The organism is Paractinoplanes aksuensis, from assembly GCF_024137025.1.
GTDB classification, from domain to species: Bacteria; Actinomycetota; Actinomycetes; order Mycobacteriales; family Micromonosporaceae; genus Actinoplanes; species Actinoplanes aksuensis.
On record NZ_JAMYJR010000049.1, the window covers coordinates 1 to 53,073 of the forward strand.

A 53,073-nucleotide genomic window follows, 5' to 3' on the forward strand; every position below is an offset into this window, starting at 1 on the left:
AGAGTGAGCAGGTGGCCGCTTGCTGCCAGTCCCTCAACAGGGCGACTGATCACCCAACCGACGTTAAACGCGAAGCTCAGGCGCGGGCGGTTTTGAGCCAGTGCTTGTAACGGGTGGCGAAGGGTTCGGCGCCGCGGGCCAGCTCGGTCATGAGGTGGTCGGCGGTGTCCCGAGCCTGAGCCACCACCTCGGGCGGGTAGTTGTACTTCACGGTGTGCGCGGCGAACTCGTCCTCGTCCAGCAGTTGCACGCGGCCGCTGCGGCGGGCCCGCAGCAGATCGAGGTCGAGGTCGACCATGGATACCGAGCCTGGGTCCGGCCACTGAGCAGGCGTGCTGATGTCGCAGTAGAGGTCCCACTTGTTGGGCCTGGGAAAGAAAATGGCCGACCACCACTGCCCGACCGGCACCAGCCGCAAGGTCGGATGACGATTGGTGAAGCTGTTCCCCACAACACCGGAGTGGACGATCGTGCCGGCGACCGCGTAGAGCCACGTGCCATGCTCGTCATCCCCCAGACGACGCATGGTCACCCGCCGATGCAGCCGGCCGTCGTACTTGTAGAACACAACCTCAACGTCCACGCCGCCAACGTAATCGACGCCACCTCACGCCGTGATCCCCGCGAGCCGGCTTCGTGGGACTACCCAGGGCTCGACGATTGGTTACGTCGTCTTCCGTCGGCCCGGTCTACCTGAGTGGCTTGACCCAGCGGGACCAGTTGTCCTGGCGTTGGTAGCCGTGGGCGGCCCAGGCGCCATGGGCGTCGTCGTTGGCGTCCAGCACCATGGCGTCGGCGCGGGTGGCGCCCAGCCGGCGGAAGCGATCTTCGGCGGCGGCGATGAGCCGGCCGCCGATGCCGGCGCGGCGGCGGTGGGGTGCGACCGCGAGCCGGTATAGGTGGCAGCGCCAGCCGTCCCAGCCGGCGATGACTGTGCCGACGATCTCGCCGTTGTCGATGGCGAGGATCAGTGCGTCCGGGTCGCGGGCGAGGAGCGATTCGATCGCGGCCGGAGTGTCCGGCGGCCGGCTGTCGTTCTCGGCCGCGCGCTGCCAGAGCTCCAGTACTGCGGCCAGTTCCGATGCTTCGGCCCCTCGGAGGATCACCGGGTCAGGCTACGACATCGACCGTTGACAATGGAGAAATGGCCTGGTCATATTTTATGAATTAATCCCCGCCTCCCGGAGGTCCCCCCATGACCCTGGAACCCTCTCGCCGTGCCTTTCTCCGCCTGGCCGGCGTGACCGGCGCCGGGTTGGCCGTGGCGCAGGCCCACCCTCTCGCCGCGCATGCCGCCCCCGTGCCTACCCGCACCGACCCTGCGCAGGCGGCCGTCGGGCGGCCGGAGGAGGCCGATCTGGTACTGGCGGCCGACGCGACCACGCTCTGGTACCGCACGCCGGCGACCGAGAGCCGGATCATCGAGCAGGCCCTGCCGGTCGGCAACGGGCGTCTGGGCGGGCTGGTCGGCGGCGACCCGGTCGCGGACTTCCTCTATCTGACCGACGGTTCGCTCTGGACCGGCGGCCGCAACGACACCCCGCAGGACGACGGCCAACTGCCCTACGGCCGGGACGACTTCGGCAGCTACGGCCTGCTGGCCAAGGTGCGGATCGCCGTGCCCGGTCACGCCGCGATCGATTATCGAAGGCAGCTCGATCTGAGCAACGGCGTGGTCTCCACCTCGTACCGGCACGGGAGCTCCCAGCATCGCCGCGAGGTGTATGCCAGCCACCCGGATGATGTCATCGTTTATCGATTGAGCGGGGGAGTCCACGCCGGAACGATCACCCTCGAGGGCACGCACGGTGAGACAACCGAGGGCGGGCTCTGGTTCGCGGCCGAGCTGGCCAACGGCCTCAAGTACGCCGCGGTGGTGACCGCCGTGAGCGCGACCGGCCGGGTCACGTCCGGTGGTGGCCGCATCACCTTCACCGGCTGTCGCGACCTGGTCGTCGTCATCAGCGGCGGTACGAATTACTCGCCGGACGCCGCCGCCGGGTTCCGCAGCACGGCCGACCCGCTGACCGTCGCCCGGGGCAAGGCGGCCGCCGCGGCCAAGGTCGGCGGCCCGCGGTTGCTGGCCACCCACGTCGCCGACTACCGGCGTTTGTATGACCGTATGCGGATCGACCTCGGCCCGTCCAACGCGGTGCAGCGGGCGCTGGACACCTGGTCGCGCGTGGCCGTGCGGCACACCGACCCGACCACGCCCGACCCCGAGCTGGAGGCCCTGTATCTGCAGTACGGGCGGTACCTCACCATCACCGGGTCGCGGGACGCGCTGCCGATGAATCTGCAGGGCATCTGGGTCCACAACAACAATCCGGACTGGTACGCGGACTACCACACCGACATCAACATCCAGATGAACTACTGGCTGGCCGACCCGGCCGGGCTGGGCGAGTGCGCCGACGCGCTGGCCGACTACTGCGTCTCGCAGCTGCCGGTCTGGACCGACGTGACCCGGCGCATCTACAACGACCCGCGCAACCGTTTCCGCAACAGCAGCGGGAAAGTCGCGGGTTGGGCGATCGCGTTCTCCACCAACATCTACGGCGGCAGCGGGTGGGCCTGGCACCCGTCGGGCAACGCCTGGCTGTGCAACTCGTTGTGGCGGCACTACGAGTACAGCCAGGATCGCGCGTACCTCGAAAAGATCTACCCGGTGCTCCGGGGCGCGGCCGAATTCTGGCAGGCCCGGCTCATCCGTACGACCGTGACTGATTCCGATGGTTCGACGCGCTCGGTGCTGATCGACGACAACGCCTGGTCACCCGAGCACGGCCCGGACGCGAAGGGCATCACGTACGCCCAGGAACTGGCTTGGGACTTGTTCCAGCAGATTCGGGTGGCCAGTGATCGGCTCGGTCGCGATGCCGAGTTCGCGGCCGAGGTGGCGGCGTCGCAGGCCGACCTGTACCTGCCCCGGGTCAGCCCGAAGACGGGTTGGCTCGAGGAGTGGATGAGCCCCGACAACCTCGGCGAGACCACGCACCGGCACCTGTCCCCGCTGATCGGCTTCTACCCCGGTGACCGCCTCAACACCGATGACACGTCGGCCGAACTGCTGGACGGCGTCCGGGCGTTGTTGACCGCGCGCGGCATGGACAGCTACGGCTGGGCGTGCGCGTGGCGGTCGCTGTGCTGGGCCCGGCTACACGACGCCGAGAAGGCCTACCAGCTGTACTTGACCGTGCTGCGCCCCTCGATGAACAACGGCAACGGCACCGCGCCCAACCTGTTCGACATGTACAGCCAGGGCAGCTACACGATCTTCCAGATCGACGCCAACCTCGGCGGAGCGGCTGCCGCCCTGGAGATGCTGGTCTACTCACGCCTCGGCGTCATCGAGGTGCTCCCGGCCTTGCCGAAGGCGTGGTCCGATCGAGGATCGATTATCGGTGTCGGCGCCCGCGGCGGTTTCGAAGTTGATCTGACCTGGCGCAACGGCCGCGCCACCCGAATCACGCTCCGCAGCGTCGGCGGCACCACTACCGAACTACGAGCCGGCTCATGGCACCGCCGAGTCACCCTGCGCCCGGGCGAGTCCCGCACTTTCACCCCCGCCGGCTGACCGACCGAGCGGGCGAACGGGAACCCGCCGGCCGACCACCGAGCGGGCGAACGGGAACCCGCCGGCTGACCGACCGAGCGGGCGAACGGGAACCCGCCGGCTGAGCGGAAGCGGCAACGGCCGGTGGACTCGTCCACCGGCCGTTCGGGGGTGCGCATTCTCGCCTGCGGGGTCAGTCGCGGGCGCCGGTCACGTGGGGGCGGCGGGCCAGGATGATGCCGAGCGTGGTGTAGCCGATCAGCAGGTGGGCCACGGCCGCGATCTGGCCGGCGCCCATGCCGACGATGCCGAGGATCGGGATCGTCACCGGGGCCCAGCTCTCGGCGACCAGCGGCCACACCCGGCCCGGACCGGTCCAGCGGCGGGCGAAGGCGATCTTCACGCCGATGATGAACATGCCGAGCATCGACAGCGGCCAGAACAGGTCGAGCACGTGCATCCAGACGGCATCGCGCTGACCGGGCAGGGCCGCGTGCAGCACGGTCCACAGGGTGGCCAGCGTCAGCAGAGCGTACTCGACGCGCAGCATGCCCCGGGCGACCCGCGACGTCCCGGTCGCGCCGGTCCGCAACTGGGTCGTGACCAGCGCGAACAGGCCGATCTGGAAGGGCAGCGCCCCCAGGTCGGTGACGACGACGCCGACCGGGTCGGTGGTCTGCGGGTTGTAGATCGCGGTGGCGGCGGCCCAGATCGCAGCCCCGCCGGCGACCATCCACCCGGTGCGGCGGACGGAAGCGGTAGTCGCTCGGCTATCGATTGTCGGATCGTCGGTTCGGGCCAGGGCCGGCGAGACGGTGACGGACATCGGGTTCTCCTCAAGTCGTTGCTGACGAAGGTCGTTGCTGACGAGGAGAACTCTGTCCGGGCCGCGTCCCGGGCCGGCAGGGCCGCGCGCCCTCGAACCGGTCCCGCCGGTTGTCCCGCCCGATCCGGGACACGAGGCCGGGAAACTGTGTCCTTCGCGACCCGGAAAGGTGCGACTGCCCGAGGGCACCCGGTCTCAACGGCGGATAACCTCGACGTGAGATCGATCGGGAAGCGGGTGGCCCATGACGTTCGTTTTCGAAACGGCTCCGCTGCCCCCGCGCCGGCGCCTCGACGCTTACCGATCCCTGCTGGTCGACACGACCGCTCCCTCGACCATCGAGCTCGACCGGAAGGTGTCGGGTCACGAGCTGCACGCCCAGATCCTGTCGGCCGGCCTGGGGTCTCTCCTCATTCTCAACTCCCGGGGAACACTCAGCCATACGTTTCTGCGCACGCCCCGACAGGTCAGTTATCAGTCGGTCCCGATGATCACCGTTGCCGTGATGCGAGGGTCACAGGGCCGCCACGAGCAGTTCGGTCACGATCGTCCCGTGCCGAGGGGGTCGTTGCTCATCAACGACCTCCGGTTCCCTTACCGGCTGTCAGTGGTCGGCGCCAACGACGGCCTGGCCGTGCAGATTCCGATCGCGCAACTCGGCCTCGACGACGAGGTCATCCGCACGGCGTCGCCGCGGCTCGGGCAGAGCCCGTTGTACGAGTTGATGGCGGCCCAGGTCACGACCGTGGCGACCAACCCCGGCCTGGCCCACGACCCGGGGGTCGCCGCGGCGATGGAAGCCTCCACCGTCGCCCTCGCCCGGGCGCTGCTGGTGTCCGCGGCCGGGCAGCAGCCGGAGCCGGCATCGATCGCGGTGCAGGTCCGCGCGTACATCGCCCAGCACCTCGGCGATCCCGGCCTGGGGCCCGAGTCGATCGCCGCCGCGCTGAACATGTCGGTCCGGAATCTCTACCACCGGTGCGCCGAGGCCGATCTGAGCATCGAGAAGTCGATCGTCGCGGCCCGGCTCCGAGCGGCCCGGGCCGCTCTCGCCGACCCGGCCCGGGCCGGATCGACCGTGGCCGTCGTGGCCCGGGCCAGCGGATTCCGCGATCCCGCGCATTTCAGCCGCCGGTTCCGCGCCGAGTACGACATGACGCCGAGCGAATGGCGTGCGCTCAACCGGGTCAGCGGTCCGGGCCGTAGAGGCCGAAATGCAGGGCCGGATCAGCCGGGTCCCAGGAATTGGTGAACTGGGAGCGGGCGCCCATCTCGGCCACGCGGCTCAGCAGGTCGTTGCCGAGGGCCAGGCGTTCCGGTTCCCAGGCGGCCAGGGCGCTCGGCACATCCGGCGACGAAGCCAGTGCGGCCGCCAGTGACCAGGCGTCGGCCGCCGCCTTGGCCGTGCCGGCGGCGGCGTGCGGGCGGGCGGCGAACGCGGCATCACCGATCAGCGCCACCCGCCCGAACGCCATGTTGCGCACCGCGATGTCCAGCACGATCTGGATGTACGGCTCCGCCGTGCGCGCGATCAGTTCGGACGCGGCCGGCGGCAGCAGTTCCGACGCTTCGGCCCGCATGGTGTCGACGAATCGTTGCTGCACTTGTCCCGGATGGACGGAGACCGGCGCCGTGAACCCGCGCAGATCCGTCGTCATCTCGTCCAGCGCCGGCCCCTCGGCCACATTGCGGTACCAGATGTAATTGAACTGCCGGTTTCCCGTAGCAAGGCTGCCGTCGGCGCCCGGAATGGCGTACATGCAGATGTGCGAGGAATCAATCAGTGCGTACGCCAAAGCGTCGTTGACCAGATCGGCCGTCTCCCGGCTCACGTCCCGCTCCGGCACGCACCCGCGCCAGCCGATGTAGCCCGCGTACCGGGGCTGCACCCGTGGTTGCAACCGGCGCCGCCCGACCGACGAGATGCCGTCGGCGAACACCAGCAGCTCGGCCCGCTCGGTCCGCCCGCTGGTGAAGCGCAGCTCGACCCCGTCCGCGTCCTGGTCGACCCCGACCGCGTACTCGCCCAGGTGGTACCGGTCGGCGCCGAAATCGTCGAACAGCACCCGGTACATCGTGGTCCACGAGCTGAATCGCCACGCGGCCGGTTCCTCGTACGCAATCTTGTTGTCGTCGCCCAGATACCGCATCACCGATGATCCGATACTCACGTCATCCACGGTGAAATTGTGTGACCGTTCGACGATCCAGCGCACCGTGTCGGGCTGGAGCACGATGCCGCCGCCCCGGCCGTCGAGATAGGCCGGCGTACGCTCGAAAATGTCGACCTCGAAGCCCTGCTCCCGCAGCAGCAGCCCCGCGGTGAGACCGGCGAACGAGCCCCCCACGACGATCGCGCGGCCCCGGTCAGCCATGGTCGTACCGCCCCTCGGTCAGCTCCGGCCCGTACGGGTGGTCGTCGAGGTTGACGACGATGGCGTCCTGGGTCGTGCGGGCGACGATCATGCGGACCGGCTCGGTGGCGCTGGCGTTCTCCTCCCAGTGCACGACGTCCGGCTCGATGTAGACGAAGTCGCCCGGGTGGGCCTCGGCCACGGTGTCGAGCCGGTCGCCGATCCACCACCGGCCGACGCCGCTGAGCACGTACAGGGCCGTTTCCGACCGGCCGTGATGATGCACGCCGGTCCGGCTCCCGGCCGGCAGCACGGACAGGCCCATCCACAGGTCCTGCGACCCGAGACGACGGGCCGACACGGCCTCGAACCGCTTGAGGCCGGACGTCTGGGGCGTCTGATCGGACAGATCGCCGGCGCGGACGATGTGCACGCCGGCATCGGGCTGGTCGCTCATGGGCCTAACTGTGGCTTTCCGGCCGCCCGGCGCGACATGTGCGGCCACACAGGTATAGCGCGGGGTCAGTTGTGCTGGCACAGTCTCGGGTATGCAGACGACCGGTGCCGTGCAGCTGCGCCCCTGGCTCGAGGCGATCGCCGCCATCGCCACCGCGCTCAACCGGCCGGCGTCGCTGCCCGAGGTGCTCGACCTGCTCTCGGCGACGGCTTCGCGCCTGCTGGGGTACGACTTCTGCGCCGTCCTGCTCGTGGACGAGCCGCGCAGCAAACTGGTCATCACGGGCGCGCACGGCCTGTCCCCGCGCTACATCGAGCAGGTCAACGCCGACCACCCGGTCGTGCTCGAGCCGGACGACGAGCCGCGGGCGCCGTCCAGCCGAGCGTTCCTCACCGGCACCTCGGTGCAGGTGCCGGACACGGTCGCCGACGCCACGTTCCTGCCCTGGGGCGGGGTGGCCCGGCAGCAGGGCTACCGCTCGATGATCTCCGTACCGGTGTTCTCGGCCGGGATCCCCGTGGGCACGCTCAACTGCTACACCCGGATGCCGCACGAGTTCGGCCCGGACGAGCAGGAACTGCTGTCGCTGCTGGCCGACCAGGCCGGGGTGGCGATCGAGACGGCCCGGCTGCGCGAGCGTGAGGCGGCCACGATCGCCTCGCTGACCACGGCCAACACCGCGCTGCGACGGGGCGAAGAGGTGCACGGCCAGTTCACCCGGGTAGCGCTGCGCGGGGGTGGCGTGGCCGGCGTGGCCGCGGCCCTGTCCGAGCTGCTGGGCACGGCGGTGACGGTGCTCGAGGAGCCGTCCGGGGTGCCGCTGGCTGCGGTGGGCGACCCGGTCGAGGACGGCCAGGCCACGCTGGTGGTGCTGGGGAACGAGACGGTGGCCCGGATCGTGGTGCCGCGCACGGCTTCGCCGTTGGCGGCTCTCGACGTACGGGCCCTGGAGCATGCCGCGACCGTCTGCGCGCTCGAAGTGCTGCGGGCCCGCACCGCGCACGAGGTGGAATGGCGGCTCTCCGGCGAGGTGGTGTCGGACCTGCTGGCCGGCAGCGCGGCCGGCCTGGTCACCGCGGCCGAGCGGGCCGGCCGCCTCGGGCTCGACCTGACCAAGCCGTACGCGGTGATCGTGGTCAACGGCGGACCGTCGGCCCGCATCCTCTCGGTCGCGCGCTCGCTGGCCGCGGCCGCCCAGCCCCGGGCCCTGGCCGGCGCGATCGGCGACGACGTGGTGCTGCTGTGGCCGGCCGACGCCGGGTCCCAGGCCGAACGCCTGCTGACCCAATTGCGCCGCATCGGCGTCGGCCCCGAGGCGGCGGTGGCCGTGTCGCCGCCGTGCCAGGCGCTGGCCGACTATCCGTCCGCGTATCGCCGCGGCCGGGGCGCGGCGACCATCGCCCGCCTGCGCGGCACCGCCGATGCTGTGGCCAGCTTCGGATCCCTCGGCGTGCACGGTTTGCTGTTGCAACTGCAAGACGTGGCCGAGCTGCGCCGCTTCGCCGCCGAGACTCTGGCCCCGATCCGCACCTACGACGCTGCCCGGGGCACGGCCTTGGAACAGACCCTGCGCGCGTACGTCAGCCACGACCTGAACACCGCGGCCACCGCGGCGGCCCTGTTCGTCCATCCCAACACGGTCAACCTGCGCCTGCGCAAGGCCGAGCAACTGCTGGGGGTCTCCACTTCCCAAGTACGGGTCCTGGCCGAGCTTCAGGTCGCCCTGAGCGCCGACGACGTGGCCGACGCCCTGGCCGTTTAGTGGGGATACGCGCGCGGGATCCGGGTGGTCGGGATCTCGTCGCGGAACGCACCGATGCGGGTGATGACCTGTCGCCGGCCGTAGGTGTTCTCGATCCGGTCCAGGTAGAGGCACCGGGCGGCCAGCGCGTCCAGCCCGACGGTGAAATAGACGGCCATCAACGGGTTCACGAACAGGGTGCTGCCGTTGGTCCGGCGGGTGAACTGGACGTCCCCGAACTGGCCGTCGGTGGCCGCGGCGATCTGCCCGTTGACGATGCTCGGACGGGTCGGCGTGGCCGCCGCCGCGTAGGCCACAGCATCGCGGTAGAGGATCGCCTCCCGGCTCGTACGGGGAATGGACAACGCGCCGAAATAGGCGCCCTCGCGGTCGAGGGCGGCGATGTTCTCGAGCACCTGCACGTGGTTGACCCCGTCGTGGGCGTCGATGCCGAAACCGAGACAGGTCACCAGCTTCACCGGCACGTCCAGCGCGGCCACGGCGCCGAGGCTGGTGATGTCCTCGACCGGCGTGCCGAGCTCGTTCTCGTCGCCCCGCAGCAGGATGTCGGTGCCCCCGTCGACCAGCACCACGGCGTCGATGTCGAGCTGCTCGATCAGATGACGGTAGGCCTCGCGCAGCGTCTGCACGCCGAGCGGCGGGAAGGCGTACACGGTCGACGGCTGATTGTTCGCCGCCAGCCACCGGGCCAGCGACCCCTCCGGGAAGTACCAGTCCGGGCTGGCCGCTTCCGGCGTCACGGCCACGACGTGGTCGGCCACCCAGTGCTCGCGGCCGACCAGCTCGAGCTCGGAGAACGAAAGGTTGGCCAGATGCACGTTCTTGCCGTTGTGCCGGAGCGCGAAGGCCAGCGGCAGGCCGGTGTAGACGTCGAAGCCTCCACCGGCACCGGCGATGAGGACATTACGAGCCGAGGAAAGCGCGGCGAACAGGGGCGGTGTTCCCAACGAGAACGTCACCGGTCAATGATCGGCCACGCCTACCGCGCGGCCCGGCTCGCCTGGTGGAAAGGCGACCCGCCGGCCCACCTGACCGAGCTGCTCACCCTGGCCTGCGAGACCTACCGCGGCCCGAACACGGTGACGGCGGACACAGGGCCGGAAACGTAGGCGTCACATACGAGCAATGGACGGGTAACCGGGCGTTGCCACTCTGACCTCATCACCGCGCAGAACGTACCCGGAGGATGTGGATCGTGAGCTTCAAGGCAGAGTACATCTGGATCGACGGCACCGAGCCGACGGCGAAGCTCCGCTCCAAGACGAAGATCCTGGGCGACGAGGACAAGGGCGCCGAGCTGCCGATCTGGGGCTTCGACGGGTCGTCGACCAACCAGGCCAAGGGCCACGCCTCGGACCGCGTGCTCAAGCCGGTCTTCACCTGCCCCGACCCGATCCGCGGGGGCGACCACGTCCTCGTGCTGTGCGAGGTCCTCAACATCGACATGACGCCGCACGAGTCCAACACCCGGGCCGTGCTGGCCGAGGTCGCGGAGCGGTTCGCCGACCAGGCCCCGATCTTCGGCATCGAGCAGGAGTACACGTTCTTCGACGGCGCCCGGCCGCTCGGCTTCCCGGCGGGTGGCTTCCCGGCCCCGCAGGGCGGCTACTACTGCGGTGTCGGCGCCGACGAGATCTTCGGCCGTGACGTCGTCGAGGCCCACCTGGAGAACTGCCTCAAGGCGGGGCTGACCATCTCGGGCATCAACGCCGAGGTCATGCCCGGTCAGTGGGAGTTCCAGGTCGGCCCGCTGTCGCCGCTCGAGGTGGCCGACCAGCTGTGGGTGGCGCGCTGGCTGCTCTACCGTACGGCCGAGGACTTCAACATCTCGGCCACGCTGGACCCGAAGCCGGTGAAGGGCGACTGGAACGGCGCCGGAGCGCACACCAACTTCTCGACCCAGGCGATGCGCGAGGGTTACGACGCGATCATCACCGCCTGCGAGGCGCTCGGCGAGGGCTCCAAGCCGATGGACCACGTCAAGAACTACGGCGCCGGCATCGACGACCGCCTGACCGGGCTGCACGAGACCGCCCCGTGGAACGAGTACAGCTACGGCGTCTCCGACCGTGGCGCCTCGGTGCGCATCCCGTGGCAGGTCGAGAAGGACGGCAAGGGTTACATCGAGGACCGCCGTCCGAACGCCAACGTGGACCCGTACGTCGTGACCCGCCTCATCACCGACACGTGCTGCTCGGCTCTGGAGAAGGCCGGCCAGTCCGCGTCCTGACCGGGCGCGGCAGCGCGAGCAGCGGCACCAGCCACAGGGCGGCCACCGCGAGCAGGGCCCAGGAGGCCAGGCCGTGGTCGGCCGCCCAGCCCACGACCGGGGTGGTGGCGACGACCAGGCCGAAGGCGGCCGTGTTCATCAGTCCGACCGCCGCCGCCGGGCGCTCCGGCCGCAGGGCCTGCCCGGCGCCGACCACGCCGGCGAAGGGCAGGCCGCTGAGGATGCCCAGCGTCAGGACGGCCAGCACCGCGACCTGCGGGATGCTGGGCCAGGCCAACGCGGCGGTGGCGGCGCCGCACGCCACGAGAGCCACCACCCAGATCTCGCGGGCCCGGGCCGGGTAGCGAGCGGTGAGCAGGCCGCCCAGCGGCCGGCTCACCACCGACAGGCCGAGCACCCCCGATCCGATCACCGCCGCCGTGGCCGGGGTGAACGACCAGACGGTGACGAACAGGGTGGTCGCCCACGACGACAGCACCAGGCCGAGCCCGAGCGTCACCGCGTGCACGGCGGCCAGCCGGAACAATTGACCATCGAGAATCGATTGCCGGCGGGGCGTCGTGCGGCGTGCCGTGTGCGGACCGGCGAGGAACGAGAGCGCGAGCGCCGGCCCGGTGACGGCCAGCGTGGTCAGCCACGGCGATCGCCAATCGATGATCAGTGACATGAACGGCACGACCAGCACGGCCACGCCCGAGAAGGCCAGCGAGACCCCGCCGAAGATGCCCATGCCGCGCGGACCGGAACCGCTGGCCCGGGCCAGTTCGGCTCCGCAGACGAAACAGACGGCGAAGCCCACGCCCGAGACGACCCAGGCCGTCATCGCCAGGCCCGGCAGGGGCGCGATCAGGGCCAGCATGTGCGCCGCGACCACGAGCGACAGCCCGGCCACGGCCGTGGCTCGTACGCCGAAGCGGTCGACCACGACCCCGCTCGGGAACTGCAGAACGGCGTACGGCAAAGCGAACGCCGAGGTGAGCAACCCGACCCACAGCAGACCCGTCCCGTAGCCGGCCGCCATCGTCGCGGCCGCCGCGCCCGGCGCCGTCATGGCCCACCCCGCCGACCCGCCGAGCAGACAAGCGAGGACGAGCCTCACGCGATCAGCAGGCGGGCCAGGCGCAGCGCGACCTGCAGCTCTGTCCGTCGCTCGGTCAGCGGACGCCCCAGCAGCTCGGCCGCCTTCTGCAGCCGGTTGCGCACGGTGTGCTCGTGCAGGTGCAGATGGGCCGCGGTGGTGACATGACTGCCGTACCGGTGGGAAGCCTCGACCGTCTCGCGCAGCCGGGCCGCCACCTCGTCCTCGGCGCCCAGCTCGCCCAGTTCGGTGCGCACGAACGCCCGGGCCCGGGCCGGATCGGCCATCAGCAGCACCTCGAGGCTGACGTCGGGATAGCTGAGCACGCCCCGCCCCCAGGCCTCGCGCACACCCTGCACGTCCCGCACCTGCCGCCAGCCGTCGCGCACACCCTGTACGCCGACGTGCGGCTCGCTCACCGATGCTTCGAGCGACAGCGACCGCAGACAATCGATGATCGCTTCCACACGACAGGCCGGCCATCCTGCCTGCCGCGGCTGGGCCAGCCACACCACTGTGCTGGTCAGGTCGATCGGGTGCACCAGCGTGTCCCGCACGTGGCACTTGTCCCGCAGCGTGTCCAGAATCTGCCGGGCCTCACGCTCCGGCGTCGACGGCAGCAACACGGCCAGGTGCGCGGCGTCCAGCGGATAGTCGAGCAGCACCAGGTCGGCCGGCGGCAACGGCGTCGAGTCGTCGCGCAGCAGATGCTGCACCAACCCGGCCCGCACATGTTCGCGCGAGCGGCTGAGCGCGTCGTCGGTGCGGGCGAAGCTGTCGGCCACCAGCGACGCCACGTGGTGCTGATAGGCCAGCACCAGCTCGGTCAGCGCCTGCAACGCCTCCAGGCTCTCGCGCCGGGGCACGTCGTCGAGGCCGGCCCGCGCCACCAGCTGATCGCTCCACTCCTGCCACATGGTCAGGAACCCCACCCGGTACGACCGTTGGAGCGCGGTCTGCGGCAGTCGCAACCGGGCCTGGAGCACGGCCAGCGCGAACGGTTCGGTCAGGCGTACCTCGGCCAGCGGGATCCGGCCGGTGAGCACGAGGCGGAGCGCTCGCAGGTTCTCGACCACGCTCGCGTGCAACCGGGTCACGAACTCGTCGTTGTCGCGCAGCGTGTCGAAGGCGGCCGCGAGATCGGCCTCGACGACGCGGTCGGCCAGCGCCGCCAGGTCGACGGCGTCGGCGGCGTCACGGGCCCAGAGCGGCAGGGGAGCCACGGCGATGGTCGTCATGGCCTTACGTTGCCGCCGCCCCGTGACCAGGCCGATGTGCCGGCCCACACACTGTCGACCCAGTAATGGTTGGCCACACATCGCGGTGCCCCCATGAGCGCGATGAGGCTGTGGCATGTAACACAGCCGTCACACCGAGGAGCTGCCATGTCGTTGGGTGGTCGACCGCCGCACGAGGCTCGTGGCGAACAACCGCTCGCGGCCGGCTCCGATGTCGCCCTCGTGCTCGATGCGTTCCACCAGCAGCCGGGCCGCCGTCCGGGCCATCTCGCTCAGCGGCTGACGGACCGTGGTCAGCTGGAACACCTCCCAGCCGGCCATCGGCACGTCGTCGAAGCCGAGCACGGAGACGTCGCGCGGCACGTCGAGGCCGAGCGACCGGGCCGCGTCGATGGCCCCGAACGCGATGATGTCGTTGCCGCAGAGCAGCGCCGTCGGGGGAGTGGACGACCGCAGCAGCTCGCGGGCGTTCTGATAGCCGCTCTGGTGCGAGTACGGCCCCTCCCGCTCGTCGATCGTCACCCCGCTGCCGGCGAAGCCCTCGAGCACCCCGGTGTGCCGGTCACGGCTGGTCGACGTGTTGGCCGGCCCCCGGATGACCCCGATGGTGCGGTGGCCCAGCTCGAGCAGGTGCCGCGCGGCCGTCTCCCCGCCGTGGTGGTTGTCGGCCGTGACCCGGTCGACGTCCATCCCGTCGACGTAGCGATTGAGCAGCACGATCGGCAGATCCCGGGCGGTCAGGGCCTCGCCCAGGTGCGAGTCGAGCGTGGCCGTCGTGATCAGCACCCCGTCGATCGACGAGTTGAGCAGGCTGAGCAGCGCTTCCTGGCCGGTGGGGAGGTCGGTGCGCTCGGCGAACAGCACGAACCGGTAGCCCATCAGCTGCAGCTCGTCGTGGATGGGGTCGAGCAGCGACGGGAAGAACGGGTTGGTCAGGTCGGAAGCGACCACCCCGATCGACTTGGTCCGTTGCGGTCGTGCCGCCGGCGTGAGATCAGCCCACGAGGGCCGGTAGCCCAGCCGCTCGGCCGTCGCCTCGATGAGCCGTCGCGTGTCCTCGCGAACCCGGGGATCGCCCCGCAGAGCTCGGGAGACAGTCGACTGCGCCACCCCGGCGGCCTGCGCGACCGTCGAACTGGTCGCGCCGCGTCGTCGTTCGGGGCGGTTACCGGTGGTGACGCTCATGGGCGGACCAACCTTCCGAGGGCTTCGGGGATGCATAAATTATGCACTCACGTTCCGCTACTTCAAGCCCTTGATCAGGGCGCATCTACCTGCATAAATTTCCAAGAAATGCTTGACTTTGCACAGGGTGCCACGGCAGTGTCGGGCGTCACAACTCCGAAACATTTTTCACGGCCCGGAAACACCGCCGCAGCCTCTGGTCGCACCCCTTCGATGTGCTGAACCCCCTGTGAGAGGTAGTTCCATGAATGCATCACGCATCGCCCGCCCGGACCGCCGCCGACTCATAGCCGCCACCGCCGCCGTCACCCTTGTCGCCTCGGCCGGCTGCGGCGCTCGTCCCGCCGCCCAGACCGGTGCCAACGCTGAGGCCAAGGACGCCAATGGCGTCGTCAACATGGTCATGGCCCCCGACCCCGTCTGGAAGTGGATGGAGTCGCAGGGAATCAAGCAGGAGATGGAGGAGGCGGCCAAGATCCAGGTCCTCACCTCGTCGTCCTGGGACGAGTTCGGCGTCTACGCCGGTGGTCACGCCGACGTCGTCTCCGCGGCCTCCTACGAGGTGCCCGAGCTCGAGAAGCAGACCGGCGAGAAGACCACGATCTTCGGCAAGTTCAACTCCGACCGCAGCATCCTGGCCGTCGGCCAGAACAGCACGGCCAAGGACATCTGCGAGCTCAAGGGCAAGAAGATCGTCACCCACTCGGCCGTCTCGATCACCATCATGTGGGGCGTCTTCGCCAAGAAGTGGTGCAACCTCGACCTGCGGGCCGGCGGCGGCGACTACGAGCTGGTCGTGACCGACCCCCAGAACGCGGCCGGCCTGATCGAGCGGGGCGACGCCGACGCCGGTCTGCTGCTGCCCGACTTCTCGATCCCGCAGCTCTCCAGCGGCGCCGTCAAGCCGCTGTACGACTCGAAGTCGGTCTCGCAGATCTACGCCGAGCAGTTCAGCGACGACAAGACCGAGCTGACCCACCCGCAGAACAACGTGTTCGTCGCCCGCAAGGCCTGGGTCGAGAAGAACCCGGAGGAGGCGGCGTTCCTCATCAAGATGTGGGACCGCGGCGTCCAGGAGTGGGCCAAGAACCGCGACAAGATCATCGAGGCCTACCCCGAGGACTTCGCGGCCGAGTCGGACAAGGACAAGGCGTTCATCCGGGACTGGCTCGAGAACAAGTACGACTGGTTCGTCGAGTCGACCTACCTCGACCAGGCCTGGGTCGACAGCGAGACCAAGCTGTTCAACCTCATGAAGGAAGCCGGTTACGTCGAGGCCGACGTCCCGGACCCCGACTTCACGATCCTGCCGAAGTCATGACCGACCAGCTGGTGCGCACGGCACCACCCACCGATCCCGAGGCCGGCGCCAAGCGCACCGCGAAACGGCGGCGCCTGCGGCTCACCGGGCTGGTGATCCTGGGCTGGGTCGCGATGTTCGCCCTCTGGGAGTACGGCTCCTGGTGGTTCGGCTCGCGGCTGCTGCCCCGCCCGATCGAGGTGTTCCAGGCCGGCGTCGAGATCGTCGAGAGCGGCAACTTCGTCACCGACTTCTCGGCCAGCGTCCTGAAGACGTTCGCCGGCTTCGCGGTGGCGGCGGCCGTCGGCGCCCCGATCGGCTACCTCATGGGCCGGTACAACTACTGGCGCGCGTTCTTCCACGACGGTGTCACGATTGCCGGCACCATCCCCGCCATTGTGTACGCGGTGATGTCGCTGATCGTCTTCGGGCTGTCGAACCTGGGTCCGATCCTCGCGGTGGCGCTGGTCTCGGCCCCGTACATCGCCTTGAACGTCGCCGAGGGCATCCGCGGCGTCGACAAGTCGCTGGTCACCATGAGCGAGGCGTTCGGCCGTACGCCGCAACAGATCCGTCGCGAGGTGCTGATCCCGACGATCGTGCCGTTCGTCTTCGCCGCGATCCGGATGTGCTTCGCCGTGGCGTGGAAGGTCGAGGCGCTCACCGAGGTCTTCGGCGGCCGCAACGGTGTCGGTTTCCAGATCCGTACGGAATATCAGCTCTATGACATCGCGGCCGTGCTCGCCTGGATGTTCCTGTTCATCGTCTTCATGCTGATCATCGAGCGCCTGGTCCTGGCCAAGAGCGAGGCCCGGTTGCTCGCGTGGCGCCCGCAGGAGAGGAGCTCCGCGCTGTGAGCACCACAACGGCTCCCGTCAAAGCCCGCCGCTCCACCACCGAGAAGCAGCAGGAGACGCCGGAGTGGCGCAAGCGCCTCACCTCCGACTCCGCCGCCCGGGTGGCCGCGCTGCTGTCGTTCTTCCTGTTCTGGGTGCTCATGTCGGCGCTGTTCGCCCGCGTCCCTGGCCCGGTCGAGGTCGTGCAGCGGCTGGTCGACGAGTTCTCGCGGGGCGAGGTGTTCGGCAACTTCGGCTCGACGCTCTACCGCTTCGGCGTCGGGGTCGCGCTGGCCACCGTGGTCGGTATCGCGGTCGGCGTCATCATGGGTCTGTCCCAGCTCGGCCGGGCCTTCTTCGAGAGCCCGGTGCTGGTCGGCCTGTCGATCCCGGCCATCATCTGGTCGTTCCTGACCGTGATGTGGTTCGGCTTCGGTGACCTCAGCCCGATCGTCACCACGTTCCTGACGTCCGTCCCGTTCGTCATCGTCAACGTCGCCCAGGGCGTACGCGGGGTCTCGCGCGATCTGCGGGACATGTCCACGACGTACAAGGTGCCGTTGTCGCGCCGGGTCAAGGATCTGGTGCTGCCGGCGGTCACCGGTTACGTGGCGGCCGGCATCCGGTTCGCGATCATCATCGGCTGGAACGGCGTGCTGCTGGCCGAGTGGTTCGGCGGGGGCGGTGGCGTCGGCTACCGCGCCCGCTGGTGGTACGACGCCAACCGGTTCGGCGGCTTCGCGGCCTGGGTCGTGCTCTTCGTCGGCTTCATCGTGCTGCTCGACCGTTTCGTCCTCGACCGCGTGATCCAGCGTGCCTTCCGCTGGCGCGACGCCTCCGCCTGAGCCGCGTCGCGTCAGCCGCCTTCGCCTTCGCCTTCGCGTTCGCCTCACGCCTTCGCGTTCGCCTCACGCCTCCGCGTTCGCCTTTCGCCTTCGCCCGGGAGTTCTCATGGCCGTTCTGACCATCAAAAATCTCGCCAAGACCTTCAACGTGGGCACGCCGCGGGCCAGCCGCGTGCTCGATGACATCTCCTTCGATGTCCGCGGCGGAACGTTCGTCTCGATCGTCGGACCGTCCGGCTGCGGCAAGAGCACGCTGCTCAACATCATCTCGGGCGTCGAGGAGCACACGTCGGGTGACATCAGCCTGACCAGCGACTCCGGCGGGCCGGCCCGGATGGGCTACGTCTTCCAGGATCCGCGCCTGTTGCCGTGGCGCAGCGTCATGAAAAACATGATGTACGTCCAGAACGACCGCTCCGAGGCAACGGCCGGGCGCTGCCGCAAGTACCTCGAGATGGTCGGGCTGACCAAGAACGCCGACTTCTTCCCGGGGCAGCTGTCCGGCGGCATGCAGCAGCGGGTGGGCATCGCCCGGGCCTTCGCCGTCGAGCCTGACCTGCTGCTGATGGACGAGCCGTTCAGCCACCTGGACGCGATCACCGCCCGCGGCCTGCGCGCCCAGTTGCAGGACATCTGGGCCCAGTCCAAGAAGACGGTCGTCTTCGTGACGCACGACGTGGTCGAAGCGGTCGAACTGTCGGACCGCATTATCGTCCTACAACCGGGCGGGCGGATCTACGAGGACATCACCATCGACCTGCCCCGGCCGCGACGGCAGACCGACCCGACGGTGGCGACCCTGCAGGCCGAGGTGCTGGGCCGGCTCGAAGCCATGAAAACCCTGTCCCGTACGCCTTCGTCGGCGGCGGCCTGACATGGCCGAGGTGCTCAAGCAGCCCGTGCCCGTGGCCGCGTCGGGTGGGCCGGACGTCTCCGCCGTCGTCCGCGAGGTCATTGCCGACGTACGAGCCAACGGTGACGACGCCGTCCGGAAGTACTCGCAGAAGTTCGACAACTGGTCGCCCTCGTCGTTCCGCCTGTCACCGGCGGAGATCGACAAGATCGTCTCCGCCGTACCGGACGGGGTCATCGACGACATCAAGGCGGTGCAGGCCAACGTTCGCCGGTTCGCCCGAGCCCAGCGCGACAGCGTGCACGATTTCGAGGTCGAGACCGAGCCCGGCGTCTTCCTCGGCCAGAAGAACCTGCCGATCGTGGCGGCCGGCGCGTACGTGCCCGGTGGGCGCTACCCGCTGACCGCGTCGGCCCATATGACCGTCGTAACGGCGAAGGTCGCGGGCGTGGAACGTGTGACAGCGTGCACGCCGCCGCTGCGAGGCGAAATTCCTCCGGCCACGATCGCCGCGCTGCACCTGGCCGGCGCCGACGAGATCTTCGTGCTCGGCGGCGTTCAGGCGGTGGCGGCGATGGCGCTCGGCACCGCGTCTCTTTCTCGGGTGGATCTCATTGCCGGACCGGGCAACGCCTACGTGGCCGAGGCCAAGCGGCAGCTGTTCGGCGAGGTCGGCATCGACCTGTTCGCCGGCCCGACCGAGATCCTGGTCGTCGCCGACGACAACGCCGACCCGTTCATCGTGGCCGTCGACCTGCTGAGCCAGGCCGAGCACGGGCCCGACTCGCCGGCCGTGCTCATCACGACGTCGTCATCCGTGGCGCAGCGGACGATCGAGCACATCGAGGCGATCCTGCCCGGCATGCCGACCGCCGACCTGGCCGGGCCGGCGTGGCGCGACCACGGTCAGGTGCACGTGGTGGACTCGTTGGACGAGGCGTACGCATTGGCCGACACCTTCGCCAGCGAGCACGTGCAGATTTTGACCGACAATCCACGCGAGGCGCTCGACCGGATGCGTCACTACGGGGCGCTCTTCCTCGGCGAGGGCACCTGTGTCTCGTACGGGGACAAGGTCATCGGCACCAACCACGTGCTGCCGACCCGGGGGGCGGCGCGCTACACCGGCGGTCTGTGGGTGGGCAAGTATCTGCGCACCGTGACCTATCAGGAGGTCACGTCGCAACCCGCCTCGGCTTCCTTGGGGGAGTTGTGCGGCCGCGCGGCGCGGGTCGAGCTCTTCGAGGGGCACGCCCGGTCCGGCGACGTCCGGGCCGCCAAGTACGGCGGCGCCCCACTGCCCTGGTCCCCACTCGCCTCTCTCTGAAGGACATTCATGCGCACCATCGACATTCACGGCCACGTGATCCTGCCCGACACGCTGCCGCTGACCGCAGGGTTGATGTCACCCGAGATGGACCCGTTCACCTACTACGGCGGCGACGAGACCAACACCTACCAGGTCGAACACGTCCGCGAGATCATGCCGCAGGCCACCGACCCGCTGCGGCGCATCGCCGACCTGGACCGGATGGGCATCGACGTGCAGGCCATCTCGGTCGCGCCGGCCGGCTACTTCTACTGGACCGACCCGGCCCTGGGTCTGTCGCTGGCCCAGATGCAGAACGACAACCTGTCGAAGATCGTGGCCGACCACGCGGACCGCTTCGTCGGCCTGGCCACCGTCCCGATGCAGGACGTCGACGCGGCAGTCCAGGAACTCGAACGCTGCGTACGCGAGTACGACTTCCGCGGCGTCGAGATCAACACGAACGTCATGGGCCTGGACCTCGACGACCGGCGGTTCCGCCCGTTCTTCGCCAAAGCCGAGCAACTGGATGTAGTCGTCATGCTGCACCCCAACGGCTTCACCGGCGGCGAGCGCTTCCGCAAGTACTACTTGACCAACGTGATCGGCAACCCACTCGATACGACGGTCGCGCTGACAAAGATCATCCACGGCGGCGTCCTCGAGGAGCACCCGGGCCTGAAGCTCGTGGCAGTGCACGGCGGCGGCTACCTCCCGTTCTATTCGTCCCGCATGGACCACGCGTACGAGCTACGCCCCGAGGGCCGCCACCACATCAGCCGCCCGCCGTCGGAGTACCTGAAGCAGATCTACGTCGACTGCCTGGTCTTCGACGCCCCCCACCTGGAGTTCCTGGTCCAGCAGATGGGCGCCGACCACGTGGTGATCGGCACCGACTACCCGTTCGACATGGGCCACTACGACCCCCTCGACCAGATCGCCACCGCCCGCCTCGACGAGCCGATCCGCAACGCCATCCGCGGCGAAACGGCCGCCAAGCTGCTCAAACTCACCTGACGGCCACGCCCGCCGCCGGCCTCACAGGCGGCGGCGGGCCTGGCCGGGTTGTCGAGACGGCAGCCACGCTGATCTGGCGGTCGCGCCCGCCGTTGGCCTCAACGCCGGTGGCGGGCCGTTCCGCGGTGCTCGCTTTGATCTGACGGTGCCGCCCATGGCCGGCCTCACGGTCGGCGGCGGACACCCTCCGGGGTGTACGAGAACGAGTCGTGAAATCGGCCGGGCCGGTGCCGGACGGCGAGGACCACAGGTTCCGGCACAACACTGCGCGGATCCGCGCCCCGCGGCGTCTCGGCGGGGGCATTCCACAGATGGATGCAGATGAGCGCGGCGGCCGGGTCGGCCGTGGTGTACGCCAGTGTCTTCGGCCAGCTCGGGTTCGTACCACCGATCCACACCGACGGCCGACCGTAGGTTTCGAGCGCGTCGGTCAGCGTCCGGTCGGCTGCGGCCCACTGACCGATCGTGTCGGCCAGGTGCTGATACTCGCCCTCCGACAGGGAGCGGTCCAGGTCGAGCCAGCCGCAGCGGTGGGCAACCTCGGCATAGACGGATGCGGTGGCGTACCGCACTGCGTCGGACGGCAGCACAACACGAAACGCACCGCGAGCGCCCGTCGAGACGACAGCTCCCCGGTTCCTCAGCTCGTCGAATTCGGCCTGCCACCGCTCCAGACTGCCGTCGACGGCCGCCATGGCCTCCAGCAACAGACGCTCGGCCACCTCGTCCGGCCCGTACGAACCGGGCCGGCGCACCACATCGTTCACCCGCATCCGATGATGCTCATACGCCTCCACGACCAAGATCCTGCCAGCGCCCGCCATCCGTCCGGCTCGGGCCCACCCACCGAGCCTCGGATCCCGCCGGAACCCAGGTGTCGGCTCGTCGGATTGTCTGCTCGTCGGTCGGTCCGATGGTGGGTCAAGCCGGAAGTCGATCGTCCGGAATGCGGTCTACCGTGCTGACCATGGACATGCTCAGCGGGACGCAGATCGATGAAGCTCGGCTGGCCGACTGGCGGAAGCTCGGGCAGGGGTTGCACGCGCGCTACGCGGTCGACGGATTCGCGGCCGGTGCGCGGCTCGTCGCGGCGGCTGAGGCGGGTCTGGTCCCACGGGCGACGATCGGCGACGGATTCGTCGATCTCAAGCTGATCAGCGACGACGCGGTCTACCGTGACGACGACGGTAAAGAGCACATCGTCGAATGGGTGACCCAGCGCGACATCGACGCGGCCCGCCGGATCTCCGAGATCGCCACCGACCAGGGCGCAGTCGCCGACCCCTCGTCGATCACGACGATCGAACTGGCCCTCGATACTGCGTCGTCGGCCCGAGTGGCGCCGGTGTGGGCGGCGCTGCTGACCGGGAGCACCGACGCCCGCGGGCGCGGGACGATCGGCGACGACGTCCGCGACGCTTCGGGACGTGTGCCGATCCTGTGGTTCCAGGACACCGACGAGCACGAGACGCCGCGGCAGCGCTTCCACATCGACGTCTGGGTCGCGCCCGAAGTGGCCGAGCAGCGCATCGCCGCCGCCGTGGCCGCCGGCGGGGTCATCGTGGACGACAAGGAAGCGCCGTCCTTCACCGTCATCGCGGATCAGGACGGCAACAAGGCCTGCGTCTGTACGTCTGTATGACGATCGGCGTCCGTATGACTGTCGGACGGTCGGTCAGGGCGCGACCATGCCGGCCGAGAGATCGATGTCGGCCGCGCACAGGCCGGGCATGTGCAGCATGGCGACGACCGCGGCGGCCACCTCGTCCTCGGTGAGCATGCGGTGCAGGGCAGCCCGCGACACGAACGCTTCCTCGGCCTGCTCATAGGTGACGCCGGTTCGTTCGGCCTCGAGCGTGAAGTTGCGGGTCATGCGGGGGCCGTCGACCGGGCCGGGGGAGAGCGAGTTGACCGAGACACCGGCCGGGCCGACCTCGTAGGCCAGCGTGCGGGTCAGGCCGATCACCGCCATCTTGCTGGCTGTATAGGGCGTACGGCGGATCAGTGGCCGCTTACCACTGACGGAGGCCACGTTGATGACGTCGCCCGCGCCACGCTCGACCATGCCCGGCAGGAAGGCCCGGCACATCAGGTAGGTGCCGCGCACGTTGACCGCGAACACGTCGTCCCACTCGTCCGGCTCGATGTCGACCAGCGCCGCCACCGGCCCGGGCACCCCCGCGTTGTTGACCAGGATCGACACCGTCTCCCCGGCCAGCTCAGCCGCCAGCGCGGCCACACTCGCCGGATCGGCCACGTCTGCGGCCACCGCGCGAACGGCCCCGGAGGCCTCCTCAGCGACGGCTTCGAGCCGCTCCAGCGTGCGCCCGACGGCCACCACGCTGGCGCCCCGCGCGGCCAGGGCCAGCGTGATCGCCCGCCCGAGCCCGTTCCCGGCCCCGGTCACCACAGCCGTACGGCCACCCACCCGATCCCCGACCACCGACGCGCCGCCGACGGCCGTCAGGTTGCCGGCGGCAGGGGCGTTGCCGCTGGCCGTCCGGGCCTCGGCAACCGTCGTGGCGCGGCCGGTCGTCTGGTTGCCTGCGGTGGTGGCGGTGCTGGTGGCTGTCCGGTCGCTGGGATCGGCGCCGGGGACGGTGGGCGGGGTGGTCACGCCGGCTCGTCGAGCATGGCGACGGCGCGGGTCGGGCCGCCGTGGGCGCCGATCACCTTGAGGGGGAAGCCGGCGAAGGTGAACCGCTTGCCGATCAGCTGGTCGAGGTTGGTCAGGTTCTCGTAGTGGGTGATGTGGTGGCGGCGGCACATCATGTGGCACGGGTACGACTTGCTGGTCGGGTTGTCGGGGGTCGGGCTGTCGACGCCGAAGGTCTTCACGCCGTGTTCGACGATCCACTCGCTGCCGGTCTCGCCCAGGCCCGGGAAGTCGGTGAGGTACTTGGCCTGACCGGCGTGCCGGCCGTGGGTTCCGGTGTGCAGCAGCAAGATGTCGCCTGGCTCGACGGTCACGCCGTGGGCCTCCTGGGCCGCGTCCAGATGTTCGGCCGTGATGTCCTGGTGGGCCTCGACGTGCGACACGTCGAGGCAGACGGCCGGGCCGTAGAACAGGTCGAGCGACATCTGGTCGATGGTCTGCGCCGACGGGTCGGGGTCGAGGTGCGAGAACGAGTCGACGTGGGTCGGCCCGTTGTCGTTCATCATGAAACCCTTGGTCTGGAACGAGAAGCCGCCCACGAAGCGCAGTGCCGTCTCCTCGTGCGACGCGTGGTCGAACACCACCGTCTTCAGATGCCCGGGATAGACCTGCATGCCTTGGTAGATGTCCTGTGACAGGTCGACGAGGCGCACGGCGACTCTCCTTCCGCTCGGAGGCTCGGATAGGCCGAACTGTATGACCGGCATACGTCCCAGGGACTCCCGTCGACCAGCAGTTCCGCGCCCCGGCACTGACGGCTCACGACAGCCGCACGACGGTCCGACGGTCCTACCGTGGCCGGATGACGACAGTGACGACGGTCGGGGTGGTCGGTCTCGGCATCATGGGATCGGCGATCAGCGGCCACCTGCTCGACGCCGGCTTCGACGTGACCGGCACCGACGTGTCCGACGACGCGATGAGGGAGTTCCGGGGTCGCCCGGCCGCCGACCTGGCCACGCTGGCCCGCGAGTCCTCGGTCGTGATCACCTCGCTGCCGTCGGCCGAGGCCGCCCTGCAGGTCTGTGCCGAACTCGCCTCGGAGGGCCTGGTGGTTGTCGACACCTCCACGCTATCCCTCGCTGTGAAGGAAAAGTGCCGCGCGTTGGTGGCCTCCGCGGGCGGCGAGCTGCTGGACTGCCCGATCAGCGGCACCGGGGCTCAGGCCAAGGTCCGCGACCTGGTCGTGCTGGGCAGCGGCGACGAGGCGGCGTTCGCGACGGCCCGGCCCGTGCTCGAGGCGTTCGCGCGCTCGGTGCGCCACCTCGGCCCGTTCGGCGACGGCACCCGCATGAAGCTGGTGGCCAACTTGCTCGTCTCCATCCACAACGCGTCCACCGCCGAGGCCTTCGCGCTCGGCGTCGCGGCCGGCCTCGACCCGACCGTCCTCTACGAGACGGTCCGCGACGGCGCCGGCGGCTCGGTGATCTTCGACAAGCGCGGCCCGCTGATGGTCCGGCGGTCATACAAACCAGCCACGGCCCGAGTATCGATGTTCCTCAAGGACGTCGCCCTGGTACAGGAACTGGCCGACTCGGTAGGTGTCCGCACGCCAGTCCTGGACGCGACGCTGCCCCTCTACGAACGAGCAGCCGAATCCGGCTGGGCCGACGCCGACGCCGCCGCCCTGCTCGAAGTCCTCGAGGAGAAGCGATGATCCAAGGCGGATTTGCTGGGGGAGTAGCAATGACGCGGGCCGCCCGCACCGCCCTGGACGAGAAGCCATGACCGCGCTGACCCTGGGTCGAGCCGATGCGCTGGCTGACGGCACGCTGCGCCACGCGCGGGCGATCGACGCCGCGCCCCTGGCGGTGGTGGTGCTCGACGCGGGCGGTCACCCGGTGGTCGTCAAACGTGAGGACGGCGCCGGCATCCTGCGCGTCGAGATCGCCACGGCCAAGGCGTACGGGGCTCTGGGCATGGGCTTGTCGTCCCGTGAGATAGCCGAACGGGCCGAACGTCAGCCCGCCTTCTTCACCTCGCTCGCCGCCGTGACCGGCGGTCGTCTGGCCCCGGCCGCCGGCGGCCTCCTCATCCGCGACCCCGAAGGCGCGGTCATCGGCGCGATCGGCGTCAGCGGCGACACCTCCGACGTGGACGAGGCCTGCGCGTCCGCTGCACTCGCGATCGAAGGTGAGTAGGCCCGGCATCGCAGCGCATCGCGACCCGAGGGTGTGGTAATCCGCTACCAGTGCCGCCGGCAACCGCCCATGCTCCGCCCGAAACACGACGACGAGGCAGAGGAGCGCACCCGAACCGCTCTGTCGACGAGATGGTGACCCCGAGGGCGCCGTTCAACGCCGACACATGCGATGCAAACGTTCAGCCGCTTACGCGATGAGGGCCTAGTAGGACTTTGTTAGGTCGTTGTGGCGTGTTGCTTGTGGCCGGTCGTGTGATGGTGGTTGGCTGCCCGGTGTGGATGAGGGCGGGTTGGAGCAGGTCCGGGTGCAGCTCCAGGAGTTCGCTGCTGAGATGTTCGCCGGGCTGCGGCGCATCGATCAGCGGGAGACCGGGGTTCGGTATCTGCGTGGGTTGATGCTGGACGGTGCGCGTAAGTCGATGCAGCCGATGGCTGCCCGTCTCGGCGTTGATCACCAGCAGCTGCAACAGTTTCTGACCTCGTCGACGTGGGACGTGACCGGTGTCCGGCGCCGGGCTGCGACGGCGGCGGTCAGCTTGATCGAGCCGCGGGTGTGGGTGGTCGACGACACCGGCTTCGCCAAAGACGGCCCGGCGTCGGCGTGTGTGGCCCGGCAGTACTCCGGAACCCTCGGCAAGGTCGGCAACTGCCAGATCGCGGTCAGTGTCCACGCCGCGACCGACGCGGCGTCGGCGGTGCTGGACTGGCGTTTGTTCGTCCCGGAATCCTGGGACGAGACGTGTGTGCCCGACGAGGCGGGCAAGGTCACCAACATTCACGCCAAACGCCTGCGACGGCAGCCGGTCACCCTCGACGAGGCCGGCAAGAAGAAGCCACACCTGCGCAAAGAAGTCCCTCGAGAGCAGCGGATCACGCAGATCCTGTCCCGTCGGGCGGCCTCGAAGATCCCGGACGAGGAACGTTACCGGCCGAAATGGCTGATGGCCCTGGAGATGATCGACGAACTGGCCGACTGGCAACTGCATCCGCCGCTGCTGACTGCCGATGCCGGATACGGACAGGTCGCCGAGTTCCGGCAGGGCCTCACCGACCGTGGCATCAGCTTCATCGTGGCGACCACCTCGACCACCACCGTCCAGCCCGGTGACGCCGAACCTGCCCCGGTCGCCTATGCCGGAGTCGGGAAATATCCCACCCCGCGTTACCCGGATCCGGCCCGCACCATCAAAGACCTCGCCCTCGAACACGGCCCCGACCAGGCCGCACCGGTGCACTGGCGGGAACGCCTGCCCGCAACCGAGGCCGGCGACCGGCCCGCCGGCACCCTGTCCGGGCACTTCTTCGCCCTTCGCGTCCGGCCCGCGGGCCGGACCGTCCGTGAAGGTCTGCCACCGGCCGACGACGGGGTCCTGCCCGACTGCTGGCTCCTCGTGCAATGGCCACCCGGCGACACCGAGCCCAGCGACTACTGGCTGTCCGACCTACCCGCCGACACCACCCTCACCAACCTGGTCCACCTGGCGAAAAGCCGCTGGCGCATCGAACACGACTACCGCGAACTGAAGACCGGCCTCGGCCTCGACCACTTCGAAGGCCGCTCCTGGATCGGCTGGCACCGCCACGTCACCCTCGCCACCACCGCCCAGCTGTTCCTCACCCAGCTACGGCTCACCGACCCAAAAGCCCCAGGGCAGCCCTGAGCCTCTACGCCGTCCTACGGCACCTGCAATACCAACTCGCCACCTGGCTCGGGTTCTGCCCACACTGCCACCAACCCGTCCCCACCTAACAAAGTCCTACTAGTGGGCCGGTCTTCAGCGCTCTGAACGGCCCCTGAACCGGCGTAAATGGTTGGCGCGGGGCGGCCAGTTACGTGACGATGCCGCCATGTCGACGACGGCGGCTGAGGTGCGGGTGGTGGCGGGGACGGTGCGCGGCATCCGGGAGCCCGGCGTTGCGGTGTTCCGCGGGATTCCGTACGCGGCGCCACCGGTGGGGCCGGGGCGGTTCGCCGTGCCGCGTCCGGCGGAGAGCTGGGACGGAGTGCGCCCGGCGCTGACATTCGGGCCCGCTGCGCCGCAGAGCGGCGGCCCGGATGGCTCGTCCGGCGACTGGCTCACGGTCAACGTCTGGTCGCCCGACCTCGACGCCGCGGCGAAGCTCCCCGTGATGGTGTGGATTCACGGCGGCGCCTATGTGATCGGGGCGTCGAGCCGGCCCGAGTTCGACGGCGCCCGCCTCGCCCGTGACGGCCGGGTCGTGCTGGTCAGCTTCAACTACCGCCTCGGCGTCGAGGGCTTCGCCCACATCGCGGGCGCGCCCGACAACCGTGGCCTGCTCGATCAGGTGGCCGCGCTGGAGTGGGTGCGCGACAACATCACCGGCTTCGGCGGCGACCCCGGCCGGTTGACCGTCTTCGGCGAGTCCGCCGGCGGCGGCTCCGTGGCCGCCCTGCTGGCCATGCCCCGGGCGTCGGGCCTGTTCCACCGGGCCATAGCCCAGAGCGTGCCCGGCCCTTTCCTCACGCCCACGGTCGCGGCCGAGATCGGCCAAGCCTGCGCCGCCGAGCTCGGTTCAACCGCGACCACCGCCGACCTGGCCGACGCCGACCCGGAGCTGCTGGTGGCCGCCGGCGAGGTCCTGACCGCCGCCACCGCCGGGAAAGTGGGCCCCTGGGGTCCGGCCGCATACCGCTCGATCCTGTTCGCACCGGTGGTCGACGGCGAGACACTCCCGCTCGATCCGTGGCAGGCCCTCAGTAACGGCGCCGCGCGGGATGTCGCTCTCATCGCCGGTCACACCCGTGACGAGCAGCGTCTGTTCACCGCCTTGGACGGGCGGCTGGGCCGGATCACCGACGACGAGGCGGCGACCGCCCTCGACCTCTTCGCCCCCGGCCCCGACGGTGCCCGGCGCTACCGCGACGCCTATCCGGACGCCGATGCCGAGCGGCTGTACGAGATCGTGCAGTCCGACTGGCTCTTCCGCATGCCGTCCGTCCACCTCGCCGACGCGCACGTCGCCGGTGGCGGCCGCGCCCACGTGTACGAGCTGACCTGGCCGGCCCCCGGACTGGGCGCCTGTCACGGCCTCGACGTCCCGCTCGTGTTCGGCAACCTGACCGGCAACCAGCCCGCGCTCCTGCTGGGCGACGAGGGCGACGAGCCCGCCGCCGCCGCGGTGTCGGAGCAGATGCGTACGGCCTGGACCGCCTTCGCCACGCACGGGGACCCCGGATGGCCCGCCTACACCGCCGCCGACCGCCTCACCCGGATCTTCGACGTTCCCGGCACCGTCACCGCGTACCCGGAAAGCTCTTCGCACTCGATCTACGTAAGGATCGGTCGCACCTCGACCCACCCGTCGTCGACCGGCACCATGCGGCCGATCCAGACGGCGTGGTCGAGGTCGGACGCTTCCACGATGAAGTAGCCGGCCAACGCGGGTGCGGGCGGTGAGACCTCGCCCAGCGCGTTGTCGCGAATGGCCACGCCGGTCGACGGCGGCCGCAGGGCGTGCCCGGAGACGATCTGCCCGCCCGTCTCGGCGATCTGCCGCCGCAGGTGCAGGTGGGCCTCGAGGACGGTCGGGGAGGCGGCCGCGGCGCTCGCGGGCACCTCGCGCTCGTAGATGAGAAGCATGAACTGCGGGAGGGACGCGCTCACGAACACCTCGATACTTGCGACGACGCCAAAATGGTGCTGATAATGCTAGCACTATGAGGTGGACAGTCGATCATTCGTCGCGCGAGTTGCTACAGCATCAGATCGCGGGGTGCGTCCGGCAGGGCGTGGCCACGGGCGAGCTGGCGGTGGGGGAGCAGTTGCCGCCCGCGGCCGAGCTGGCCGAGGCCCTGTCGGTCGACCGCAACACGGTGCTGGCCGCCTATCGGCAGCTGCGCGACGAGAACCTGCTCGAGTTCCGCCGGGGCCGTGGCGCGCGGGTGGCGTCGGCCGTCACCGAGCCGGCCCCGGTCACCGAGGCCGCGCAGAGCCTGGTCGCCGTGGCCCGCGAGCACGGGCTCGGCCGCCGCGACCTGATCCGTCTCATCGAGAAACTGACCTGAGCAGCGGAAGGACGATCCCATGACCGCAGCCGCATTCCCCGGCCCGGGCCGGCACACGATCTATACCGGGCAGGCCACCAACTGGCCGTTCGTGCTGGTGAGCGCGGCGGTGGCCGTGCCCCTGCCGATCCTGGGCAACGGTGACTACGGCGCGGCCGCGCTCTTCATCGCCGTCGTCGTGCTGGTCAACGTTTTGACGGCGGCCAGCATCCGTACGGCCGCCGGCCCCAACGGCGTGTCCGTGCGCTTCGGCCTGGCCGGGTGGCCGCGCCGCACCTATCGGCTCGACCGGATCGAGCGGGCCGAGGTGATCGACGTCCCGCCGCTGCATGTGGCCTGGGGCTTCTGGTGGACGCCGAGCCGCACTTGCTACACCGTGCGCTCCGGCCCGACGCTGCGACTGACCCTGCGTACGGGCCGGACGGTGACCATCACCGTGCCCGACCCGCACGCCGCCGTGACCGCGATCGAGTCAGGGCGTCGCCGCCGCGACTAGCTCCTGATAGGCGGCCACACCATCGGGGTCGAGGTAGCCACCCGCCGGCGCGGAGGTCGCACCGAGATACCAGTTGTCCAATTGCCAGTACGAGATGATGCGGAAATTGCGGGCCGTGAGCCAGGTCCGCGAGGCGCGGATGGCCGGCCCCCGGGAAGCGCGCGTCCCCTGGTCGTCGTCGATGCCCCACTCGGGCAGGGTCAGCGGCCGGCCGAGGCTCGCGAAAGCGTTGTACCAGCGGGTCATCCGCGGGTCGAGGCCCACGCTGACCGGGTCGTCCGGCTCGCTGCCCCGCGTGCTGGCCTGCCAGTAGAGGTCGAAACCGTAAGCGTCGGCCGAGGCGGCTGGAACGATCCAGTCCCGAATTTCATTGTCGCCGCCGGTGCCGTTGTTGGTGACCCGGCTCGAGCCCGGCCGCCACTGGTACGACATGTAGATGGGAACCACGTGGACCGCCGGGTTGACCGCTTTGGCGATCAGATGAACCCGCTGGAACGCGGCCACGAACTGCACGCCGGTCATGTCGTTCTCGGGTTCGTGGTTGTAGGTGAGATAGCTGTCGGCCGGCATCAGCGCGGCGATGTTCTGGATCTCGGTGTCGCAACTCCCGGCGGCCACGGCCCCCGGTGTGCAGGTCGTCTTGAACGAATACCACAAGATCGCGCCGTACGTGTTGTGGCAGCTCAACGCGTCGGCCGGCGGCAACTGACCGGCCGACGCGAAGACCCGCCGGATGCCCAGATTGCCGAGATGCGTGCGCTCGTCGAGGAACCCGGCGCAGGTGTTGCCGCTGCCGACCGTGTCGGCCGCGGAGGTCGTCGCCCCGACCGCGAGCGTGGGTATGGCGGCCTGGGCCGGAACGGAGGCGCCGGCGCCGACGAGCACGACCGCGACAACGGCGACAAATGATCGATAAAAGACACCCGACATGCCCTCACGGTATGGGGAGGCATCGATAGATCGCCATACAGCGATGAGCTACGAGTTATTCACTCATCACTCAGAGTCATGATTCGGTACGCCGGAGCGAGCCCACCACGAGGCGGTCGACACTGGCGTCGAGGGCGCTGTCGTCACCCAGTTCACCGAAGGCGCGCAGCATGTCCTTGATCTCGGCGTGCACGCGCGGGCTGCGGGAACGCAGCTGGGCCACCATCTCGTCGACCCGCTCGGTCAGCTCCTCGCGGGTGTCGACGACCTCGTTGAGCAGGCCCAGTTCGGCCGCGCGGACGGCCGGCAGAGGTTCACCGGTGGCGGTCAGCCAGAACGCCTCACGCCGGCCGGCCACGCGCGGCAACCAGGCCAGCACCAGCGCCGGGGCCAGTCCGATGCCGACCTCGGGGAAGCGGAAAGTCGCCGGACGGACGGCCACGGCGACGTCGAACGCGGCCACCAGCCCCACCCCGAACCCGGCCGCGTCGCCCTGCACCTCGGCCACCGTGACCAGCCGCGTCCGACGGGCGGCCCGGGTCACCCGGGCCAGGGCTTCCGCTTCCGCGCGTACCTCGGAAGGGGTTGACCCACCCCGGTCGCGGCCGAGACAGAAGACGTCACCGGCCGCGCTCAACCGCAGCACGTGCGCCCCCGGCGGCGGGTCGTTCAATACGACCGTCAGCTCGTCACACAATTCCACGCTGAACAGGTTCTGCGGCGGCCGGTCCAGCTCGACCCGGATCACGCCGTCAGTCGTCTCGAAGCGCATCAGTTCAGCCTTCCGGTCGCGATTCCGCCGTACCAGTCCACGTCGTCGGGCGCCGTGCGCACGGTCACCGCGCGCACGTGGGTGAAGTCGTGGAACGACTCCCAGCCGCCCTCGCGGCCGATGCCGCTCTCCTTGAGTCCGCCCCACGGCGACGACGGGTCGAGGCGGTGATGGTCGTTGACCCACACCATCCCGGCCTCCAGGCGCGAGGCCACCCGGTGCCCGCGGGCGATGTCACGCGTCCACACGGCCGAGCCCAGCGCGAACGGCGAGTCGTTGGCGATGGCGACCGCCTCGTCCTCGTCGTCGAACGGGATGACCACGACGACCGGCCCGAAGATCTCCTCGCGGGCCACGGTCATGTTGTTGGTGACGTCGGCCAGCACCGTCGGCTGCACGAAGAAGCCGTTCTCCAGGCCGGGCACGGTCGCCGGGCCGCCGCCGGTCACGACACGGGCTCCGGCGTCGACGCCGTCGGCGATGCGCCCCAGGATCCGGTCGCGGGCCTGGGCCGAGATGACCGGCCCGAGCTGGGTCGCCGGGTCGGCCGGGTCCCCGATCCGGATGCTCTCGGCCACCTTGGCCAGCGTCTCGACGAACTCGTCGTGGAGGCCGCGCTGCACGATCAGGCGGCTGCCGGCGATGCAGGTCTGGCCGGCCCCGATGAACCCGCCGAAGGCCGCCCCGCGCGCGGCCACGTCGACCGGCGTGTCGTCGAAGAACAGCACCGGCGACTTGCCGCCCAGCTCCAGTGTCGTCTTGGCGAAGCGCTGGGCCGCCGCCACCGCGATCGAGCGGCCGGGCTCGGTGCCGCCGGTGAACACCACCTTCTTGACCAGCGGGTGCTCGCACAGCGCGGCCCCCACCACCGGCCCGAGGCCGTTGATGACGTTGAGCACGCCGTCGGGGATCCCGGCCTCGTGGGCGATGTCGGCCAGCAGCATCGCGGTCAGCGGGGTCTGCTCGGACGGCTTGAGCACCACCGAGTTGCCGGTGGCCAGCGCGGGCGCCAGCGACTTGGACGCGATCATCATGGGGTGGTTGAACGAGGCCAGGATCGTCACCACACCGAGCGGCAGCCGGCTCGTGTACGAGTGGTACGGCCCCGGCATCGGCACCACCGAGTCGCGGTCGGCCAGCAGCAGCGAGGCGTTGTAGCGGTACCACTCGGGCAGCCGGGTGATCTGGGCCTTGGTCTCGGTCAGGGGCCGGCCGTTGTTGGCCGTCTCGAGCCGGTACAGGTCGTCCATCCGCTCGGCGATCCCGTCGGCGAACCGGTGCAGGACGCGCGAGCGCTCGTGGATCGGCATCCGGCTCCACACGCCCGAGTCGAACGCGGCCTGGGCGACCCGCACGACCTCCTCGACGTCGGCTGCGTCGGCGCTGTCGGCCACGGCCAGCACCCCGCCGGTGGACGGATTGACGACGTCGAGCCGGGGGCCGTGGCCGCTGACGATCCGGCCGCCGATCCGCAGCCCGGTCGGGATGTTCACCTCGGTCATGTCCGGACGCTATCCAGGCCGGCGACCAGGGTCACTGACGCCGGACGTCATCGGCCAGGCCCGGACTCACAGGTCGCGCCACTGTGCCCGCGGCCGGAACGGACAAGGCTGCGAGAGACGAATGACAGGAAGCGAGGCCAAGCCGTGAGACTGGGTTACTTCTCGATGCCGCTGCACCCGCTCGGCCGCACCTGGGCCGAGACCCTCCGGGAGGACCGCGAGGCCGTGATCCTGGCCGACTCGCTCGGCTTCCACGACGCGTTCATCGGGGAGCACCTGACCGACCGGCACGAGAACATCACCAACAGCCTGCTCTTCCTGGCCACGCTGATCTCGGACACCCGCCAGATCAAGCTGGCCACCGGCACCACGAACCTGTCCCAGCAGCACCCCGTGCTGGTCGCCGCCAACTCGGCCATGTTCGACCATTTGTCCGACGGTCGGTTCATCCTCGGCATCAGCCCGGGCGCGCTCGCCTCCGACGCCGAGGCGCTGGGCATCCTGGCCGAGGACCGGAACAAGATGTTCGCCGAGGCCATCGACATCATCACGGCGGTGTGGGAGCAGGAACCGCCGTACGCGATCGATCTGCCCGGCAACCGGTTCAAGGTGACCACGGAAACGACCATGGACACCGACTTCGGCGTCGGCTATCTGCCCAAGCCGCTGCAGCAGCCGCGGCCCGAGATCGTGGGGACGGTCGTTGCGCCGTTCTCCAAGGGCGTCATCGCCATGGGCAAGCGCGACTTCCACCCGCTCTCGGCCAACTTCCTGCTGCCGCAGTGGGTGGCCACGCACTGGCCCAACTATGTGCAGGGCAAGGAAGAGGCCGGCCAGACCGCCGACCCCGCCGACTGGCGCGTGGCCCGGACGGTCTTCGTGGCGGACGACGATTCAACGGCTGAAGCGTATGGCCGCGCCGATGCAGACAGTCCGTACCGCTTCTACTACTCGCAGATGTTCAAGAAGATGCGCAAGCTCGGCCGGCTCGAGCTGTTCAAGACCCGGCGCGACCAGCCCGACGACGAGGTCACGCTGGACGGCATCCTCGACCAGCTGGTCATCACCGGCACGCCCGAGTCGGTGACCGAGCAGATCCTGGCCCTCCGCGAGGAGGTGGGCGACTTCGGCGAGCTGGTCTACGCCGGCCTCGACTGGGCCGACCCGCGCCTGGCCCGACGCTCGATGGAGCTGATGGCGCAGAAGGTGATGCCGGACGTCAACGCGGCGCTGGCGTGAGCGCCGACCGTTTGCCGCTGCCCCCGGAGGCCCAGCTCACGGCGGCGCAGCGGACGGCCGCCGCGCGGATCGCATCCGGTCCGCGCGGCGCGCTGTTCGGGCCCTTCGTGCCGCTGCTGCGCAGCCCCGAGCTGATGACCCGGCTGCAATTGGTGGGGGAGTACCTGAGGTTCGACAGCGTGCTCGACGACGACCTGATCGAGCTCGTCATTCTCGTGGTGGCCCGGCATTGGGACCAGGATTTCGAGTACGGGTTCCATCAGCCGCTGGCACTGAAGGCCGGGCTGCCGCCGTCGGTGGTCGAGGCCGTCGCCCGGGGCGGGAGACCGGCCGGCCGCCCCGAGGTCGCGGCCGTCTGGGACCTGCTCGACGAGCTGCACCGCAGCCGGCAGGTCGGCGACGACACGTACGCGAAGGCCGTTGATCTGCTCGGCGAAGCGCGCGTGGTCGAAGTGGTCGGCACGGCCGGTTACTACACCACGCTCGCCATGACGATGAACGTCGCCCGGACGCCCCCGCCCGCGGGCGCGCCCCGACTGCCCGCCCGGGAGGGCGCATGACGGTTCCGTTGGTGCTGTTGCATCCGCTCGGCGTCGATAATCGATTCTGGGACCCGGTGCGGCCGTTCTTCGAGCCCGACCTGATCACGCCCGATCTGCACGGCTCGACCGTGGAGGAGATGGCCGACGGGCTCGACCTGACCGAGCCGGTCGACCTGGCCGGGGTCTCGCTGGGCGGGCTGGTGGCGCAGGTGCTGGCCGCGCGACGCCCGGGCCTGGTGCGCCGGCTCGTACTGGTCGACACCGTGGCTGTCTATCCGCCCGCGATGCGCGAGATGTGGCGGCAGCGGGCCGACTTCGTACCCAGGGAAGGGTTGTCATCGATTATCGATGTCACCGAGAAGCTGTGGTTCACCGAGGCCGCGTCACCCGACGCTGTCTCCCGGGTGCGGGCGCTTCTGCTCTCCGGCGACGTGGCGCGGTACGCGCGGGCCTGTCAGGCCCTGGCCGCTGCCGACACCACCGAACTGGCTCCGGCCATCAAGGCTCCGACCCTGGTGGTGTGCGGCCGACACGACGCGCCCCCGTTCCATGCCGCGGTCGACTGGTTCGCCGCGAACCTGCCCGATGTCACAGTGACCTGGCTGCCGGGCGCCCACGGCACCGCCTACGAACACCCACACGCCTTCGCCGACGCCGTGGCGGGCTTCCTGGAGTAGGACCACCTGCACGCCGACACCGTGGCGGGCTTCCTCGAGTAGGGGAAGAATCGGCCGTATGAAGGCGATCGTCTACCGCGACAACGGCGGCCCCGAGGTTCTCGAACTGCTCGACCGGCCCGTGCCCGAGCCCGGCCCGGGCGAGGTCCGCGTCCGGATCACCGTCTCCGGGGTCAACCCGACCGACTGGAAGACCCGGGCCGGCGCCACCAACCCCAAGCAGTTCCCCGAGGTCACGCCCCATCTCGACGGCGCCGGCGTGATCGACGCGGTCGGCCCGGGCGTCGACGCGGGCCGGGTCGGCGAGCGGGTCTGGCTGTTCATGGCCACGGCCGGGCGCCCCACCGGCACCGCCGCCGAATTCACGGTGGTGAACGACGAGCATGCAGTACGACTGTCGGACAATGCGAGCTTCGAGCTCGGCGCCTCCCTCGGCGTGCCCGCGCTGACCGCCCACCGCGCGCTCACCGTGGCCGAGGACGGCCCGAGCCGCCTGCGCCCCGGCGCCCTCGACGGCAAGGTGGTACTGGCCGCGGGTGGCGCCGGAGCCGTCGGTCACGCCGCCATCCAGCTCGCGCGGTGGGCCGGCGCCACCGTCATCAGCACGATCAGTGGCCCCGAGAAGGCCCGGCTGGCCATCGCGGCCGGCGCCCACCACGTCGTCAACTACCGCGAGGGCGACCCGGTGGCCGCGATCCGCGCCGTCGCCCCCGACGGCGTCGACATCATCGCCGAGGTGGCGCTGGGCGCGAACCTGGCGCTGGACCTGGCCGTCCTGCGCACGCGGGGCACGATCGCCACGTACGCCAACGACGGTGGTAAGCCGGTCGAGATCGACGTGCGGCAGAACATGATGCTCAACACGCGTTTCCAGTTTCTCGTGCTCTACACGGTGGGACAGGAGGCGCTGACCGCCGCCGCCGAGGATGTCGCGGCCGCGGTCGCCGACGGCGCGCTGCCGGTCGGCGAGGAGCACGGCCTGCCCCTGACCCGGTTCCCGCTGGCCGGCACCGCCGACGCCCACCGCGCGGTCGAGGACGGCACGGTCGGCAAGGTGCTGGTGGACGTCGCCGCATGACCTGGAGCACCCGGGAGGTGGCCGACCTGGCCGGCACCAGCCTGCGTACGGTGCGGCATTACCACGAAATCGGGTTGCTCGACGAGCCCGAGCGCCGCACCAACGGCTACAAGCAGTACGGCGTCGCGCATCTGGTCCGGCTGATGCGCATCAGGCGGCTCACCGAGCTCGGCTTCACGCTGGCCCAGGTGGCCGCGATCGGGGACACCGAGGATCACCCGGCCGAGGCCATCGACGAGCTGGACGCGGAGCTCGCCGCCACCATCGAACGGCTGCGGCAGGCCCGGGACGAGCTGGCCGTGATTCGCCGCCGGGCCGTGCCGCCGGACCTGCCGGCCGGGTTCGCCGCCGTCGACCCCGGCCTGTCGGCGGCCGACCGCTCCTTCATCGTGGTGCTGGCCGGCGTTCTCGGGCCGCGCAGCCTGGAGACGTACGTCGAGATGCTGCGCGACCTCAAGATCGAGCCCTCGGGTCAGGAGTTCGACGACCTCCCGGCTGACGCCGCCGAGGAGGTCCGGCAGGATCTGGCCGTACGCATGTTTCCGTTCGTCGTCGACCTGCGCACCCGGTTCCCGGCCCTCACCAGGCCGCCGACCGACGCCCCGCGAGGCGTGCGCTTCGCGCAGGCGACGGTCGGCCGGGCCCTGGTCGAGCTCTACAATCCGGCGCAGCTCGACGTCATGAAGCGGATCGAGGCGCTGCTGCTGGCACCTTGAACGACGGCGGCAGCGCGGTCAGGTCGACCTGGTGCCGTTCCAGATACTTCTTCTGGAAGACGGCCGCGTTGCCCGGCGTGGCCACGTCGTCGGCCGGATCGTCCAGCGCCAGCTTCAGCCGGGCGTCGCGCACCCGGATCGTCTCGCGCGACGGCCGGTCGAGCCACGATCCGGTCTGCACGGCGCCGATCTCGACGCCCAGCACATGCCCGGCGGCCAACGTCCAGTCGGTCGACTTGAGGTCGAAGCTCGTGCGGCCCCGGTTCAGCAGCGAGACGTTCTCGTTGATGATGACGGCCTTCCCGTCGGGCCCGACGTCGTACAGCTTGACCATGACATTGCCCTGGCCGCGGGCCACGACCGAGGCCTCGGGCGTGCCGGTGAGCCGGGTCGCCTCGGTGACCGGCGCCGAGAACTTGAAGATGGCCGAGGTCGTCCTCCCGGCCTGGATCCGCTTGAGCTGAACGGCGGCCAGGCTCTTGGGAATGACCGGCTCGAGCCCGCCGGCGCCCTCCTCGGGGTCCGGCGTCCCGGTCGGCGGCGGAGGCAGCGGCGCACCCGACTCGACCAGCGCGGCCCGGGCGTCGGCACCACCATCATCAAAGTACGAACCACCGCCCAGCCCGATGGTGGCCGTCTTCTCGACCACCGGCCAGGTGTTCTGAGCGCGCCACTTGCCCGTGCTGTCCTGCACGGCGAAGGCCGGGTACTTCACCTTCGGCGCGATGCCCTTGAGGTACTGGTCGTAGAACGCCATCGTCTCGGCGAACCAGCCCTCACGGCCCATCTCGAGCTGACCCTCTTCCGTACGGTCGTTGCCCCGCACGTGATTCCACTGCCCGAGCCAAGCGCGCTTCGGCCCCCGGTGATTGGCCAGATATTCGTCCATATCCTCGGGCTTGGTGTTGTCCTCGATGAAGCCCTGCGTGACGAACAGCGGGGTGTCACTGCCCCGAGCTTCCCGGGGCAGATCGCGCTCCTGCCAGTACGGGGCCTGCTCCTCGCCGATCAGATAGCCGGCCAGGTTGTCGTCGAGGCACTGCGGGTGGGTAGCCTCGTAGGCCGCGTTGGCCTTGTACTTGGCGGTGTCGTCGGGCATCTGCGGCAGCGAGGCGATCGAGTTGTAGATGGTCGGCACCGACAGCATGTTCGGCCGGGGCACCCCGTTGGAGTGCGGGTTGCGGTACGGGTTCCAGATGGGCTCCTGGGCCACGACCGCCTTGAGCGCGTCCTGGTCGAGGTTGTTGCCGATCAGGCCGGTGATGGCGTCGTACGACTTGCCGTACATGCCGACCGAGCCGGTCGACCACGACTGGCGCGCCGACCAGTCGATCGCGGCCTTCACATCGTCGTGCTCGTCGGGGCCGGCGAAGTCGAGGCAGCCGGTCGAGCCGCCGAACCCGCGCGAATCCACCATCACAAAGGCGTAGCCGCGCTCGAAGAGCTTGGTGCCCTCGATGAAGTCGGAGAACCGGTCGGACGGACCGGCCGTCTTCCAGTCCTCCTTCGATTTCTGGCCGGAGTGACCGAAGTACGGGCCGACGGACAGGATGACCGGCACCTTCTGCCCCTTGGCCAGCCCCTTGGGCAGCAGGACGTCGGCGTGCAGCTCGGCGCCGCCGGACGACGGGAAGTAGTGCTGGGTCCAGGTCGCGCCCTCCGGCACGCGCTCGTTGTCGGCCGAGGCGGTGGCCGCCCCGGCTACGGACACTGTCAAAGCGGCCGCGGTGAGCAGCGCGGCGGCCGTACGGACAGGTTTCATCCATCGAGGAGAACCTGTGCCCCTACGGCATGGTCAAGGCAGCCGCTCGATCCGGCCCGATCGGGCCGATCGGGTGACGGCCTCGAACGCGTCCGCATTGGCCAGCATTTCGGCGTACGACACCGGGTAGTCAGCCTGTCCGGCCGCGGCCTGCGCGAACGCCTCGAGGTTGGCCCGCACCGACGGGTGCGGCGGGTTGAACTCGGTCGACGGCTCGCCGTCGCGGACCACGGTCGTGACGTCCCACCCGCGCGGGTTCTCGGGATGGTTGCGGTCGCGGATCTCCATCCAGCCCCGCGACCCGAAGACAGCCACCCGGCCTGCGAACGGCGTGGTCAGCACGGCGGTGAGCAGGGCTGTTCGCCCACTCTCGAAGCCCAGCGTGACGGTGAGCGTGTCGCCGTTGGCGAACCCGGTGGCCAGCGTGCCGAGCCGGGCCCACACCTCGACCGGCCGGCCGAACACGGCGATGGCCAGGTCGACCAGGTGGATGCCGGTGGCCGACAACGGGCCGACCGGGGCGGCCGTGGCCGACAGCCGCCAATTGTCCGACGGTAGGGCAAGGAACTTGTCCTGGCTGAAGTTGCCCTCGAAGACCAGCGGCGTGCCGAGTTCGCCGTCACTACACATCGCACGTAGCCGTTGCACGGCCGGCTCGAAGCGGCGCTCGTGGCCGATGCCGAGCTGCACGCCGGCCTTCTCGACGGCGGCGACGGCGGCCCGCGCCTCGGCGCCGGTGGTGGTCAGCGGCTTCTCGCAGAAGACGTGCTTACCGGCCTCGGCCGAGGCGACGATCTGCTCGGCGTGCCGGCCGTGCGGGGTGCACAGGATGACCGCGTCGACGGTGTGGTCAGCGAGAGCCTCGTCGAAGGTGGCGGCGGTCCGGAGGCCGGTGGCCCGGCCGCGCGCCTCCTCGGACGGATCCACGCCCAGCACGACCCGGATGTGCTCACTGTCGGCGAGGTCGGCGACGATCTTCTGGCCCCACCATCCGAGGCCGGCCACGGCTGCTCTGATCACCCCTGTAGTGAAGCCTGCTTGTCGGTTCGTCGGACTGTCCGACGACGTCATCGTGCGCGCGGGATGTGACGGCTGCCGTCAGTGCTTATGGGCCGTCGTCACTATTCGATGGCGGCATGGACGCAGCGCACTTCCGGCACGTTGCCGGCCACCTCGCCAGCGGGGTCACCGTCATCACGACCGACGCGGGAGACCACCGGCACGGCATGACGGCAAGCTCGGTGACGTCCCTGTCGGCCGACCCGCCGATGATGCTGGCCTGCATCAACAACGCCGTGCCCACGGCGACGGCGGTGGCGAGCTCGGGCCGGTACGCGGTCAACGTGCTCGGCGACGGCCAGGGCGAGCTGGCCCGCCAGTTCGCCACCGCGAGCGACGACAAGTTCCGCGGCGTCGCCGTGCACACCGGAACGCTGGGCCTGCCGCTGTTGAGTGACGCCCTGGCTCACCTCGAATGCGAGGTGGTGGAGCAGGTCACCGGTGGCACCCACACGATCTTCCTGGGCCGGGTGGTGAACGCGACGGCCGGCAACGGGCAACCGCTGACCTATTTCCGGGGCGGTTTCGGGCGGTTCGCGTTCGCCAAGGACGACGAGGTCTACGGCCGGGCCCGCGAGCTGGTGCTGAGCCGGGCCTATGCGGCTGATCAGGCGCTGCCGCTCGAGGACCTGGCTGACCGGCTGGGTGTCGATCAGGCGGCCGCGTTCTACGCCCTGACCCGGCTCTCGTCGGACGGTCTGGTTCGCCGCGACGCCGGCCGCGGTTACGTCGTGGCGCCCTTGGACGTCCGGACCTCGGACGAGACGTTCGACGCCCGCCTGGCCGTGGAGCTGGGCGTGTTGTCACTCTCCCTGGACGCGGTCCGCGACGACGAAGTGGACGAGTTGCGCCGCCGCTTCGACGCCATGGCCGCGCTGCTGGTGGGGGAGCGCTTCGTCGACTTCCACGGCTACCTGGACGCCAACTACGCCATGCACGAGTACCTGGTCTCGCTGGCCGGCAACCCACTGCTCACCTCGACGTTCGGCCGCCTGGGCATCAAGAACGTCATGACGCGCTCCTTCGGCGTGACCCCCGAGACGTCCCAGAAGTTCATCGAGGCCCAGCGCCACCTGGTCGACGGAGTGGCGTCACGCGACCCCGAAGCCGCCCGCCGAGGCGCCGTCGAATACTGCGAACTAGCCAAGGAACGAGTACGCGAAATCCTCACCCGGTCCGGCGGCAGCCTCTGACCACCGCTACCTCACCCTCGGCCCCGACCGTCCACCGTAAGAAAGCCACCGCTTCTACCCAGCACTCTCCTGAGGTAATGTACGACCGTCATACAATCCAGGAAGGGGCAGAACATGGAGCCGAGCGCACTGGTAACAGGTGCAGCACGAGGAATCGGCCACAGCGTCGTCACCCAGCTCCGAAAGGCGGGCTACCGCGTAATCGCCCTGGACAGGGCCCCCGAGGTCACCGACCTGGCCGAGGACGGCTGGATCGTCCCGCTGATCGCCGACGTGACCGCCGACGAAACCCCGACGGCCGCGGTAGACCGGGCAGTCAGCGAGTTCGGCCAACTAGACCTGCTGGTCAACAACGCCGCCCGTTTCCTGCGCCGCCCCGCGCTGGAGACGTCCGACGAGGACTTCGACGCCCTCATCGCCACCAATGTGCGCCCGGCCTTCCGCTTCGCGCGGGCCGCGCTCCCGCGATTGGCCGAGACGAACGGCTGCATCGTCAACACCGCGTCCATCTCCGGCCTGATCGGGGTGCCCAACCAGGTGGCCTACGCGATGACCAAGGGCGCGATCGTGCAACTCACCCGCCAGCTGGCAGTGGAGTGGGCCGCCCGCGGCGTCCGGATCAACGCAGTAGCCCCCGGCGCGGTAGACACAGGTTTCATGGATGAGGCTCGCGCGGCCGACCCCGACCCCGCGGCCAGTCTGGCCGTCACGCTGGCGAACCACCCCATCGGACGGATGTCTACGCCCGACGAGGTGGCCCGCGCCATTGTCTTTCTGGCCTCGCCCGAATCGGCCGGCATCACCGGCACGATTCTGAGCGTCGACGGCGGTTACGTCGCGCGCTGAGCGGCTTCCATTTCTTCGAGCAGGATCGGCGCGGCGGCCGTCACCCCGTGGATGCCCAGCACGGACGCGATTTCCATGACTTCGAGGATTTCGCGCGGGGTGGCGCCGTAGCCGATCGCGTTCTCGATGTGCAGCTTGAGCCCTTTGACGTACAGGTGCGTGGCCGCCGTATCGAACGCGATGTACACGAACTCTTTGACTTTCGGCTCGAGCGTCCCCGTCCGCCACGGCACCGAGGAGAACTCGGTGTAGGCCTCGAACATGTCCGGGTCGAGTTCGAGCATCTCGTCCCAGAAGCTGTGCCAGTAGCCCCGCGTCTTCGTGAAGTCGGCCTTGAGCTGTTCCTGCCGGTCGTCCAGCGGCGCCGGCCCGTTCCGCAGCCCCTTCTCTTCGAGCACTTCGACGAGGATCGGCACGCCGATGTTCATGGCGTGGATGCCCAGGGTCGCCGAGAGCTCCAGCACTTCCATGATTTCCTCGGGTGTGGCGCCGAGGGCCAGCGCCGCCTTGATGTGCTGGCGGACGCCCGGCAGGTACATGTGGGTGGCGTTCGCATCGATCGCAATGTAGATGAACTCCTTCACCTTCGGATCGAGCACGCCGGAGCGCCACGGCACCGCGGAGAAGTTGAGATAGGCACGCAGGAATTCGGGGTCGAGGCGCAGAACACCTTCCCAGGTGTCGCTCCAGGTTCCCCGTACGCGAATGAACTCGTCCTTGATTTCCTGCTGCCGTGCGGTGAGTTCCATCGCGCTCAGTCCTTTCGCAGCCAGTTGACGATCTCGGTGTGGTCGGCGTTGTCGGCCAAGGCTTCGGCGGCTTCACCCCAGAGTCCGGTGGCGGCTTCGCCCAGAGGGTCGGGGGTGCCCATCTCGGCGGCCAGTCCGACGGCGATGCGCATGTCCTTGAGCATCAGGCGCAGACCGAAACCGGAGTCGTACGTCTCGGGCTGGATGAAGTTGGGCCATTTGTTTTCAGTGGAACCGCTACGGCCACTGGAGCTGTTGAAAATCGACAGCATGACTGTCGGATCGAGACCGAAGCGCTCGCCGGCCAGGATCGCCTCGCTGGTCACCAGCAGGTGCGTAGCCGACAGCAGGTTGTTCAGCGCCTTGACGGCATGTCCGCTGCCGACGTCACCCGCCCGGGTAGTCGTCCCCAGACAATCGAGAATCGATTCCACGCCATCGAGAACCGATTGCGGCCCGCCCGTCATGATCGTGAGTTTCCCCGTACGGGCCCGAGCGACCCCGCCCGACACGGGCGCATCGACCAGGGCAATGCCGCGCTCCGCCAACGAAGCAGCGAGCGCGCGCGTACGCAACGGCTCCGACGAGCTCATATCAACGATGACCGCGCCCGGCGCGAACGTGGACTCGGCAACGACCTTTTCGACCACGTCGGAGTTCGGCAGCATCAGGATGACCACGTCCGCCCCGCGGATCGCGTCGTCCAGGCTGTCCGCCGCGATCCCGCCGACCTCGGCCAGAGCCTGCCGGGCCGCCTCCGACACGTCGAAACCGCGCACCTCGTGCCCAGCCTTGACCAGCAGACCCGACATAGGCGCACCCATGTTGCCAAGCCCGATGAACGCGATCGTCATGCGATCTCCTCCGCCCAGGGAGCCGTGCCGAGCTCGGTGAAAGCAATCGTCATGCGGCGCTCGGCCAAGGGGGCCGTGCTGTGGTCGATCGTCATACAACTTCCTCCGCCCACTGGGTTGTGCCGAGGGAGATGGCCAGGTGGGTCATGGGGGAGTCGCGGGTTGCGCCGTGCCAGTGCCGTTCGCCGGCCGGTACCCAGACCACGTCGCCGGCTCGGATCTCTTCCGGGTCGCTGCCGTCGCTGCAGATCAGGCCGCGCCCGGAGACGATCTGGAGGATCTGGCCGCCCTCGTGGCTGTGCCAATAGGTGCGCGCGCCCGGGGCGAACGTCACGTTGGCGATCGTCGTGCCGTCGGTCGCGGGTAGCACGGGCTCGAACCACGCCTGCCCGCTCACCGTCGCGCGCTGGTCGGCTGGTCCACGGTCGGACTGTCGGACAATCCTCATGCGTCCTCCTGAGGGGTGGCGTCACCGGAGCCGACGACCGGGGCAAGAGCGCCCGCGGCTGGGGCGTCGTGCAGGCGTACTCCGCCGGAGAGGTCGCCGAGGGCGTCGACGACGGTGTTGCTGATTTCGTCGGCGTAGCCGAGGGCTCGGGCCAGGCCGAAGCTCGCCAGCGGGCCGGCCGAGTTGGGGCTGGCCACGCCCAGCCGGGCGACCAGTTCGACGTACAGGTTCACGTCTTTGAGCATCAGGGTGTTGGTCAGGCCGCCCTTGAGGTAGTCGCCCTGGATGATTTTCGGGAAGCGGTTGAGGGTGGCGAAGTTGACGCCCGAGCTGGCGTTGAGCACGGCCAGCACGGTCTCCAGGTCGAGGCCGGCCTTCTTCGCCGCCACCATCACCTCGGCCGTGGCCGCAAGAGCGGTCGCGTTGAGAAAGTTGTTGAGCAGCTTCACCGTGTGCCCGGCCCCGCTCGGCCCGCAGTGGAAGATGTTGGCCGAGAACAGGTCCAGCACCGGCCGCGCCCGTTCCAGCGCCTCGGTCTCGCCGCCCACCATCAGGGTCAGCTTGCCTTTCTCGGCCGCGGCGGCCCCGCCCGAGATTCCTGCGTCGAGGTAGGCCGTCCCATGTGAAGCGAGCTCTCCGTGCAACCGGACGGTCGAGTTCGGTGCCGCCGTGGACAGGTCGACGACGATCAGACCCGCCCGCGCCTGCGGAATCAGTTCTTCCATCACCGCCTCGACGACGCGGCTGTCGGGCAACGACAGCAGCACGATGTCGCTCTGGGCGACCAACTCCCCGACGGATGCCGCCGGCTTGGCGCCGGCCGTGGTCACATTCTCTTCCCGTACGTCATAACCGAGAACGTCATGGCCGGCGCGCACGACACAGGCCGCCATGCGACCGCCCATGTTGCCCAGGCCCACGAAGCCGATCCGCATCAGCATTCCTCTCCGATGGTGGCCGCGAGCCCGGCCAGCGGGCCGGAACCGACCGGCGTGAAGCGGGCGAGCGTGTCCGGGTCGTGCCCGGCGACCAGATGGTCGGCCCGCATCGCCCGCAATCGCTCGAACCCGTCGTACATGTCGATGAGGTTGGCGACCTGGGTGAACGGCATGTTCCGGTCGAGTTCCTCGTAGTAGTGCACGGCGTCCGAGGCGAGCAGCACGACCCCGTCCGTGGTGTCGACGCTGACCACGCTCTGCCCCGGTGTGTGGCCGCCGATCCGCAGCACGCGCACGCCCGGAGCGAGCTCGACCGAATGCTCGAAGGTCCGCAGCCGCCCTTCGGCCGAGGCCCGGCGCAGGTGGTCGATCTCGTCGTCCTCGACCGAGTGGTGCAAGAGCGTCCGGGTCGCGTACGGGCCGGTCCAGAAGTCGTACTCGGCGGCCGCGATGTGCAGCGGCGATCGCGGGAACAGGTCGAGGTTGCCGATGTGGTCGTAGTGCGCGTGAGTGACCACCACCGCTGGACCGGCGGCCCGATCGACACCCAGACTGTCGAACGCGGCCGCCGGCTCGATCAGCGTGGTGCGTTTGCGGTTCGCGCCGCCGGCGGCCGAGAAGCCGGTGTCGACCACGATCGTGCGTTCGGCGTTGCGGACGACCCAGAAGAAGTAGTCCATGCCGATCGGGCCGTCGGGCTCGTCGTACAGGTGGTAGTTGAGATAGACGTCGCTGCGTACGGTCTGACGGGTGCCGTATTTGACGACGGTCACCTGATACAGCTCGGTCATGGGATGAGCAGCTGCCCGGCGTTCGTGCCGACCATCCGGCGGATGTCGTCCTCGCCGACCCCGGCGTCGAGCAGCCCCCGCACGGCCCGGCGGAACAGCGTCACCGGCAGCGGGTTGTTCTTCTGGCCCGAGTCCGACGACAGGACCGTACGTTCGACGCCGACCTCTTTGATGAACGTGAGCAGCTCGTTGAGGTCGCGCCGGCGCTCCTCGCGGCCGAAGTACATCACCACGCAGTGCTCGATGGTCACGCCCTTGCGGGCCCACGCGACGGCCTGGTCGACCGACGCGCCCACCACAAAAATGGGGTGGTTGACCACGATGCGGCTGATGCCGGCCTCGATCGCGGCGTCGATCAGCGCCGACGACTCCTCGACGCCGAGGTGGCCGCAGGTGAGCACGGCTTCCTCGGCCGCGATGACCGACAGGATGTCGCGCACCTCGGGCAGCACGGCGCCCTTGTCGTCGAGGATCGTGATGATCTCGTTGGGGCGCAGCTCCACTTCGGACGTCGGGAAGCCGGTGTCGTGGTGTTCGTGATGCTTGACGTGGGCGTTGGACGACAGCGTGGGGAACCAGACCATGCGCCCGCCCATTCGCAGGGCCAGCTCCACGGCGTACGGGTTGAGGCCTCCGACTGTGCGGTTGAGGGCCACCCCGCCGTAGACCTTCGTCGACAGCTCGTCCAGCCCGGCCCCGCGCAGCGCGAGGATGTCGGTGACCATGCTGTGGTGGTGCGATTTGGCCACGATCGCGCGGAAGCCGGCGTCCGCGGCGTCCCGGGCCGCGTCGAGGATGCTCATGCGCCGCGGGAACGGGCTCGGGCCGGGGTGCTGGTGCAGGTCGACCGCGCCGACGAGGAGGCTGTCGGCCTGGTCGTCGGGCTGCCGGTTGTCAGTTTCGGTGGTGAAGCCGTAGTCGACGATCATGGAATTCCTCACTCACTCACCAGGACTTGGTCTTCGGGCCGCCAGTGGGCGACGACCTGCGTGCCGGGGTTCACCGCGGCCGGCGCGCCCACGGGCAGCACCGCGCAGCCGACGGAGTCGTCGCCGTAGGCCAGTTCGATCCGGTAGTACGTGCCGTAGAAGGAGACGTCGGTGACCGCGGCCGGAGCGACGTTGCTCCCGGCGGGCACCGACGTCTCGTCGAAGGCGATCCGCATCCGCTCGGGCCGCACGATCAGCGACTGCTGCTCGGTGCCGTCACCCGGCTCGGGGACCGTCCATTTGCGGTCGTGCCACTCGTAGACGTCGGCCGCCCGGTACCGCCCGCCGAAGACGTTGGACTCGCCCAGGAACCGCGCCACGAACCGGGTTGTCGGACGGTGATACAACTCGCCCGGCGTGCCGACGGCCACGATCTTGCCCTGGTCGAAGATGGCGATACGGTCGGACAATGTCATCGCCTCGTCCTGGTCGTGCGTGACGAAGACGAACGTCAGGCCCAGCTCCTGGTGCAGGCGCTTGATCTCGCGCTGCAACGACTGGCGCAGCTTGCGGTCGAGCGCGCTCAACGGCTCGTCGAGCAGCAGCAGGTTGGGGGAGAAGACGACCGCGCGGGCCAGCGCCACCCGCTGCTGCTGGCCGCCGGAGAGCTCGTGCGGGCGGCGCTCGCCCATGGCGCCCAGGTCGACCAGTTCGAGCGCCTCGCGCACCAGCTTGGCCGTCTCGGCCGCCGGGACCTTGCGTTCACGCAGCGGGAACGCCACGTTCTGGGTGACGGTCAGGTGCGGGAAGAGCGCGTAGTTCTGGAACACCATGCCGAAGTTGCGCTTGTGAGCCGGCGTACGGGAAATGTCTTTGCCGTTGAGCTCGATCCGGCCCGACGTCGGCTCGGTGAAACCGACGATCATGTTGAGCGTCGTCGTCTTGCCCGAACCGCTGGGCCCGAGCAGGGTGAGGAACTCGCCGGGCTGGATGTCGAGGTCGATGTGGTCGACCGCCGGCGGGCCCGACCCGTACTGCTTGGTCAGGTCGACCAGCTGGACCCGGGCGCCTTTCATCGGATGAGTCATCGGTTCCTCCGCTTTCGGGCCCCCACGAGTTGGGCGAGCAGGATGGGGACGCTGACCAGCACGACCATGAGGCTGGAGGCCGCGGAGATGGTCGGGTCGATCTGGATGGTGATGCTGTTGAACATCTGCACGGGTAGCGTTATCGCGCCCGGGGCCTGCAGGAACAGGGCGATGACGACCTCGTCCAGCGACGACACGAAGGCCAGCACGGCGCCGGACAGGATGCCCGGTAGCACCAGCGGTAGCGTTACTCGCCGGAAGGCCGAGACCGGGCTCGCGCCGAGGCTCGCCGCTACTGCCGGCAGGCGTACGTCCATGCCTTGCAACCGCGCCGTCACCGCGATCACGACGAACGGCAGCGCCATCGCCGTGTGGGCCAGGATGATGCCGATCAGCGTGCCGTTCAGGCCGAGCTGCAGGAACGCGGAGAACACGACGAGCGCGACCAGGATGTGCGGCACGATCATCGGCGAGAGCAGGAACCCGTTGACCGCGCCGCGCCAGCGGGGGCGCAGGCGGGCCAGGCCGAACGCGGCCATCGTGCCCAGAATCGTGGCGATGACGGCGACGTAGATGCCGACCTGAACCGTGTTGATGATCGCCGCGGTCCATTCGGGCGAGGTGAACAGGTTCTCGTACCAGCGTAGCGACCACTCTTGGGGCGGGAACTGGAACGTCGTGGCCGACGAGAAGCTCATCGGGAAGATGACCAGCGTCGGCGCGACCAGAATGGTGGCCACGACCGCGGTGTGGATGCGCAACCACGGGCGTACGGAGGAACCCTGCCCACCGGTCGAGCCGGTGCGCGCGGGTGGGGCGCCGGCCGCGGCGACGGCCACGTTCGAGCCGGCCAGCCGGCGGCTGAGACCCAGCACGAGCAGCGTGACGATCAGCAGGAAGATGCCCATCGCGCCGGCGCCACCGAAGTCGAGCAGCTCCTTGGCCCGGACGTTGATGACCTGGGCGATCATCGCGCTGCGGGTCGAGCCGAGCAGGGCCGGAGTGACGTAGAAACCCAGCGCCAGCACAAAAACTAGCGACATGCCGGCCACCACACCCGGCGTCGAGAGCGGCAGATAGATGCGTCGGAAGGCCCGCGAGCGGGGTGCGCCGAGGCTCTGCCCGGCCGCAACCAGGCGACCGTCGATCTGCGACATCGAGCTGTACAACGGTAATACAAGGAACGGGAGCAGCACCTGGGTCATCGAGATGCCGACGGCCAGGGGCGTGCCGAGCAGGCGTACGTCACCGAGACCGAACGGCGTGAGGATCTTCTGGACCACGCCGCCGTCTTGCAGCAGCACCAGCCACGCGAAGTTGCGGGCCAGCATGCTCGTCCAGAACGGCACGAGCACGATCGTGACCAGCACCGCCCGCATGGTCGGGCCGACCAGAGTCATGGCGTACGCGTACGGATAGGCCATCAACACGCCGGCCACCGACACGATGAGCGCGATGAAGAGCGTCCGGCCCAGCACGCGGATCGTATAACCGTCGGTGAAAAGCGAGGCGTAGTTGCCCAGCCCGGTCTCCGGCTCGGTGAAGCTGTCCACCACCAGGCTCGCCAGCGGCACCACGAACAGGACCACCAGGGCGATCAGCGCCGGCGCCAGGTACAGCCAGCCCGAGGACCTGCGGACCCGGCCGGCCGGGGCGGCCCCGGGGCGCCCGGTCGGGGGCGCCTCCGGGACGGCGGTCGAGACTGCCATGATCAGCCGACCTTCCAGCTGGTCCAGCGCTTGACGAGAGCGTCGGTGTTGTCGATCCACCACTGCTTGTCCTGCTCGAGCGTGCGGCCGCGGTCGGGCAGGAAGGCGTTGTACTTCTTCTGCTCATCGGTGTAGCCGACCGAGTTGAGGTCGATCTCGGGCCGCGAGGGCGCCGTCCCGGTCAGCTTCGCGTAAGCGATGGACTGCTCGGGCTCGGTGACGAACGCGAGCATCTCTTGCGCGAGTTCCTTGTGCGGCGCGCCCTTGGGGATGACCAGCGCGCCGATGTCGGTGGTGTTGAAGTCCCACACCGGTACGAGGTTGGCGCCGCTCTGGGCCGAGACGATCGTCCGCGCGGTGACCGTGAGGACCATGCTGGCCTGCTTGTCCACCATCATTTGCTGGATCGCGCCGTAGCTGGGCGCGAAGACCAGCGAGTCCTTGATCGTGTCGATCTTCTTGAACGCGCGGTCGAGGTCGAGCGGGTAGACCTTGTCCGGTGCGACGCCATCGGCCACCAGGGCGGCCTCGAACAGGCCGGCCTTCGGGTAGTCGTAGACGACGCGCTTGCCCGGGAACTTCTTGGTGTCGAAGAAATCGTCGATCTTCGTCGGTTTGTCGTCCGGGTAGAGGTCGGCGTTGTAGCTGAAGATGTTCGCGTACCGGTAGGTCGGCACGAAGCAGTCGCCCGTGGTGCCCGGTGGGAACTTGCTGCGGTCGAGCGCCGGGTTGTCGAGCTTCTCGAACAGCTCGCCGCAGTAGGCGCCGGCGTAGATCCAGCTCATGTTGGCCAGATCCCAGATCGTCTTGCCGGACTTCACCATCGTGCGCACCTGGGCCTGCTCGGCCGGGCTGATGTTGGTGAACTTGGTGCCGGTCTTGGTGGTGAACGGCACCTGGAGGGCGTTCTTCTCGTCCTCCTGGAACTGGCCGCCGGTGCTGGCCCAGGTCAGCGCCTTCTCGTCGGCGCCGCCGCCACCGGAGTCGCCGCCCACGCCGCAGGCCGAGACGAGCAGGGCGGCCGCGGCTATTGTCGTCAGAAATTTATAAGTCTTCACTTTTATCGCCTCTTCTCGGATCGGGAACCATCGCGGGTTCCCGCGCGCGGTGAATCGGAGGGGGCGGCGGTCAGTCCGTCGTCGTGTCGAGCGGGCTGACCAGCCGGCGGCTGATCGTCTCGGCGCCCGACAGCAGGGCGCGTGCCACCTCGCTGTCGGTTCCTTCGGGTACGAACTGGGCGATGTCCACGGCGGCCAGGGTCGCCACGACCTGGCCCGAGGGGTCCCGCACCACGGTCGACACGGCGCTGATGCCGTTCTGCGGGCTGCCCCGGAAGGCGATCCCGGTGCGGCGGACCTCCTCGAGCTCGGCCTCGGTGGCGTTGACCGGCGGCGCGCCCTCGCGGAACCGGTAGTAGGACTCGTTACGGAAGGCCCAGAAGGCCATGGTCTGTGCGGCATCCGGCCCGAGCTGGCTGCCGACTGCTATGGAGACGTGCGCCGTACGGCTGCTGTCCTCGCGTACCTGGGCCACCACCGGGCAGGTGCCGTTCCAGACGCTGAGCACGATCGTGAGGCGCACCCGGTCGCTGATGTCCTCCATGACCGGGCCGGCGAGGTCGAGGACCCCGAGCCGGGACAGGGCCATGGTGCCGAGCTCGGCCAGCAGGACGCCGAACTCGTACTGGTTTCGGTCCCGGCGCTGGAGGAGGCCGTGGTTCTCCATCGAGGCCAGGTAGCGATGGGCGGTGGACTTGCCGACGCCCAGCTCCTCGGCCGCGGACACCAGGTCGATGGTGTCGTGGGCCGCGAGCAACCGGAGCAGCTGGACGACTCGCGCGACCACCTGAAGGTCGCCGCTGGCGATCTCCAACCCTTCGGTCGCGGCCCGCGGGCCCCGAGAGGTGCTGGTCATGCGTGCCTCCCCTAACCGTCCCGCATTGCGGGGCGACCATCCAGATATCCGGTACCGAGGAATGTAGGTGATCCATCCCGCGGCATGTCAAGGTCCGGAGGAGATTTCCCGGTCATCAACCGCAAGTTAATTCGGTGAGTGACAGTATTGTACGATTGACATACAATCCGTGACCAGTGTGAACAGGCGATACGGAGGTAACAAGATGCGCGGACTCACGGGCAAGGTAGCGATCGTGACCGGTGCCGCGGGCGGAATCGGGGCAGCTACGGCCCGTCGGCTCGCCGAGGAGGGCGCGCGCGTCGTCGCCGTCGACCTCGACGAGGAGCGTCTGCGCAAGGTCGCCGAGTCGCTGCCGACCGAGGGGCACTGGGTGCGGGCCGACGTCTCCGACGAGAACGACGTCGCGGCGTACGTGGGGGCCGCGGTGGAACGGTTCGGGCGGGTCGACCTGCACCACCTCAACGCCGGCATCCCCGGGTCGTTCGCCACGCTGCCTGCGCTCACGGTGGCCGAGTTCGACAAGGTCATGGCGGTCAACGTCCGCGGGGTGTTCCTCGGAGTGCGGGCCGCATTCCGGCAGTACGAGGCCCAGGGCTCGCCGGGCAACATCGTGCTCACGGGCTCGATCGGCAGCCTGCGGGGGAGCGCCGACCTGCTGGCCTACCAGACCTCCAAGCACGCGGTGCTCGGCATTCTGAAGGGCGCGGCCATGTACGGAGGCCCGCTGGGCGTACGGGTCAATGCCGTGGCGCCCGGCATCGTGCCCACTGACCTGTTCGCGGCGACGCCCGACGTGGCCGGCGGCAAGGACGACATGTCCCGCCGAGCGAGCAGCACGCCGCTGCGCCGGGCCGGCACGGGCGACGACGTGGCCGGCGTGGTCGCGTTCCTGCTGAGCGACGACGCGGCCTACATGACCGGCGAGGTCGTCTCGGTCGACGGCGGCGCTTCCATCGTGAGCACAGTCCGCCCGTCCGGCGGCGCGGGCGCATGGGACTTCGCCGCCTACGACGAGTCGTTGTACGGCCGTCCGACTGTCTGACAGCCAGCCCAGCCCGCCGCGGGGGGGGGGGGGGGGGGGGGGGGGGGGGCCCCCCGGCGGGCCCCCCCCCCCGGGGGGGGGGGGCCCCCGGGGAGGGGGGGGGGGGGGGGGGGGGGGCGAGGTG

Annotated in this window: 54 protein-coding genes; 26 read left to right on the forward strand and 28 right to left on the reverse strand. The window is 69.6% G+C overall.

The annotated features are described in order from the left end of the window. Nucleotides 1-76: 76 nt before the first annotated feature. Together M1L60_RS39380 and M1L60_RS39385 are read right to left on the reverse strand one after the other, a co-directional pair. Complete coding sequence (locus tag M1L60_RS39380; RefSeq protein ID WP_253242684.1) at nucleotides 77-583, reverse strand: DUF402 domain-containing protein; 507 nt, start codon at nucleotides 581-583, stop codon at nucleotides 77-79. 106 nt (nucleotides 584-689) lie between these two features. Next, a complete protein-coding gene (locus M1L60_RS39385) occupies nucleotides 690-1,106 on the reverse strand; it encodes a GNAT family N-acetyltransferase (protein WP_253242685.1) in 417 nt (138 codons plus the stop codon). An 89-nt stretch (nucleotides 1,107-1,195) separates the two neighbouring features. Here M1L60_RS39385 and M1L60_RS39390 point away from each other — a divergent pair, with 89 nt between their 5' ends. Beyond that, complete coding sequence (locus M1L60_RS39390) at nucleotides 1,196-3,577, forward strand: glycosyl hydrolase family 95 catalytic domain-containing protein (RefSeq protein ID WP_253242686.1); 2,382 nt, start codon at nucleotides 1,196-1,198, stop codon at nucleotides 3,575-3,577. A 172-nt stretch (nucleotides 3,578-3,749) separates the two neighbouring features. On the opposite strand, the gene M1L60_RS39395 is transcribed toward M1L60_RS39390, so the two are convergent. Further along, complete coding sequence (locus M1L60_RS39395; RefSeq protein ID WP_253242687.1) at nucleotides 3,750-4,382, reverse strand: hypothetical protein; 633 nt, start codon at nucleotides 4,380-4,382, stop codon at nucleotides 3,750-3,752. A 244-nt stretch (nucleotides 4,383-4,626) separates the two neighbouring features. Between M1L60_RS39395 and M1L60_RS39400 the strand changes: the two genes are divergently transcribed. Then, nucleotides 4,627-5,634 carry a helix-turn-helix domain-containing protein gene (locus M1L60_RS39400; protein ID WP_253242688.1) on the forward strand — a complete coding sequence of 336 codons (1,008 nt, stop codon included), beginning with the start codon at nucleotides 4,627-4,629 and terminating at the stop codon, nucleotides 5,632-5,634. On the opposite strand, the gene M1L60_RS39405 is transcribed toward M1L60_RS39400, so the two are convergent. Both M1L60_RS39405 and M1L60_RS39410 read right to left on the reverse strand, forming a co-directional pair. Continuing rightward, entirely contained in the window at nucleotides 5,570-6,757 is a 1,188-nt protein-coding gene (locus M1L60_RS39405) for an FAD binding domain-containing protein (RefSeq protein ID WP_253242689.1), read from the reverse strand. The genes M1L60_RS39400 and M1L60_RS39405 overlap by 65 nt on opposite strands. Further along, a complete protein-coding gene (locus M1L60_RS39410; protein WP_253242690.1) occupies nucleotides 6,750-7,193 on the reverse strand; it encodes a cupin domain-containing protein in 444 nt (147 codons plus the stop codon). Before M1L60_RS39410 ends, M1L60_RS39405 begins: the two co-directional genes overlap by 8 nt. 91 nt (nucleotides 7,194-7,284) lie before the next feature. Between M1L60_RS39410 and M1L60_RS39415 the strand changes: the two genes are divergently transcribed. Further along, nucleotides 7,285-8,955, forward strand: a complete 1,671-nt coding sequence (locus tag M1L60_RS39415; protein WP_253242691.1) for a helix-turn-helix domain-containing protein — start codon at nucleotides 7,285-7,287, stop codon at nucleotides 8,953-8,955. On the opposite strand, the gene M1L60_RS39420 is transcribed toward M1L60_RS39415, so the two are convergent. Further along, nucleotides 8,952-9,914, reverse strand: a complete 963-nt coding sequence (locus M1L60_RS39420; RefSeq protein ID WP_253242692.1) for a DUF1152 domain-containing protein — start codon at nucleotides 9,912-9,914, stop codon at nucleotides 8,952-8,954. The two genes, M1L60_RS39415 and M1L60_RS39420, sit on opposite strands and share 4 nt — an antisense overlap. Nucleotides 9,915-9,920: 6 nt before the next feature. Between M1L60_RS39420 and M1L60_RS39425 the strand changes: the two genes are divergently transcribed. Both M1L60_RS39425 and glnII read left to right on the forward strand, forming a co-directional pair. Further along, nucleotides 9,921-10,064, forward strand: coding sequence for a hypothetical protein (locus M1L60_RS39425; protein ID WP_253242693.1), 144 nt, complete (start codon nucleotides 9,921-9,923; stop codon nucleotides 10,062-10,064). Between the two features lie 86 nt (nucleotides 10,065-10,150). Beyond that, nucleotides 10,151-11,185: a glutamine synthetase gene (gene glnII, locus M1L60_RS39430; protein WP_253242694.1), complete on the forward strand. Its 1,035-nt coding sequence runs from the start codon at nucleotides 10,151-10,153 to the stop codon at nucleotides 11,183-11,185. On the opposite strand, the gene M1L60_RS39435 is transcribed toward glnII, so the two are convergent. The 3 genes from M1L60_RS39435 to M1L60_RS39445 all read right to left on the reverse strand — a co-directional run bounded on the left by M1L60_RS39435 (nucleotide 11,133) and on the right by M1L60_RS39445 (nucleotide 14,686). Further along, complete coding sequence (locus M1L60_RS39435; RefSeq protein WP_253242695.1) at nucleotides 11,133-12,284, reverse strand: MFS transporter; 1,152 nt, start codon at nucleotides 12,282-12,284, stop codon at nucleotides 11,133-11,135. The two genes, glnII and M1L60_RS39435, sit on opposite strands and share 53 nt — an antisense overlap. Next, complete coding sequence (locus tag M1L60_RS39440) at nucleotides 12,281-13,501, reverse strand: PucR family transcriptional regulator (protein ID WP_253242696.1); 1,221 nt, start codon at nucleotides 13,499-13,501, stop codon at nucleotides 12,281-12,283. The genes M1L60_RS39435 and M1L60_RS39440 overlap by 4 nt, the downstream gene beginning before the upstream one ends. A 129-nt stretch (nucleotides 13,502-13,630) precedes the next feature. Beyond that, nucleotides 13,631-14,686: a LacI family DNA-binding transcriptional regulator gene (locus M1L60_RS39445; RefSeq protein ID WP_253242697.1), complete on the reverse strand. Its 1,056-nt coding sequence runs from the start codon at nucleotides 14,684-14,686 to the stop codon at nucleotides 13,631-13,633. Between the two features lie 244 nt (nucleotides 14,687-14,930). Between M1L60_RS39445 and M1L60_RS39450 the strand changes: the two genes are divergently transcribed. The 6 genes from M1L60_RS39450 (at nucleotide 14,931) to M1L60_RS39475 (ending at nucleotide 20,846) form a co-directional block, all read left to right on the forward strand. Further along, a complete protein-coding gene (locus M1L60_RS39450) occupies nucleotides 14,931-16,007 on the forward strand; it encodes an ABC transporter substrate-binding protein (RefSeq protein ID WP_253242698.1) in 1,077 nt (358 codons plus the stop codon). Next, nucleotides 16,004-16,843: an ABC transporter permease gene (locus M1L60_RS39455; protein WP_253242699.1), complete on the forward strand. Its 840-nt coding sequence runs from the start codon at nucleotides 16,004-16,006 to the stop codon at nucleotides 16,841-16,843. The genes M1L60_RS39450 and M1L60_RS39455 overlap by 4 nt, the downstream gene beginning before the upstream one ends. Beyond that, the gene (locus M1L60_RS39460) at nucleotides 16,840-17,667 is read left to right on the forward strand and encodes an ABC transporter permease (protein WP_253242700.1); all 828 of its coding nucleotides are present in this window, start codon (nucleotides 16,840-16,842) and stop codon (nucleotides 17,665-17,667) included. The genes M1L60_RS39455 and M1L60_RS39460 overlap by 4 nt, the downstream gene beginning before the upstream one ends. A gap of 106 nt (nucleotides 17,668-17,773) precedes the next feature. Beyond that, nucleotides 17,774-18,541 (forward strand): ABC transporter ATP-binding protein, encoded by a 768-nt coding sequence (locus tag M1L60_RS39465; protein WP_253242701.1) that lies wholly within the window; start codon nucleotides 17,774-17,776, stop codon nucleotides 18,539-18,541. A 1-nt stretch (nucleotide 18,542) separates the two neighbouring features. Continuing rightward, nucleotides 18,543-19,847: a histidinol dehydrogenase gene (gene hisD, locus M1L60_RS39470; protein WP_253242702.1), complete on the forward strand. Its 1,305-nt coding sequence runs from the start codon at nucleotides 18,543-18,545 to the stop codon at nucleotides 19,845-19,847. Nucleotides 19,848-19,856: 9 nt separating this feature from the next. Then, entirely contained in the window at nucleotides 19,857-20,846 is a 990-nt protein-coding gene (locus M1L60_RS39475; RefSeq protein WP_253242703.1) for an amidohydrolase family protein, read from the forward strand. 164 nt (nucleotides 20,847-21,010) lie between these two features. Here M1L60_RS39475 and M1L60_RS39480 read toward each other — a convergent pair whose 3' ends face one another. After that, a complete protein-coding gene (locus tag M1L60_RS39480) occupies nucleotides 21,011-21,619 on the reverse strand; it encodes a hypothetical protein (RefSeq protein ID WP_253242704.1) in 609 nt (202 codons plus the stop codon). A 194-nt stretch (nucleotides 21,620-21,813) separates the two neighbouring features. On the opposite strand from M1L60_RS39480, the gene M1L60_RS39485 reads away from it, so the two are divergent. Beyond that, nucleotides 21,814-22,488, forward strand: a complete 675-nt coding sequence (locus M1L60_RS39485) for a 4a-hydroxytetrahydrobiopterin dehydratase family protein (RefSeq protein WP_253242705.1) — start codon at nucleotides 21,814-21,816, stop codon at nucleotides 22,486-22,488. Nucleotides 22,489-22,521: 33 nt separating this feature from the next. Here the strand turns inward: M1L60_RS39485 and M1L60_RS39490 are convergent, their stop codons facing one another. Both M1L60_RS39490 and M1L60_RS39495 read right to left on the reverse strand, forming a co-directional pair. Next, nucleotides 22,522-23,463 carry an SDR family NAD(P)-dependent oxidoreductase gene (locus M1L60_RS39490; protein WP_253242706.1) on the reverse strand — a complete coding sequence of 314 codons (942 nt, stop codon included), beginning with the start codon at nucleotides 23,461-23,463 and terminating at the stop codon, nucleotides 22,522-22,524. Next, nucleotides 23,460-24,155, reverse strand: a complete 696-nt coding sequence (locus M1L60_RS39495; RefSeq protein WP_253242707.1) for a cyclase family protein — start codon at nucleotides 24,153-24,155, stop codon at nucleotides 23,460-23,462. Before M1L60_RS39495 ends, M1L60_RS39490 begins: the two co-directional genes overlap by 4 nt. Before the next feature lie 98 nt (nucleotides 24,156-24,253). Here M1L60_RS39495 and M1L60_RS39500 point away from each other — a divergent pair, with 98 nt between their 5' ends. From M1L60_RS39500 to M1L60_RS39515, 4 genes are all read left to right on the forward strand, one after another. Next, nucleotides 24,254-25,159: an NAD(P)-dependent oxidoreductase gene (locus M1L60_RS39500; RefSeq protein ID WP_256518190.1), complete on the forward strand. Its 906-nt coding sequence runs from the start codon at nucleotides 24,254-24,256 to the stop codon at nucleotides 25,157-25,159. A 67-nt stretch (nucleotides 25,160-25,226) separates the two neighbouring features. Then, a complete protein-coding gene (locus M1L60_RS39505; RefSeq protein WP_253242709.1) occupies nucleotides 25,227-25,643 on the forward strand; it encodes a GlcG/HbpS family heme-binding protein in 417 nt (138 codons plus the stop codon). 277 nt (nucleotides 25,644-25,920) lie between these two features. Next, nucleotides 25,921-27,306 carry an IS701 family transposase gene (locus M1L60_RS39510; RefSeq protein ID WP_253242710.1) on the forward strand — a complete coding sequence of 462 codons (1,386 nt, stop codon included), beginning with the start codon at nucleotides 25,921-25,923 and terminating at the stop codon, nucleotides 27,304-27,306. Nucleotides 27,307-27,493: 187 nt separating this feature from the next. Further along, a complete protein-coding gene (locus tag M1L60_RS39515) occupies nucleotides 27,494-29,038 on the forward strand; it encodes a carboxylesterase/lipase family protein (protein WP_253242711.1) in 1,545 nt (514 codons plus the stop codon). Here M1L60_RS39515 and M1L60_RS39520 read toward each other — a convergent pair. Then, nucleotides 28,936-29,271, reverse strand: a complete 336-nt coding sequence (locus M1L60_RS39520; RefSeq protein ID WP_253242712.1) for a YciI family protein — start codon at nucleotides 29,269-29,271, stop codon at nucleotides 28,936-28,938. The two genes, M1L60_RS39515 and M1L60_RS39520, sit on opposite strands and share 103 nt — an antisense overlap. 53 nt (nucleotides 29,272-29,324) lie before the next feature. On the opposite strand from M1L60_RS39520, the gene M1L60_RS39525 reads away from it, so the two are divergent. Continuing rightward, nucleotides 29,325-29,672: a GntR family transcriptional regulator gene (locus tag M1L60_RS39525; protein ID WP_253242713.1), complete on the forward strand. Its 348-nt coding sequence runs from the start codon at nucleotides 29,325-29,327 to the stop codon at nucleotides 29,670-29,672. Between the two features lie 19 nt (nucleotides 29,673-29,691). Then, nucleotides 29,692-30,168 (forward strand): hypothetical protein, encoded by a 477-nt coding sequence (locus tag M1L60_RS39530; RefSeq protein ID WP_253242714.1) that lies wholly within the window; start codon nucleotides 29,692-29,694, stop codon nucleotides 30,166-30,168. Here M1L60_RS39530 and M1L60_RS39535 read toward each other — a convergent pair. From M1L60_RS39535 to M1L60_RS39545, 3 genes are all read right to left on the reverse strand, one after another. Further along, nucleotides 30,145-31,098, reverse strand: coding sequence for a hypothetical protein (locus M1L60_RS39535; protein WP_253242715.1), 954 nt, complete (start codon nucleotides 31,096-31,098; stop codon nucleotides 30,145-30,147). The two genes, M1L60_RS39530 and M1L60_RS39535, sit on opposite strands and share 24 nt — an antisense overlap. A 76-nt stretch (nucleotides 31,099-31,174) precedes the next feature. After that, entirely contained in the window at nucleotides 31,175-31,870 is a 696-nt protein-coding gene (locus M1L60_RS39540) for an enoyl-CoA hydratase/isomerase family protein (protein WP_253242716.1), read from the reverse strand. After that, complete coding sequence (locus M1L60_RS39545; protein ID WP_253242717.1) at nucleotides 31,870-33,372, reverse strand: aldehyde dehydrogenase; 1,503 nt, start codon at nucleotides 33,370-33,372, stop codon at nucleotides 31,870-31,872. The genes M1L60_RS39540 and M1L60_RS39545 overlap by 1 nt, the downstream gene beginning before the upstream one ends. A 144-nt stretch (nucleotides 33,373-33,516) precedes the next feature. Here M1L60_RS39545 and M1L60_RS39550 point away from each other — a divergent pair, with 144 nt between their 5' ends. From M1L60_RS39550 to M1L60_RS39570, 5 genes are read left to right on the forward strand one after another with little or no spacing between them, the layout of a single operon-like run. Next, complete coding sequence (locus tag M1L60_RS39550; RefSeq protein WP_253242718.1) at nucleotides 33,517-34,611, forward strand: LLM class flavin-dependent oxidoreductase; 1,095 nt, start codon at nucleotides 33,517-33,519, stop codon at nucleotides 34,609-34,611. After that, nucleotides 34,608-35,171, forward strand: coding sequence for a carboxymuconolactone decarboxylase family protein (locus tag M1L60_RS39555; RefSeq protein WP_253242719.1), 564 nt, complete (start codon nucleotides 34,608-34,610; stop codon nucleotides 35,169-35,171). The genes M1L60_RS39550 and M1L60_RS39555 overlap by 4 nt, the downstream gene beginning before the upstream one ends. Then, on the forward strand, nucleotides 35,168-35,830 hold the full coding sequence (locus tag M1L60_RS39560) for an alpha/beta fold hydrolase (protein ID WP_253242720.1): 663 nt from the start codon (nucleotides 35,168-35,170) through the stop codon (nucleotides 35,828-35,830). Before M1L60_RS39555 ends, M1L60_RS39560 begins: the two co-directional genes overlap by 4 nt. Before the next feature lie 58 nt (nucleotides 35,831-35,888). Further along, nucleotides 35,889-36,908, forward strand: coding sequence for an NADPH:quinone reductase (locus tag M1L60_RS39565; protein WP_253242721.1), 1,020 nt, complete (start codon nucleotides 35,889-35,891; stop codon nucleotides 36,906-36,908). Beyond that, nucleotides 36,905-37,624, forward strand: coding sequence for a MerR family transcriptional regulator (locus M1L60_RS39570; RefSeq protein WP_253242722.1), 720 nt, complete (start codon nucleotides 36,905-36,907; stop codon nucleotides 37,622-37,624). Before M1L60_RS39565 ends, M1L60_RS39570 begins: the two co-directional genes overlap by 4 nt. Here M1L60_RS39570 and M1L60_RS39575 read toward each other — a convergent pair. Both M1L60_RS39575 and M1L60_RS39580 read right to left on the reverse strand, forming a co-directional pair. Further along, on the reverse strand, nucleotides 37,587-39,386 hold the full coding sequence (locus M1L60_RS39575) for a CocE/NonD family hydrolase (protein ID WP_253242723.1): 1,800 nt from the start codon (nucleotides 39,384-39,386) through the stop codon (nucleotides 37,587-37,589). The two genes, M1L60_RS39570 and M1L60_RS39575, sit on opposite strands and share 38 nt — an antisense overlap. 33 nt (nucleotides 39,387-39,419) lie before the next feature. Continuing rightward, the gene (locus M1L60_RS39580; RefSeq protein ID WP_253242724.1) at nucleotides 39,420-40,406 is read right to left on the reverse strand and encodes a Gfo/Idh/MocA family protein; all 987 of its coding nucleotides are present in this window, start codon (nucleotides 40,404-40,406) and stop codon (nucleotides 39,420-39,422) included. 116 nt (nucleotides 40,407-40,522) lie between these two features. On the opposite strand from M1L60_RS39580, the gene M1L60_RS39585 reads away from it, so the two are divergent. Beyond that, a complete protein-coding gene (locus tag M1L60_RS39585; RefSeq protein WP_253242725.1) occupies nucleotides 40,523-41,638 on the forward strand; it encodes a flavin reductase in 1,116 nt (371 codons plus the stop codon). 114 nt (nucleotides 41,639-41,752) lie between these two features. Next, the gene (locus tag M1L60_RS39590) at nucleotides 41,753-42,484 is read left to right on the forward strand and encodes an SDR family NAD(P)-dependent oxidoreductase (protein ID WP_253242726.1); all 732 of its coding nucleotides are present in this window, start codon (nucleotides 41,753-41,755) and stop codon (nucleotides 42,482-42,484) included. Here M1L60_RS39590 and M1L60_RS39595 read toward each other — a convergent pair. From M1L60_RS39595 to M1L60_RS39640, 10 genes are all read right to left on the reverse strand, one after another. After that, complete coding sequence (locus tag M1L60_RS39595) at nucleotides 42,469-43,233, reverse strand: carboxymuconolactone decarboxylase family protein (RefSeq protein ID WP_253242727.1); 765 nt, start codon at nucleotides 43,231-43,233, stop codon at nucleotides 42,469-42,471. The genes M1L60_RS39590 and M1L60_RS39595 overlap by 16 nt on opposite strands. A gap of 5 nt (nucleotides 43,234-43,238) precedes the next feature. Next, nucleotides 43,239-44,087, reverse strand: a complete 849-nt coding sequence (locus tag M1L60_RS39600; RefSeq protein ID WP_253242728.1) for an NAD(P)-dependent oxidoreductase — start codon at nucleotides 44,085-44,087, stop codon at nucleotides 43,239-43,241. A 91-nt stretch (nucleotides 44,088-44,178) separates the two neighbouring features. Then, a complete protein-coding gene (locus tag M1L60_RS39605; protein WP_253242729.1) occupies nucleotides 44,179-44,535 on the reverse strand; it encodes a cupin domain-containing protein in 357 nt (118 codons plus the stop codon). Continuing rightward, complete coding sequence (locus tag M1L60_RS39610; RefSeq protein ID WP_253242730.1) at nucleotides 44,532-45,476, reverse strand: NAD(P)-dependent oxidoreductase; 945 nt, start codon at nucleotides 45,474-45,476, stop codon at nucleotides 44,532-44,534. The genes M1L60_RS39605 and M1L60_RS39610 overlap by 4 nt, the downstream gene beginning before the upstream one ends. Then, a complete protein-coding gene (locus M1L60_RS39615) occupies nucleotides 45,470-46,264 on the reverse strand; it encodes an N-acyl homoserine lactonase family protein (RefSeq protein WP_253242731.1) in 795 nt (264 codons plus the stop codon). The genes M1L60_RS39610 and M1L60_RS39615 overlap by 7 nt, the downstream gene beginning before the upstream one ends. Next, on the reverse strand, nucleotides 46,261-47,193 hold the full coding sequence (locus tag M1L60_RS39620) for a DUF6282 family protein (RefSeq protein ID WP_253242732.1): 933 nt from the start codon (nucleotides 47,191-47,193) through the stop codon (nucleotides 46,261-46,263). The genes M1L60_RS39615 and M1L60_RS39620 overlap by 4 nt, the downstream gene beginning before the upstream one ends. A gap of 8 nt (nucleotides 47,194-47,201) precedes the next feature. After that, a complete protein-coding gene (locus M1L60_RS39625; protein WP_253242733.1) occupies nucleotides 47,202-48,281 on the reverse strand; it encodes an ABC transporter ATP-binding protein in 1,080 nt (359 codons plus the stop codon). Continuing rightward, on the reverse strand, nucleotides 48,278-49,990 hold the full coding sequence (locus M1L60_RS39630; RefSeq protein WP_253242734.1) for an ABC transporter permease subunit: 1,713 nt from the start codon (nucleotides 49,988-49,990) through the stop codon (nucleotides 48,278-48,280). Before M1L60_RS39630 ends, M1L60_RS39625 begins: the two co-directional genes overlap by 4 nt. A 2-nt stretch (nucleotides 49,991-49,992) precedes the next feature. Beyond that, entirely contained in the window at nucleotides 49,993-51,048 is a 1,056-nt protein-coding gene (locus M1L60_RS39635) for an extracellular solute-binding protein (RefSeq protein WP_253242735.1), read from the reverse strand. Nucleotides 51,049-51,118: 70 nt separating this feature from the next. Then, nucleotides 51,119-51,904: an IclR family transcriptional regulator gene (locus M1L60_RS39640; RefSeq protein WP_253242736.1), complete on the reverse strand. Its 786-nt coding sequence runs from the start codon at nucleotides 51,902-51,904 to the stop codon at nucleotides 51,119-51,121. 205 nt (nucleotides 51,905-52,109) lie between these two features. Here M1L60_RS39640 and M1L60_RS39645 point away from each other — a divergent pair, with 205 nt between their 5' ends. After that, entirely contained in the window at nucleotides 52,110-52,949 is an 840-nt protein-coding gene (locus M1L60_RS39645) for an SDR family NAD(P)-dependent oxidoreductase (RefSeq protein ID WP_253242737.1), read from the forward strand. The last annotated feature ends 124 nt before the right edge of the window (nucleotides 52,950-53,073 follow it).

Bases quoted from the DNA above. Each gene is read 5' to 3' on its own strand.
- M1L60_RS39390 (WP_253242686.1), top strand. From the start codon at position 1,196: ATGACCCTGGAACCCTCTCGCCGTGCCTTTCTCCGCCTGGCCGGCGTG.
- M1L60_RS39395 (WP_253242687.1), bottom strand. From the start codon at position 4,382: ATGTCCGTCACCGTCTCGCCGGCCCTGGCCCGAACCGACGATCCGACA.
- M1L60_RS39400 (WP_253242688.1), top strand. From the start codon at position 4,627: ATGACGTTCGTTTTCGAAACGGCTCCGCTGCCCCCGCGCCGGCGCCTC.
- M1L60_RS39405 (WP_253242689.1), bottom strand. From the start codon at position 6,757: ATGGCTGACCGGGGCCGCGCGATCGTCGTGGGGGGCTCGTTCGCCGGT.
- M1L60_RS39410 (WP_253242690.1), bottom strand. From the start codon at position 7,193: ATGAGCGACCAGCCCGATGCCGGCGTGCACATCGTCCGCGCCGGCGAT.
- M1L60_RS39415 (WP_253242691.1), top strand. From the start codon at position 7,285: ATGCAGACGACCGGTGCCGTGCAGCTGCGCCCCTGGCTCGAGGCGATC.
- M1L60_RS39425 (WP_253242693.1), top strand. From the start codon at position 9,921: ATGATCGGCCACGCCTACCGCGCGGCCCGGCTCGCCTGGTGGAAAGGC.
- M1L60_RS39440 (WP_253242696.1), bottom strand. From the start codon at position 13,501: ATGACGACCATCGCCGTGGCTCCCCTGCCGCTCTGGGCCCGTGACGCC.
- M1L60_RS39445 (WP_253242697.1), bottom strand. From the start codon at position 14,686: ATGAGCGTCACCACCGGTAACCGCCCCGAACGACGACGCGGCGCGACC.
- M1L60_RS39450 (WP_253242698.1), top strand. From the start codon at position 14,931: ATGAATGCATCACGCATCGCCCGCCCGGACCGCCGCCGACTCATAGCC.
- M1L60_RS39455 (WP_253242699.1), top strand. From the start codon at position 16,004: ATGACCGACCAGCTGGTGCGCACGGCACCACCCACCGATCCCGAGGCC.
- M1L60_RS39465 (WP_253242701.1), top strand. From the start codon at position 17,774: ATGGCCGTTCTGACCATCAAAAATCTCGCCAAGACCTTCAACGTGGGC.
- hisD (WP_253242702.1), top strand. From the start codon at position 18,543: ATGGCCGAGGTGCTCAAGCAGCCCGTGCCCGTGGCCGCGTCGGGTGGG.
- M1L60_RS39475 (WP_253242703.1), top strand. From the start codon at position 19,857: ATGCGCACCATCGACATTCACGGCCACGTGATCCTGCCCGACACGCTG.
- M1L60_RS39480 (WP_253242704.1), bottom strand. From the start codon at position 21,619: ATGCGGGTGAACGATGTGGTGCGCCGGCCCGGTTCGTACGGGCCGGAC.
- M1L60_RS39485 (WP_253242705.1), top strand. From the start codon at position 21,814: ATGGACATGCTCAGCGGGACGCAGATCGATGAAGCTCGGCTGGCCGAC.
- M1L60_RS39505 (WP_253242709.1), top strand. From the start codon at position 25,227: ATGACCGCGCTGACCCTGGGTCGAGCCGATGCGCTGGCTGACGGCACG.
- M1L60_RS39515 (WP_253242711.1), top strand. From the start codon at position 27,494: ATGTCGACGACGGCGGCTGAGGTGCGGGTGGTGGCGGGGACGGTGCGC.
- M1L60_RS39525 (WP_253242713.1), top strand. From the start codon at position 29,325: ATGAGGTGGACAGTCGATCATTCGTCGCGCGAGTTGCTACAGCATCAG.
- M1L60_RS39530 (WP_253242714.1), top strand. From the start codon at position 29,692: ATGACCGCAGCCGCATTCCCCGGCCCGGGCCGGCACACGATCTATACC.
- M1L60_RS39535 (WP_253242715.1), bottom strand. From the start codon at position 31,098: ATGTCGGGTGTCTTTTATCGATCATTTGTCGCCGTTGTCGCGGTCGTG.
- M1L60_RS39540 (WP_253242716.1), bottom strand. From the start codon at position 31,870: ATGCGCTTCGAGACGACTGACGGCGTGATCCGGGTCGAGCTGGACCGG.
- M1L60_RS39545 (WP_253242717.1), bottom strand. From the start codon at position 33,372: ATGACCGAGGTGAACATCCCGACCGGGCTGCGGATCGGCGGCCGGATC.
- M1L60_RS39560 (WP_253242720.1), top strand. From the start codon at position 35,168: ATGACGGTTCCGTTGGTGCTGTTGCATCCGCTCGGCGTCGATAATCGA.
- M1L60_RS39565 (WP_253242721.1), top strand. From the start codon at position 35,889: ATGAAGGCGATCGTCTACCGCGACAACGGCGGCCCCGAGGTTCTCGAA.
- M1L60_RS39570 (WP_253242722.1), top strand. From the start codon at position 36,905: ATGACCTGGAGCACCCGGGAGGTGGCCGACCTGGCCGGCACCAGCCTG.
- M1L60_RS39575 (WP_253242723.1), bottom strand. From the start codon at position 39,386: ATGAAACCTGTCCGTACGGCCGCCGCGCTGCTCACCGCGGCCGCTTTG.
- M1L60_RS39585 (WP_253242725.1), top strand. From the start codon at position 40,523: ATGGACGCAGCGCACTTCCGGCACGTTGCCGGCCACCTCGCCAGCGGG.
- M1L60_RS39590 (WP_253242726.1), top strand. From the start codon at position 41,753: ATGGAGCCGAGCGCACTGGTAACAGGTGCAGCACGAGGAATCGGCCAC.
- M1L60_RS39595 (WP_253242727.1), bottom strand. From the start codon at position 43,233: ATGGAACTCACCGCACGGCAGCAGGAAATCAAGGACGAGTTCATTCGC.
- M1L60_RS39600 (WP_253242728.1), bottom strand. From the start codon at position 44,087: ATGACGATCGCGTTCATCGGGCTTGGCAACATGGGTGCGCCTATGTCG.
- M1L60_RS39605 (WP_253242729.1), bottom strand. From the start codon at position 44,535: ATGAGGATTGTCCGACAGTCCGACCGTGGACCAGCCGACCAGCGCGCG.
- M1L60_RS39610 (WP_253242730.1), bottom strand. From the start codon at position 45,476: ATGCTGATGCGGATCGGCTTCGTGGGCCTGGGCAACATGGGCGGTCGC.
- M1L60_RS39615 (WP_253242731.1), bottom strand. From the start codon at position 46,264: ATGACCGAGCTGTATCAGGTGACCGTCGTCAAATACGGCACCCGTCAG.
- M1L60_RS39620 (WP_253242732.1), bottom strand. From the start codon at position 47,193: ATGATCGTCGACTACGGCTTCACCACCGAAACTGACAACCGGCAGCCC.
- M1L60_RS39625 (WP_253242733.1), bottom strand. From the start codon at position 48,281: ATGACTCATCCGATGAAAGGCGCCCGGGTCCAGCTGGTCGACCTGACC.
- M1L60_RS39630 (WP_253242734.1), bottom strand. From the start codon at position 49,990: ATGGCAGTCTCGACCGCCGTCCCGGAGGCGCCCCCGACCGGGCGCCCC.
- M1L60_RS39640 (WP_253242736.1), bottom strand. From the start codon at position 51,904: ATGACCAGCACCTCTCGGGGCCCGCGGGCCGCGACCGAAGGGTTGGAG.
- M1L60_RS39645 (WP_253242737.1), top strand. From the start codon at position 52,110: ATGCGCGGACTCACGGGCAAGGTAGCGATCGTGACCGGTGCCGCGGGC.